Below are 56,199 nucleotides of genomic sequence, written 5' to 3' on the forward strand. Positions count from 1 at the left end.
CGCATCCGGGCGGCGTGGATCTGGTGATGGTGGTGGCGGACGGCCTCTCGGCACTGGCGGTGCATCGGCATACCCTGCCGTTTCTCACCCGCCTGGAAGAACAGATGAGCGCCGACCAATGGTCGACTGCGCCGGTGGTGCTGGTGGAACAGGGACGCGTGGCGATTGGCGATGAAATCGGCCAGTTGCTGGGCGCCAGAATGGTTGTGATGCTGATTGGAGAGCGTCCGGGCCTCAGTTCGCCGGACAGCCTGGGTTTATATTTCACCTACAATCCAAAGGTCGGCCTCACGGATGCTTACCGCAATTGCATCTCCAATGTGCGGCTGGAAGGGCTCAGCTATGGCATGGCGGCGCATCGCTTGCTGTATCTGATGCGCGAAGCCTGTCGGCGCCAGCTGTCGGGCGTCAATCTGAAGGACGAGGCGCAGGTTCAGACGCTGGAATCGGAAGCCGGTGCAGACATGAAGAGTAATTTCCTACTCGATCTGCCCCCAGCCTGAACCGTTTCCGCATTGCCTTTCTGCGCCGGTTTCAGGCAGGATCGATGCACGGCCGCCCGGGTTTCCCATCGCCGTCAGAGCACGTGAAGACAGCCACTTGAAGGACGAGACCTACCATGCGGATTATCCAAGCGACCCTCGAACACCTGGATTTGCTGACCCCGTTGTTCGTTAAGTACCGCGAGTTCTACGGCTCCCTGCCCTATCCGGACTCGTCCCGGGCCTTTCTCGAAAAGCGCCTGCGACGCAAGGAATCGGTGATCTACCTGGCCCTGGCCGATGACGACGACAGGAAGCTCATGGGCTTCTGCCAGCTCTACCCGAGCTTTTCCTCCCTGTCGCTCAAGCGCGTGTGGATCCTCAACGACATCTACGTCGCCGAAGACGCCCGCCGCCAGTTGGTAGCCGACAACCTGATCCGCACCGCCAAGAAAATGGCCAAGGAAACCCAGGCCGTGCGCATGCGCGTCTCCACCAGCGCCGACAACGAAGTGGCGCAGAAAACCTATGAATCCATCGGGTTCAAGGAAGACACCGAGTTCAAGAACTACGTGCTGCCGATCAGCGACGAGCTCTGATCGCCGAGTGTCCTGCGGGGAGGGAGCCGACTCCCTCCCCAAAATGAATGCCAACCCGACATTTATTCACACCGACATCCCCCGCTACAAAACCAACGCGCTTTTCACCCCTCAGCCCGTATAATCCCGATCTTTCCGGCTTGTAAGAAAAACTACACCCGCTTGTAGGCTTACACGAAGTCATCCGCACAGGTCTGCCGAGTCAGACCGTCACCACAGGTGCCTCCATGGATTTCAACCCGCTCGACCTTATCCTGCATCTCGATGTTTACCTCGACCTGCTGGTGAATAATTACGGGCCATGGATCTACGCCATCCTGTTTCTGGTGATCTTCTGCGAGACCGGTCTGGTGGTGATGCCATTCCTGCCGGGTGATTCCCTGCTGTTCATCGCCGGCGCAGTGGCTGCGGGCGGCGGTATGGACCCGGTATTGCTGGCGGGCTTGCTGATGCTCGCGGCGATTCTCGGCGACAGTACCAACTACGTGATCGGGCGAACGGCGGGTGAAAAGCTGTTCAGCAATCCGAACTCGAAAATCTTCCGCCGCGACTATCTGCAACAGACCCACGATTTCTACGACAAGCACGGCGGAAAAACCGTGACCCTGGCGCGCTTCCTGCCGATCATCCGCACCTTTGCACCGTTCGTCGCCGGTGTCGCGAAGATGCCTTACCCGCGGTTCTTCGGCTTCAGCGTGTTCGGCACGGTTTTGTGGGTCGGCGGTCTGGTGACGCTGGGTTATTTCTTCGGCAACGTGCCGTTCATCAAGAAGAACCTGTCGCTGCTGGTGGTCGGCATCATCCTGCTGTCGCTGATTCCGATGATCATCGGCGTGGTTCGCAGCCGTTTCGGCGGCACCAAAGCCCAATCGCACTAAGCCGATGTGGTCGCTGAGCGCCTGGCGCCGCCGGCGCATTCTGGCCAGGCACCCGATTGCCGACGAACTGTGGCAGCGGGTGCGCCATCACCTGAGTTTTCTCGATGGCATCACGCCCGCTGAAGACCAGTGGCTGCGTGAAGCCAGCGTGCTGTTCCTCGAAGACAAACACCTGACCGCCCTGCCCGGCGTCGAGCTGCACCAGGAACAACGCCTGCTGCTCGCTGCCCAGGCGCAATTGCCGCTTTTGCATCTCGGCGATCTGAACTGGTATCAGGGTTTCCACGAAATCGTCCTCTACCCCGACGACTTCCTCAGCCCCCAGCGCCATCGCGATGCCAGCGGCGTCGAGCATGAGTGGGACGGCGAACACAGCGGCGAAGCGTGGCAACAAGGGCCGATCATCCTCGCCTGGCCCGGCGTGATGGCCAGTGGTGGCTGGGAAGGCTACAACCTGGTGATCCACGAACTGGCGCACAAGCTCGACATGCTCAACGGTGACGCCAACGGCCTGCCCCCGCTGCATGCCGACATGCGGGTGAAAGACTGGGCCGAAGTGATGCAGTCAGCGTACGACGACCTCAATCGCCAGCTCGACCGCCATCCCGACGCCGAAACCGCCATCGACCCGTATGCCGCCGAGAACCCGGCTGAGTTCTTCGCCGTCACCAGTGAGTACTTCTTCAGCGCTCCGGACTTGTTGCACGAGGCTTACCCACAGGTGTATGCGCAGTTGCAGCTTTTCTATCGCCAGGATCCGTTGACCCGCCTGAAGCAACTTCAGGCCAGCGACCCGGTCTATCAGGCTCACGAGTAAAGGTCTGCACGACTTCCGGTACATGGCGTCCACGGCAGAATATGCCTATAATCGCCGCCACTTTTTGGTCAATCCGGCCAAGTGTTTTTGGTCAACTAACGGGGGCAAAGCCCAATGAGCTACAGCAAGATTCCGGCTGGCAAAGACCTGCCGAACGACATCTACGTCGCGATCGAGATCCCGGCCAACCACGCGCCGATCAAATACGAAATCGACAAAGACAGCGATTGCCTGTTCGTTGACCGTTTCATGGCCACCCCGATGTTCTACCCGGCCAACTACGGTTACATCCCGAACACCCTGGCTGACGACGGTGATCCCCTCGATGTGCTGGTCGTGACCCCTTACCCGGTTGCTCCAGGTTCGGTGATCCGCGCGCGTCCGGTCGGCATCCTGAACATGACCGACGACGGCGGCGGCGATGCCAAAGTCATCGCCGTTCCACACGACAAGCTGTCCCAGCTGTACGTGGACGTGAAGGAATACACCGACCTGCCAGCCCTGCTGATCCAGCAGATCGAGCACTTCTTCGCGAACTACAAAGATCTCGAAAAAGGCAAATGGGTGAAAATCGAAGGCTGGGACGGCGCTGACGCTGCCCGCGCCGCGATCACCAAGTCGGTTGCTGCCTACAAAGGCTAAGCCTCGCGACCTGCGACACGCTTGAAGAAAACCCCGGTTGATCCGGGGTTTTTTGTGCCTGCCCGAAAGGTTCTTAAACAGCTTGTTTATGGCGACCTACAGAAAAGTTTTAGTGTGTGTAATTTCCCACAAGAACGTCTTACATCCCGTCGCAAAATTTGCCCTGATTTTGAACGCAAGGTTTATTCAAACCGCTCTAGGCCGGTCGTAGACTCGTGTTTATGAGAAAGAACACTAGCGGTCCAAGATTCAAGGCACTCCTGGAAGCTGCGAACATCACCACCACGGGATTCGCAAAGTTCTGGGGCACGGAAGCCCAAAACGTTCATAACTGGTACACCCGGGGCGTACCCGCGTACCGCATGGAAGAAGTTGCGCGCCTGCTGTCCGTCAACAGCCAATGGCTGAAGACCGGCGAAGGCCCGAAAGACGCCCCGCACCTGCATACGGAGTCGGGCGACATCCTCGATGCCCATGCCATTCGCGGCGTCTACACGGTGCTCGAAACCAACGACATCGAACTGCCGCTCTACAAGGAAGCCCCGACTGCCCCTGGTTCCGACAAGACCCACGTCATCAAGGACCCGGACCAAACCATCCGTTTGCCCCGCAGCCACCTCGAAGCCCTGGAAATTCGTCACACCGATGCCATCTGCACCCACATGATCGGCAACAGCATGGCCGAGAAAATCGAAGACGGCTCAACCCTCGCCATCGACCGCGGCCTCACCCAGGTGGTGGACGGCGAAATCTACGCCATCGAACACGACGGCATGCTGCGCATCAAATACCTGCACCGCATGCCCGGCAACGCCCTGCGCCTGCGCAGCCACAACAGCGCCGAATACCCGGACGAGATCTTCCGGGCCTCACAGATCGAAGAGCAGAGGATTCATGTGTTGGGATGGGTGTTCTGGTGGTCGACGCTGGGCAAGCGGCGGCCGGTGGTGCCGTTTCTCTGATCCTGCTTCTGTCGTGAGGGGCAACCGGCCCGGATAGTCGGTACAAATACGGGATTTTTCATGGATAGAACGCTCTATCCCGCACTTCGCACTGGGAATCCCCAACAAAACTCAGTATCCTGCGCCCCACATTCGCGCATCGACCCGCCAAGCGGCCCAGATGACGCCTGACGCGGCAGACCACTGTCTGACCAAGTCCCACAGCCGGACGCAAGATCCGGATGTACGTTTTGAAGGCTGGCGCGGTTTACCAAAAATAAACCAAGCCAGTCCCCGAGAAGCCGGCCACAAGCCGGCTTTTTAATGCCTGCCAAAAGCCAATGCCTACCGTCCGAATTCAGAATCGCCGCTTGCCGGATACCAAACGCGCTTGTACCGTAAAGACAAACGTCATTACAGGTAATCCATCATGGCATCCATCAACATTCGTATCGACGACGAACTGAAAAAACGCGCCTTCGCAGAGCTGGAAAAGCTCGGGCTTTCGCCCTCAGAGCTTCTGCGCCAAACGCTTCAATACGTCGCGGACCGGGGCAAATTGCCGTTCAAAGCGGCATTGCTCAGTGAAGAGGATGAAGCGCTTATCGCCGTGGTCACTGAACGTCTTGCCGCTCCTCAGCGAGTCAAGGTAAGTCTGGATGACCTATAACCTTGAGTTTGATCGTCGTGCATTGAAGGAATGGAACAAGCTGGGCGATACAATTCGCGAGCAGTTCAAAAAGAAACTCTCCGAGGTTCTCGAAAATCCTCGCATAGAAGCCAACAGGCTTCGCGAGCTGCCAGATTGCTACAAGGTGAAGCTGAAAAGCGCTGGATATCGCCTGATTTATCAGGTGATTGATCTCGAAATTGTGGTGTTCGTAGTCGCTATCGGAAAGAGAGAGCGAGAGGCGGCTTATGACGCTGCACAGGATCGATTGTCGTCCCAACCCTGAGCCAGTTAATCATCAGGATCGATACTGAAATTGGGGCAGCAACCTGCTGCCCCAATTACCGTCACGGATAACTGAACGACTTCACCAGCGTCAACTCCCCCACCGCCCGCATCGGCACCAGGAACGTCTCCATCTTCTCGCTAGGCGTCCCCTCTTCTGTAATCACCGTTACCTGCGCGGTCGTCAACGGCTGCACCGCCTCTTCCCCACCCTCATCATCCCCGCGATACCCACCACCAAAATAATTCACGTACACCAGATACTGCCCCTTGATCGGCGCCGGCATGGCGAAGATTTCCGGGCCGTAACCGGTGGTCACGTCAACGTCCAAAGCCGCGCCATTGGGGGCTACGCGGTCGCCGTACCAGATGTGTGCGCCGTCAGGTGTGATGAGGTGCAGGTCGAGGTCGGTGCCGTCACTGTCCCACGCCAGCAACACCCGCAGTTTGGCCGGAGTAGCGCCACCGCTGGTGCTGAGAAACTGCGTGCGATGCCGTTGCTGGCCGTCGGGGCTGCGGACTTCGACGCTGTTGCTGCCGTTGGGAAACGAGAACGGGCGGTCGAAGCGGCCGCTGTCGTCGATTTTCAGCGGCATGCTGACGCCGTTGACGATCAGTCGGCCGGGCTCTTTGTTTTTCGGTGTGGCTTTGATTTCACCGCTGATGCGCGCGGTGTTGGCCTGGCCGAGCGGTGTGTTCACCGAGGAGGCAGGATAGTTGACGGTCTGGCGGAAGCTCTCGCCCTCGCCTTCGGGCGCGCCGCTGCGCCAACCGCCGACGGGGGTGTCGAGTTTGACGCCGTCAGCAGCGATCACCGGCGAAACCGCGGCAAATACGCAGAGCAACAGCAAGACCTGTGGATAACGGAGTGTCATGGTCTATTCCAGCAAAAGGTGACGGGCGAGCCCTTCGATATAGGTTTCATCCTGGCCATTGGGGTGAGCTTCAAAGGCCAGGTGCAGGTATTCGTGAGTCAGGTCGAGGCGGTCCTGCAAGGACAGCACGCCGCGCACGTAGATGCGCTGACGTTCGCGGTCGACGAAGGGGCGGCCAAAGGCGAGTTTGCAGACGGCGAAAGTGCTGACTTCGTTGTAGCCGGTTTCGCTTTCAAGCGTCGGACGCCAGCCGCGACGTTGCTTTTGCAGCCAGTCTTGCGCGGCGGGCAGCGCTTCACAGGACGCCACCGGGTTGTCCCAGCGACTGAGGCTCGCGCGCGGATAGGCGTGCAGCAAAATAGCGTCGTAACGCTGGCCGGCATTGGCTTGCTCGACGGCTTGCTGCCAGGCGAGTTTGTCGGGGCCGGGTTGATCGGAGTGATAGGTGACGGTGCTGCCGGCCAATACCAGGTCCGCCGTCCAAGCGGCGATGTTGCGAGATTCGGCGGAGGCCGGACGCGGTGCAACACGCTGGCGAATGCTGCTGTCGTCGATGCTCAAACATTCGCCATTGCGCGTGGCGTTTTGCAGCAGATACGTGCGGATCGCCACGGCTAACGCTTTCGCGGCTTCGGCCGGTTCAGGTTTGGCTTCACGCTCCAGCACACGGGCGACGTACTCTTCGCGATCCAGCCGAGCCACAAGCTTGTCGTTGAGCAGAAACAGCTCGCCGTCGCTGTGGATATCCAGCGCATTACCATTGGCGAATTCGACGCGGTAATCGCCCTGCAACGGGCCGGAGCTCACCACTCGATCACCGGCCAGAACCCGCGAAACCGGATAACGCGAGAACAGCCCGACCTCAACACAACGCCCCGCTTCCGCCGGCCATGATGCGGGCAACACCGTCGCTAACGCCGAACCATAATGCCGCAAAACCATCTGACTGGTGCCCCGGCCACCGGCCCAGATCGGCGAGCCATCCGCCGTCCACCCAGCGAACCCGCCCTGACGTGATTGCGGATCCTGATCGCCGAGCCAGCTCCAGGTTTTCACCCGCAAGCGCCCACCGAGTTCGCCGACGACATTGCCGTCCGCCGCGTTCAGCACCACGTCGAGCAGCACACGGCGCATCTGCTCCTGAGCCGGCAGCAAAACCAGAACCTTCAGCAAGTCAGCCACGGAAACCCGAGTAGCCGGTTGCACCGATGGCAAATCCAACAACCACGACGGCGCCTGTCGGGCTTGCCAATAGGTTCTCCAATCGCCAGCGGTTATGCCCAACCGCGCCGGCTCGAAATACAGCCCGCAGGATTTCACCAGCGCCTGATCACGCTCGATCTTGCCGCCCGCGGTGCAGCAATAAACTTCTTCCTTCGACTGCCCGCGACATGCATACGCCGGTTCCCGCGCACCGGTATCCACCAGCCACGCGTAGACAAACACCTTCCACAAACTACCCAGCGGCGTATCCAGCGACGAAGGCAACGGCTCGCGAGCGGTCAGTTGAGTGGTATTCAGCGACAGCAACTCACCCTTGTAGGCCACGCGCAACGGCTCATCCTGCGCCGTCGCCAGCGCAGGAATCACACACATCAGCAGCCAGACCAGCGGCCGGGTCATGTCAGTTGACCGTGACCTGACCAAGGGCCGCTTTCGCTTCGCGGGCCTGATGCTGCGGTGCGTAGACCTGAGTGAAGCGCACCGGCGGCAGGTTGAACTGACCCTTCTGCGAGAAGCGCACCAGATGCCGCAGGCGCAATTCACCGCTCAGCGCATCCACCGGCACCGCGTAGGCCAGTTGGCCCGGTTCGAAACGCGCCTTCTCCAGCGCGGTCGGCTCGGTGCCGTCCTTGCCCTGCAACTTGATGCCCCACGTGGTGCGCTCAACATCGGCGCCCGGCGGCAACGGCACTTCGAGCATGCCGTAGCGCAACGGTTTTGGTGCTTTGCTGGTGAGGATCACCTCGTCCAGATACAGGCTGTCGCTGGACAGCGGTTTAGTGCCGACCGGCTCCAGTTTGAAGGTGAACGCTTCATCACCCGGCACCAGACGCGACAGGCGACGAGTGATGGTTACCGCCATCGGATCGACCGCCGGTTGCTGGGTCTGGAAGCTCAGCACCGCACGCAACAGACGCTCCTGAGTGCCCGATACCGACAACACGCTCGGCACCGGCGCCGCACCTTGCCACGTCCAGTACATCTCGCCGGTCGCGCCGTAGTTTTTCTTCCAGCCTTCGCCCGGTGCCAGCGCGATGGTCGGCGACGCCTGGGCGATGCTGCGTTGCAGCCAGGTCAGCGCCAACGCACGTTCAAGGGTCGATTGCTGTGGCAACAGGCGTTGCAACAACGCTGTCGCACGAGCCTGATCGAACGATTGCAGCGACAGGTTCAGCGCTTCGGCAAACGGCTGCGAACTGACCGACAAGCGCTGTTGCGCAGCGCCCAACTGACGATTGAACGCATCCGGCAAAGCGACTTTCGACTGCGTGGCCAGCGATGCGGCCAAGACCCGCGCCGCCGCCAGACCGAGCGCCGAATCCGGATCGCCCATCACCAGACTGTCTTCGCCATCGTCCATCAAGGTTTCGGCATTGCCTTCCCCGGCCTTGGCCAGATCGTCCATCAAACCGCTGAGCAGTGTGTTGACCGGCAGATGCATCTGCTTGGCGAACGACAGAATCAGCGCCCGTTGCAGCAAAGGTGTATTCGGCGCCTGCTTGGCGTAGACCTCCAGCACCCGCTGCCAGTGCTCCGGCGGCAAGGTCAGATCGAGCACCTGGCTGGCGTTCCAGTCGGCGTAATAGGCGTAAGCGGTGAGGAACGCATCCGGTTCGCCGTCAAAGCCCCACCAGGTGAAGCTCGCCGACGGCCCGGCCATCTGCACCAGGCGCAGACGGCTGTTCTGCATGATCAGGCGCAAGCGATCGCGGATCTGCGGGCTCGACGCCAGCGACGGATAGGCGATGCTCAGCGGCAGCAAACGGCTGGCGGTCTGCTCGACGCCGCCGTACGGATAGCTGAGCAGGTCATCGAGGGCCGAACGGAACAGCGCTTGCGGGCTGTCATCCAGACGCAGGCGAATGTCGGTGGCGTCCGCCGGCAGGCTCAGCGGCGTGTCACCGCTGGCCACGTCGAGGCTCTGGGTCTGCGTCACTTGCCAGCCTTCGCCGGTCGCGGTCAGGCGCACCGCGAGGGCGTCGGCGGTTTTGCCGTCCTGCACCAGTTCGGCGGTCCATTCGCCGGTGGCCAGTGCGAAGGCCGGCAGCGGCAGGTAGTTGATGCCGTTGTTGAGGGTCACCGGCAGACGTTGTTCGGCGCCGGCGTAGTGCGTCACCAGTTCAGCCTTGACCGGTTTCTCGGCTTGGCTGAAGGCGAACACACCGAGTTGCGGCTGATCGCCCTTGCGGAATTTGCTCGGCCCGCTCCACTTCAGGTACAGCGGTTTTTCCGAACGGACGAACTGCTTCTTCTGCCCGACCTGACCGTCATCGGCAATCGCTCGCGCGGTGATGCGCCAGCGGGTCAGCGAGTCCGGCATCTTGAAGGTGAAGCGGGTCTTGCCGTCGGCGTCGGTCAGCAATTCCGGCTGCCACGCAGCGGTGTCGACGTCTTCGCGACGCGGCCGCTCCAGCACTTTCACCCCGCGCTCGCTGCGGTTGGCCTTGCCCGGTGCGCCAGGGCTGCCCGGCAACGCCACGTCGTAGCTGATGAACGACAGGCTGGCGCTGGTGCGCACGTTGTTGCGGCGCGGGTGGTAGAAGAACTGGTCGATGGTCGGCGCGACTTCCGGTTGCAACGCATAGACCATTTCATCAACCACGCTGACCGTCAGGTGCGCCGGCACAGCCTTGCCGGCGAACTGCGTGGTCAGGTCGACCGTCACGGTATCGCCCGGCTGATAGGTCTCTTTGTCAGTCTTGATCGCCACGTCGATCTGCGGCGCAACAACCTTGATCCCGGCGTTCTGGAAGCTGTACTGACCGCCCTTGGTGTAGAGCACGGAGAACGTCAGGTTCGGCGCGAAATTGTCCTTCACCGGAATGCGTGCGCGGTATTGGGTGTCGCTGAGTTTTTCCAGTTTCAGCCAGTCGCCGCCCTTGGCCAACAGCGCGGTGGCTTCGACCTTGTCGCGCTCCAGCGACAGCAGTGCATCGCTGACTGGTTCGGGGAACGTGATCAGCGCCAGCGCTTCGTCGCCAGCCTTGTACTCGGGTTTGTCGAGGACGATTTCCACCGTACCCGGCACAGCCTTCACGCCGTCGCCGGTGACCGAATGACCAGTCGCGCCAAGCACTCGGCCGTGCTGATCTTTCAGCGAAAGGTTGTAAGTGCCCGGACGATCAAAGGCGACGCTGAAGCCTTTGTCTTTCGCCGCCAGTTTGCCTTCGCCGGTGGTCTGGTCTTCGAGACGCACCCAGCTGTAGCTGCTCGGCACCACGGCCTGCGCCTGTTGGCTGCCGCCCTCGTTGGCGAAGCTGAACGCGACCTTGTCACCGACCGCGCTGAAGCGCTGCGGCGCGCTCAGGCGGAAGCTGGCGGCGCCGCGGTCGATGAGGATTTCCTTGGTGGTCTTGACCCGATACGCCGCGCCATCGCTGGCGAATACGGTGAGCATGTAGCGGCTCGGTTTGTCGGCGGCTGGCAGGTCGAGGCTCGCATTGCCCTTGCTGTCGGTGGTCAGTTCGGTGCTGGTCAGTTCCACCGGGAATTGCCCGAGGTATTGCAGCTCGTTGTCGACCATCGACAGTTGCTGGGCGCGCAGGCTCAGGGTCAGTTTGGCGTTGGCCACCGGTTTGCCGTCCGGGTACAGCAGCACCAGGCTGCCCTTCACCGGTTCGCCGGTGCGGTAATCCTGCTTGGCCAGATTCAGCGAGATTTCGAAGTGCGGCTTGATGTACTCCGCCACCCGGAACGCGCTGCTGTAGGCCTGATCCTTGTAGTTGAAACGCAGCTCGTAACCACCGGCCACCGCGTTGTCCGGCAACTGGAAACGGCCCTGGGTGCCGGCCTTGGAATCGAGTTTGAGATCGAGCCGCTGCAACTCGGTACCGGTCGCATCGAGCACGCTGACGCTGACGTCCGCTGCGCCGGGCAACACCGAGTCGCGGGGGTTCTTGAACTCGCGGCCGACGATTTTCAGCGACACCCAATCACCCGGGCGATACAGCGGCCGGTCGGTGAAAGCGTAGAGTTTGGTGTCGTAGATTTCGCTGTCGTAATAGAAGTTTTCCGAGACGAATACGCCGCCCTCTTCGTCCTCGCCGATCACGAACGAACGCTCGGGGCTGACGTGTTTCAGGCGCAGCAGACCATCGGTATCGGTGGCGCCACTGCTCATCACGCCGAGGCCGTCGGTCCACAGCACATTCACCTTCGGCACCGAGCTGCCTTCGTGCTTGCGCGCAGCCCACACCAGCAATTCATCACCGGCAATCTTGCTCACCGCCACGGTGTTGGAAACGAACACCATGGTGGTCGCGCGGTACTTGCCGATCAACGCTTCGACCAGATACAGACCCGGTTTCAGATTGCCCAACGGGATGTAGACGTTACCCGGCGCGACGCTGACGAACTCGCTGGAAGACCCGGCCAGATTGACGTCGGTCGGCGGCTGGATCGGTTTGGCCTGCCACAGCGGATAGCGGAACTGGCTGACCACCGGCAGGCCCGGAATCAGGGCGAACTGCGGTTGCGCGTCGTACGGCGTCGGCGCGGCGATGGCATTGCCCATCTTCAGCTCCGGCACTTCCTCGGTGACTTGCTGGCGCGACTCGTAAGAGAAGGCACGCTGCATCACCCGACGGGATTTGCGGTACCAGTTGTCCCACAGGTACGCCAGGGTGTTCGACAGGCCTTCGCCCTTGAACTGGCCGTCGCTGACCACGCGGTGCAGGTTCTTCTGGCGCTTGAGGAAGTCCAGCGGCTTGTCGATCTTGTACACGCGGATGTCGGCGCCGCCGTACGGTTCCATGCGGAAACGACGGTAGTCACGACCCGGCGCTTCGAGGCGCACCACTGCCTGTTCGTCGGCGGCGAAACTGCTGTCGGCCAGCAGGAAAAAGCTTTCACCGGCCACCGGCGCGTAGCCGCTTGGCTCCACGGTGTCTTCGGCATTCACGGCCGAAAACGGCAGGGTCAACAGCAACAGAAAAGGCAGTAAACGCAGCATGCGGGCACCGGTCATTGGGAGAGAAAATTCAGTCGATAGACGCCGATGAAGTTGGGGTTGGCTGCGTCGGGTATCCATCGGGTGTCCTTCCATGTCATGAGTTGCTGCAGGCTTGCCGAACGCATGCCGTTGTCGGTTGGGGTGGTCGTACCGGTGTGATAGGCGATGTAGCGGCCCATCCAGATCATCAGGTGCTGGTCGTCGCCCTGATCGAAAAACATCAGATCGCCGGGGCGCGCCTGGGACACGTCGCGGCCGATCAGATGGCTGTTGAACTGAATCAGTTTGATCGCGTTGACGTAGGGCCCGACCTTGCCGCCGCCCTGTTGCCATTGCTGGGCGAGCTTGCGCTGGTCGGCGCTCAGGTCCAGCTCCGGCGGCAGGTAGCGATTGGACACGCCATTGCTGCGCAGCCATTTGTCGTCGTGGACTTTCAGCGCTTCGTTGGCGGCAAACCGCACCAGGCCGGCGCAATCCTGCTGATACCAGCGCGGGCTCGGGCCTTTGCTCAATTGTTCCTGGGCGATGCGCACGAACCAGGCGCGAAACACCTGAGACTGCTGCGGATCGAGGGCCGGCGCCTCAACGGCTCGGGCGCCGGCGCTGAGCAAAAGCGCCAGCAAGCCGAGGCTGCGAATCAGTCTGGTCACAGCGCTTTCCACTCCAGCGGCAGCCATTGCCAGTGCCCGTCAGGCTCGCTGCCTTCCGGCAAAGTCAGGGCGTATTTGCCCATGCCGCCGAGGGTGCGCAGTTTCGGGATCAGGTAGGTTTGCGCGGCGTTGTAGAACACCGGCTCCATGTCCTGCGGCAGGCTGTCGAGGGTTTCCTGCCGGATCAGTTGCGCCATCGAATCCGGGCCGAAGTAGATCGGCATCAGCACGTCTTTCGGCAGTACGTCAGCCATCGGCGGGAAGCGTTTGTCGAGGGTGCCGAGGGCCTTGTCGACCAGTTTGTCGTCGAGGGAAAACAGCAGCGTCGAACCATGGCGCGCCAGGCTGACTTTCATGAACGCACGGCCGGTGATCGCGTCCGGATTCTCGGCATCCTTTGCCGCATACGGGCCGAAGTTGGAGCTGACCTGACGCTGCCAGAGGTGGCTCTGGCCTTCCTGTTTCTCGACCACCGGGAACGCGTGCTCGTCGACCTTGCCTTCGTAGGCACCGACCATCGAATCGAACAGCGTACCGATATCCGCGTCGAGTTTGCCGTTGTCTTCGTCGTTCAGGCTGGCCACCAGCAATGGCGTGTACAGCCGCGAATCGGCGTACCAGCACAGGCCCGCCGCGCCGGCCACGTGCTCGGTGAGTTTCTGCGCCACCGCTTCTTCGGCGCCGAGCTTCACCAGCAACGGTTTCTGCGGTTCGGCAGCGACCGGCAGGGTCACACAGGCACTGGCGCCCAGCGGCATGGCTTGCCAGACCGGTTTGAAATCGAAGTCCGGCTGGTTCTCCAGTTCGTCCATCGCGAGATAGCTGTGCCAGCCCTTGTCGTCCATGTCGAAACGCAGGCCGGCGAAATTCGGGATGAAGCGCTGGTAACCCATGGCCAGGACGCTGGAATTGACCGACAGACGTTGTTTGGTTTCAGATGTTTTGGCCGTGAGCCCGAACGCTTCGGGGAACAGTTTTTCACCATTGAGCAGCGCAGCGAGGGCTTGCGGCGAGACGTGGCCGGACTCCTCGGAAGCACCACTTTCCGGGTCGTAGAATTTGGTGGGGTTCGACAGCACCACCAGTTTGTCGCCATGGGAGGCGAACAGCAGGGATTTGCCGGCGTTGTAGGTCAGCTGATACAGCGGCACTTCGTCACCGCCGACTTTCAGGGTGCTGAGCACGCTCAGTTGCGAATCATCCAGCGCGACTTTCGCCAGCGGCTCCAGCACTTTGGCCAGCCCGCCGCGATCCATCACCAGCAGGAAATCCTTCAAGCGACCATCGGCGCCGCGCCACAACGCCACGTCTGCCGGTTGATCGAAGAGCTGCTCGATCAAGCTGTCCTGCAGCTTCAGGTCATGCTCGTAGATGATCCGCCGCAGACTGCCGATCAGCCCGAGGCGGTCGGCGTGGGTTTCGTAATAGAAGACGAAATCCTCGGTGAGCGTGGCCTTGAGGAACGGCACCGTCAGCAGGTCCTTGGGCAACTGGCTCAGGGAGCGGGTTTCCAGCAGCGCGTCCGGGCGGCTCAGGCCGAGCTTGTCGCTGGCCAGTTCCGCCGGTGGCGCCTTGGGTTTGTGCATCAGCCAGCCGAGCCCGCCCGCCACGCCGGCGACAAGGCACAGCCCGACCGCCAGTAACGGCCAGCGCCGGGAAGGTTTGCCGGCAGGTGTTACGGCGGCCGGTGCAGCAGTGTTATCGCTCATCTTTCCAGAACCCGAGTTCATCCGTGGCGGGATGCTTAATAGTTGAAAGTCTTGACCAGCAGCAGATCACCGATGGCCCGCAGGGGCACGATGAACGTTTCGCGTTTTTCGTCGACGGTGTTTTCGTTGAGCACCAGCGTGATCTGCGAGGTGATCACCTCGTTCTGGTTGCTGGTCTCCTCGAAGTTATAGCCGCCGTTACCGAAGTTGCCCCAATAGTTGACGTAAACCAGATAGGTACCGTGCAGCGGCGCGGTCATGGTGAACATTTCCGGGCCGAGGCCGTCGACACCGTCCGGATCGAGGCCGCCGCCGTTGCTCATCGCCGGACGCGCCCAGAAGGCGTGCTGGCCGTCAGGCGTAATGACGTGCAGGTCGAGTTCGGCTTTAGGGTCGTCCCAACCGAGCACCACGCGGATCCGCGCCGGCGTGCGCAAATTGTTGGCTTCGTAGAATTGAACGCGCTTGAGCGGCTGGCCGTCGGCGCTGATCACTTCGACGCTGTTGGAGCCGGCGCCGAACGCATACGGCCGGGCGAAACGCCCATCGTCGTCGGTGTACAGATTCAGTGGATTGCCATTCACTGCCAGGCTGTGGGGCGGACGCAGATGCCCGATCGCCTTGAGCTGGCCCTGAATCATCGTGCGATTGCGCTGGATGCCGCGATCGATCGGCGGCGTGGGATAGGCGACTTGCGGGTTTTCCGTGCGATCAAGCAGCCCGTGATAGCGCCAGCCGCCAACCGGCTCCGACAGCTCCGCACTCGGCGCTGCCAGCAGCGCGGGCGCGCAGGCCAACCCGATCAGCAGCAAAAGAAGTGAACGCATGTGATGCCTCCTGCCATGCCTGACGAAACCTTGCACCCGATCCTCGGTACTTCACAGCGGTGAAAACTGCGTTTCGTCTGAAAGACCCGTGACTGTCGGGTCGTAGAAGGCGCGAAGGTTAGCGATTCGGCAGTTTTTTAACAATCGGATACATCTGCTTTTGCGGTGGGAATCACGGCGTTCAGTGGACGATGAGCCGAATAGGCGTCATATTCGGCTCACGAAATGAGCCGAATAGCGTTTCTATTCGGCTCACGCACTCAGGAACGGCATTTCATGGCAACTCACTGGATCTGGCAGCAGCCCGATTGGCCCGACTTCAACTGGCAGGCAGAGCGTCTCACTGCGCTGTTGCGCGAATGCGTTCAGGCGCAGGGACAATTGATGGGCATGGCGCGATCAGTGGGCAATTCACTGAGCGCTCAGACTGAGCTGGACGCGTTGCTGCAGAACATCGTGACCTCCTCGGCCATCGAGGGGGAGCAGTTGAATGTTGAATCCGTGCGCTCTTCATTGGCTCGACGCCTGGGGCTGGAATCACCGGATGGTGACAAAGTCAGCAAGCGCAGCGAGGGGCTTGCGCAACTGATGCTCGATGCCACTCAACGTTTTGCCGAACCGCTGACGCTGGAACGATTGCTGGAATGGCATTCATGGCTGTTTCCAGAACAGGAGAGTGGTTTCCTTTCGCGAGCAATCAGTGTCGGTGCATTACGCGGCGATGAGCCTATGCAGGTGGTTTCCGGGCGAATCGACCGCTCGACCGTGCATTTCGAGGCGCCACCGCGACAAGGGCTTGAGCGACAACTCGACAGTTTTCTCAAATGGTTCGACGCCAGTCAGCATCAGGCCGGCCTCGATCCTTTGCTGCGAGCAGGCATCGCGCACTTCTGGTTCGTCACCTTGCACCCGTTCGATGACGGCAACGGCCGTCTTACCCGCACCCTCACCGATCTGGCACTGGCCCAGGGCGAAGCGCAGGCGATTCGTTTTTATGCGATGTCGGCCAGCATTCTCGACGACCGTGCGGGCTATTACCGGATTCTCGAATCCAGCCAGAAAGCCACGCTGGACATCACCGACTGGCTCGCATGGTTCCTGCAAACCCTGCTTCGCAGCCTGCAACAGGCCATCGCGCGGATTGAAGGCGTGGTGGGCAAGTCGCGCTTCTGGCAAACGCACCGCGAATCCGAGCTGTCGGTGGAGCAGATCAAAGTGCTCAATCGCCTGCTCGACGGAGGTGAACGTGGTTTCGAGCACGGTATCAGTGCGGCGCAGTATCAGGCCGTGGCAAAAGTCTCCAAGGCGACGGCGACCCGACATCTGGTGGATCTGCTGGAAAAGGGTTGTCTCGAACGCCTGCCCGGCGGTGGGCGCAGCACGCGCTATCAGATCAGTTTTCCAGGCAAATCCGCAGGGTGATGCAACCCCCGCTCATTTGCCCATACCCCCCCTATCTGCTAGTGTCGCGCCGGTTTAACGTCAACCGGAATTAGCCGCCATGGCCCGCAAAAAAGCTGCACTGGATTTCGAACAGTCCCTCGCCGACCTGCAAACGCTGGTGGAGCGTCTGGAGAACGGTGAATTGTCGCTGGAAGACTCGCTGACCGCTTTCGAGCAAGGCATCGGCCTGACCCGTGACTGCCAGGCGGCGCTGGCCCAGGCCGAGCAGAAGGTCCAGGTGTTGCTGGAGCGCGATGGCGAACTCGCCGAGGAACCCTTCGACGCGGATCAGCCAGAATGATTGCAGCGTATTCGGCCACCAGCCAGGCGCGGGTTAACGCGGCACTGGAAACCCTGTTCAACGCCCCGCTGCCAGAACTGGCGCGCCTTTATGAAGCCATGCGCTATAGCGTGATGAACGGCGGCAAACGCGTGCGTCCGCTGCTGGCGTACGCGGCGTGCGAAGCCCTCGGCGGCAAGGCCGAACAGGCCAACGGCGCGGCGTGTGCGGTTGAGCTGATCCACGCGTATTCGCTGGTACACGACGATTTGCCGGCGATGGACGACGACGATCTGCGTCGCGGCCAGCCGACCACTCACAAGAAATTTGACGAAGCTTGCGCGATCCTGGCCGGCGACGGCTTGCAGAGCCTGGCGTTCAGCGCCCTGCTCGACCCGCGCCTGAGCGACCTGAGCGCGGACATCCGCCTGCAACAGGTCACAGCGCTGGCGCACGCGGCAGGCCCGGCCGGCATGGTCGGCGGTCAGGCCATCGACCTCGGTTCGGTCGGCCTCAAGCTTGATCAGAAAGCGCTGGAACAGATGCACCGGCACAAGACCGGCGCGCTGATCGAAGTCAGCGTCAAGCTCGGCGCCCTGGCCAGCGGCCGTGCCGAGAAGGATGAACTGAAGTCCCTGCAGACTTATGCACAGGCCATCGGGCTGGCATTCCAGGTCCAGGACGACATTCTCGACGTCGAAAGCGATACCGAAACCCTCGGCAAACGCCAGGGCGCCGACATTGCCCGTGACAAGCCAACTTACCCGGCCCTGCTCGGCCTCGACGCGGCCAAGGCTTACGCGCTGGAACTGCGCGATCAGGCCCTGCACGCGCTGCGACCGTTTGACGCGGCTGCCGAGCCGTTGCGCGATCTGGCCCGGTATATCGTCGACCGGCGCAACTGAAGGCTTATCTGCCAAAAAAGACCAACGCGTGGGCAGGGGGCGATGCATCAGGTAAACTGCCGCATCTTTTATACCTATAACGATTCGCCTGATGCCCACGACGTTTCATGAGATTCCCCGCAAGCGCCCGACCACGCCCCTGCTCGACCGCGCGAACACGCCGGACGGCCTGCGCCGGTTAGGCGAAGCCGAGCTGGAAACCCTGGCTGATGAGTTGCGCCTGGAATTGCTCTACACGGTCGGCCAGACCGGTGGGCATTTCGGTGCCGGCCTGGGCGTCATCGAGCTGACCATCGCGTTGCATTACGTCTTCGACACCCCGGACGACCGGCTGGTGTGGGACGTCGGTCATCAGGCCTATCCGCACAAGATCCTCACCGGTCGTCGCGAGCGCATGGAGTCTTTGCGCCAGAAGGACGGCATCGCCGCCTTCCCGCGCCGCTCCGAGAGCGAGTACGACACCTTTGGTGTCGGCCACTCCAGCACCTCGATCAGTGCCGCGCTGGGCATGGCCATCGCCGCCCGCCTGCAGAACAGTGATCGCAAGGCGATTGCGGTGATCGGCGACGGTGCACTGACCGCCGGCATGGCGTTCGAGGCGCTGAACCATGCGCCGGAAGTCGACGCCAACATGCTGGTGATCCTCAACGACAACGACATGTCGATCTCGCGCAACGTCGGCGGGCTGTCGAACTATCTGGCGAAGATCCTTTCCAGCCGCACTTACGCGAGCATGCGTGAGGGCAGCAAGAAAGTGCTGTCGCGCCTGCCCGGCGCCTGGGAAATCGCCCGCCGCACCGAAGAATACGCAAAAGGCATGCTGGTCCCCGGCACCCTGTTCGAAGAACTGGGCTGGAACTACATCGGCCCGATCGATGGCCACGACCTGCCGACCCTGATCGCCACCCTGCGCAACATGCGCGATCTGAAAGGCCCGCAGTTCCTGCACATCGTCACCAAGAAAGGCAAAGGCTTCGCCCCGGCGGAAGTCGACCCGATCGGTTACCACGCCATCACCAAACTCGAACCGCTGGACGCCCCGGCCGCTGCGCCGAAAAAGGCCGGCGGGCCGAAGTATTCCGGCGTGTTCGGTGAATGGCTGTGCGACATGGCCGCTGCCGACCCGCGCTTGGTGGGCATCACCCCGGCGATGAAGGAAGGCTCGGATCTGGTGGCGTTCAGCGAGCGTTTCCCGCTGCGCTACTTCGACGTGGCGATCGCCGAGCAACACGCCGTGACCCTCGCCGCCGGCATGGCTTGCGAAGGCGCGAAACCGGTAGTGGCGATCTACTCGACGTTCCTGCAACGCGGTTACGACCAGTTGGTGCATGACGTCGCGGTGCAGAACCTCGATGTGCTGTTCGCCATCGACCGCGCCGGTCTGGTGGGCGAAGACGGCCCGACCCACGCCGGCAGCTTCGACCTGTCATTCCTGCGCTGCATCCCGGGCATGGTCATCATGACCCCGAGCGACGAAAACGAACTGCGCAAGATGCTCACCACCGGCCACCTGTACAACGGCCCGGCGGCGGTGCGTTACCCGCGCGGCACCGGCCCGAACGCGACCATCGAAAAAGACCTCGAACCGATCGAGATCGGCAAGGGTGTGGTGCGTCGCCAAGGCAGCAAGGTCGCCTTGCTGGTGTTCGGCGTGCAAATGGCCGAAGCCCTGAAAGTGGCCGAGACGCTGGACGCGACCGTGGTCGACATGCGTTTCGTCAAGCCGATGGACGAAGCGCTGGTGCGCGAGATTGCCAACAGCCACGATCTGCTGGTGACCATCGAAGAAAACGCGATCATGGGCGGCGCCGGTGGCGCGGTCAGTGAATTCCTCGCCCGCGAGAACATCCTCAAGTCGGTGCTGCACCTGGGCTTGCCGGACGTTTATGTCGAGCACGCCAAACCGGCGCAGATGCTGGCCGAATGCGGGCTGGATGAAGTGGGGATCGAAGCGGCGGTGCGTGAGCGCCTGGAACTGCTTAACCGCTAGCTCGCTGGATACACGCAAAACCCCATGTGGGAGCGGGCTTGCTCGCGAAAGCGTCGGATCAGTCGATGATGAGTTGACTGACACTCCGCCTTCGCGAGCAAGCCCGCTCCCACATTTGATTTGTGAACACTTCAAGTGCCAACGGACTCCGATGAACCTCTCGCGTCTCGCCCTGCCCTTCCTGCTGCTGCCAACCGCCAACGCCCTCGCCGACACCTTCGAACGCGACCAGGCCCTGAAGCTGCCGGACGTGCTGATCAGCGCCAACCGCCAGGTCGAAGCGCGCAACGACAGTAGCGCTGCCAATACGGTTTTCACCCGCGAAGACATCGAGCGCCTGCAACCCCGTAGCGTCACCGATCTGCTGCAGCGGGTGCCAGGCGTGCAAGTCGCGCAGACCGGCGGACGCGGCAGCCTGCCAGGGGTCTACATTCGCGGCACGCAATCGGCGCAAAGCCTGGTGCTGGTCGACGGCCAGCGCATCGGCAACTCGACGTCCGGCGACAGCAACCTGCAACACCTCAACATCGAACAGATCGAGCGGGTCGAAGTGCTGCGCGGTTCGCGCTCGGTGATCTACGGCAGCGATGCGATTGGCGGGGTGATTCAGATCTTCACCCGGCGCGGCGGCGAACAGGGCTTGCAGCCGCGGATGCATGTGGGCTTCGGCAGCCACCAGACCTGGGAGCGCAGTGTCGGTCTGTCCGGTGGCGATGAAAAAACCCGCTTCAACCTCGGCGCCAGTCTCGATGAAACCGCCGGGATCGACCGCACCCACGCGTCGTATCCCAGCGACAGCGACCACGACGCCTATCGCAACAAATCCATCAGCCTGAGCCTCAGCCATGCGCTGACCGATGACATCGAAGTCGGCGCCAACCTGCTGGATAACCGGGGCAAAAGCGAGTTCGACAACCCGTTCGGCCGCTTCGACCCGGTGACTTTCGACTCCCTCCAGCAGCAGCCCTACAGCGATTTCACCGTCAGCAGTTTCAGCAGCTACATCGACGCTCGGCTCAACGAGCGCTGGAAGTCGCGCTTGGAACTCGGCCACAGCGAAAACCGCGAGAAGTCCTTCGACAAACTCAGCGACGAACGCTCGGTATTCAACACCTACCGCGACTCGGTGACCTGGCAGAACGACCTGACCCTCGATGCGCGCAACAGCCTGATCCTTGGCGGCGACTGGTACGAAGACCGGATCAACAGCAGCACCGCGTTCGACGAAGACAGCCGCTGGAACCGCGCCGCGTTCATACAGCATCGCTTCCAGGCCGACAGCTTCTCCACCGAACTCGGCCTGCGTCGCGATGACAATCAGCAGTTCGGCGGCCAGAACAGCTGGAGCGGCACATTGACGTTGCCGGTCAACCCGGACAACGATCTGCTGCTCAGCTACAGCGAAGGCTTTCGCGCGCCGACCTTCAACGATCTGTATTACCCGGATTTCAGCAACCCCGACCTGAAACCGGAAACCTCGAAAAGCTACGAGCTGCAATGGCGCAGCCAGTTGAGCGACAGCACTCGCCTCGAGGCCTCGTTGTATCGGACCGATCTGGAAGACGCGATCATCTTCGGCAGCAACTCACGCCCGGAAAACGTCGCCTCGGCGCGAATCAACGGCTTCGAAGCAGCGCTGAAACAGGAGCTGTTCGGCTGGCAGAGCAACCTCGGCGTGGCGATCATCGATCCCCGCGACCGCGACACCGGCCACACCCTGGCACGTCGTGCCCGTCGCACCTTGAGCTGGGATCTGGATCGACAGTTTGATCGCCTTGGCCTCGGCGCCAGTTGGCAGGCCGTCAGCAGTAGCTACGACGACCTGAACAATCAGCAACCACTGGGCGGTTATGCGCTGCTCGGACTGCGCAGCAACTGGGCGCTGAACCGCGAGATCAAGCTGGATTTCAAGGTCGACAACCTGCTGGACAAGGGTTACAGCCGGGCGCTGTACAGCCATGACGGCAGTCAGTATGGCTATCGCGAGGAAGGTCGGGCGTTCATGTTCGGCGTGACCTGGACACCGCTACTCTGATCCAGAATTTGCGCTGCATTGACTGACCTCTTCGCGAGCAAGCCCGCTCCCACAGGGGAAACGCATTCCAAATGTGGGAGCGGGCTTGCTCGCGAAGAATTCACCTCGGTCTCAGCGGTCTGGCGCGATCAACTTGCAGAGCTTGGCGGTGGCTTCGATCATCTGCCCGCTCGGGCGCTCCAGACCTTTGTCGGTGACCAGCAGCAACTGCCCGTGCTTGACCGCTGTCACCTGTGGCCAGGCGTTCCACGCATCCAGTTGCGGCTGATCGCCAGCCAGAATCACTTCGGGATCACGCTGTAAAACCGCTTCGATGCTCACCTGCGGCGCCGGCAGCCTCAGGTCGGCAAACACATTGCGTGCGCCGCACACTTCAAGCGCATCGCTGATGATCTGTCCGCCACCGACGGTGTACAGCGGCTTGTCCCAGACCTGGTAGAACGCCCGCAGCGGCGCTTCCCGCCGGTAGCGCTGGCGCAGCTCATCGAGGTTGCGCCGTAGCTCGGCGGCCCGTTCAACCCCACGCTCCGGGCGACCCAGCTGTGTCGCGATGGCTTCAATCTGCGCGGTCAGTTGCTCGAGACTGTGGGGCTCGGCAACAAAAGTCGGGATGTTCAGGCGCTTGAGCTGATCGCGTTGAGCCGGACCGACACTGCCAGGCCACAACAGCAACAAGTCAGGTTTGAGGCTCAGCAGCCGTTCCATGTCGAGCTGGCCATAACGGCCCACCGAAGGCACGTCCTTGATCGCGGATGGCCGCTCACCGGCATCCAGCACGCCGACCAGCAGATCGGCCGAATCCAGTTCGACAACGATTTCAGACAGGGATGGCGCGAGGCTGACCACCCGCAGAGCGGCCAGCGCCTCAGCGCTGACGGCCAGCAGCAGAACCGCCAGCCAGAGACGACGCATCAGGCGAGTTGACGCGGGATACGGTAGAGGTAGAACAGCACCGCCGTGGACAGCGCCAGCAACATCAGCGGCACCGCTTCAAGGCCGACGAACACCGCCAGCGCACCAATCCATGCCGGCAGTGCCGCGACCACGAATGCACTGCGAAGGCAGGCCGCCAGGGCGATCCAGGCAGCGGGCTCTTCAGGGGTATCGAGGGCTTTTTGCGTGGCGATCAGCGCATGTTTGTAGCGCCCGAAAAACTTCAGGCTGACAAACATCGAGGCCACGCCAGCGATAAAGAAAGGCATCGCCAGCACCGGCAGAATTGCCTCGCCCTGGCCGAACACAGCGTTGATCACGAACAGCGGCACCAGCGCCAGCGCCAGGTATTTCCACCAGGCGATCGACAGACGGCGCCGCACTTGCCCGCGGGTCACGCCCGGTCTACCTCGCCCTGATGCTCGTTACCCATCATGTGGTCGAGCTTGCTGGCCTTGGTCGCCAGATAGAGTTTGTTGTGCGGGTTGTGGCCGGTGTGCAGCGGCACGCGCTCGGCGACGACAATGCCCATGTCGGTCAAGGCTTTGACCTTGCGCGGGTTATTGGTCATCAGGCGCAGGGATTTGACGCCCAGATGCTCGAGCATCGGCAGGCACATGGCGTAGTCACGCTGGTCGGCGGCAAAGCCCAGACGCTCGTTGGCTTCAACGGTATCGGCGCCGCCGTCCTGCAATTCGTAGGCACGGATCTTGTTCAAAAGACCGATGCCGCGCCCTTCCTGACGCAGGTACAGCAGCACACCACGGCCTTCGCGAGCGATGGCCTTGAGGGCGCCTTCCAGTTGCGAGCCGCAGTCGCAACGCTGGCTGAACAAGGCATCGCCGGTCAGGCATTCGGAGTGCAGACGGCCGAGTACCGGGGCACCGTCGGCAATCTCGCCCAGGCTCAGCACGACGTGCTCGCGGCCGGTGGCTTCATCGAGAAAACCGTGCATGGTGAATTGCGCAAAAGGCGTTGGCAGCTTGGAAGCGGCGACAAAAACGACAGGCACCGGTGTGCTCCTGATCTGAAAAGTCCGAGATTCGCTGGGCGGCATTGTAACAGCAGGTTCCTACAGGCGCTTAGGCTGAATTATCGGGGATAACTATCAAAAAGTTTGATGACAGGCTCGTCGCTATCGCCTTTACTCGAACGGATACGGCTGCTTCCAGCGCTCGAAGATCGGCTTCAACTCGCCGCTTTTCACCAGTTGCTCCATGCGCTGGTCGTAGATCGACATCAGCGCCCGGCCTTGCGGGGTGTCGGCGAAGCCGAGGTACAGCGGCAACTCTGCCAGATGCGAATAACGGTACGGCGAAGGATCGGCGGCGTTTCGCAGCACCGCTTCGATTTCCGTCAGCGCATCGATGTAGTAATCCGCCCGCCCCTGCTTGAGCATCGACAGGATCCCGGTGCGGCGCTCGATCTGGTTGAATCGTTTGACGTTCGGCAGATAGGTTTCGTAGCGATAGCCGCGCACCCAGGCCAGTCGGTACTTGCCCAGGGTCGCCTGGGTCGGCGAAGGATTGCTGGCCAGGCCGAGCGCGTAGATGTGGTCGGAATCGAAATTCCATTTCGGGTACAGCACCTGCTCGGCTTCGCCGCGATAGGAACCGACCAGTGCATCGACTTCCTTCAGTTGTACCAGCCCCACCGAACGAGTGTAGGGCACGGTGCGAATATCCAGGGTCACGCCGGCCGGCTCGAACACTTTGCGCAACACATCCCAGGCCAGGCCATGGCCGTCGGCGGCGGTGTAGTCTTCCCAGTCTTCGCTGGCCAGGTGAATGACCGACGGCGATGCGTCCTGTGCCTGGGCCACGGCACCAAGCAAGGTCAAAACCACTATCGCCAACCAGCGTCGAGTCATCCCTGCGTCCCTCCTCCACGCCCGGAAATCAGGCGAAAATCCACACCAGTCCCTGCATCGCCAGCCAGGCAAACACGCCGGCCAGCACGTCGTCGAGCATGATGCCGACGCCGCCGTGAACATGCCGGTCGATCCAGCGGATCGGCCACGGTTTGAGAATGTCGAAGAAGCGGAACACCAGGAACCCGGCGAGCAACCAGTACCAGCCTTCCGGCACCAGCCACAGGGTGATCCACATCCCGACCATTTCGTCCCAGACGATGCCCTCGTGGTCGTGCACCCGCAGATCGTCGGCCACTTTGCCGCACAGCCAGAAGCCGAACAACATGGTGATCCCGAGCATCAGCCAGTAACCCCAGTCCGGCAGCATCTGCCACAACGGGATAAAGGGTAGCGCAACTAACGAGCCCCAAGTGCCCGGCGCCTTGGGCAAGGTGCCCGAGCCAAAGCCGAACGCGAGGAAATGCCAGGGATTGCGCCAGACCGACGGCGGAACGAATTCGGCCGGAACCTGTTTCGGGTGATCTGTCACGGTGACTCCTGAAAATGTTGATAACCCCGGATTTGCGGGGTGATGTCGTGCCCGTCGCGATCCAGCAACACTACGCCCTGCCCTTGCGTCACGCGGCCGATCACATGGATCGACCAGCCATCGGCGAGCAGCGCCGGCCACTCGACGGCCGGCAGGGTGAAGGCCAGCACGTAGTCATCGCCACCGCTCAACGCCGCACGTTCGGCGCCGCGCTGACCGAGAAACGCCACCAGCGCCTCCGACAACGGAACGCGCTCGCGCTCGACTTCGAGGCGGACCTTCGAGGCCAATGCGATGTGACCGCAATCGGCGAGCAGCCCATCGGAGATGTCCAGCGCCGAAGTGGCCTTGCCACGCAGGGCCTGACCGAGAGCGAGTTGCGGTTGCGGCGACCAGTAATGATCAAGCAGCGGCTGGGCAATGTGAGGCTCGGCGTCACGCTGACCCAGCACCAGCGGCAAGGCCCCGGCGGCATTGCCCAACTCACCGCCGACACACAGCAGATCGCCCGGCTGCGCGCCGCTGCGGGTCAGCGCTTTACCGACCGGGACGCGACCGAACACGGTGACGGTCAGGCTCAACGGCCCGCGGGTCGTGTCGCCGCCGACCAGTGCCACGCCGCAGTCCTGCGCCATGCGGTTCAAACCGCGGGCATAGGCTTGCAGCCAATCGGCGGTCACCGTCGGCAAGGTCAGGGCAAGGGTAAAGGCGACGGGCGTGGCGCCCATGGCAGCGAGGTCGCTGACCGCCACGGCCAGCGAGCGCTGACCGAGCAGAAACGGATCGCAGGGATCGGCGAAATGCACGCCGGCCACCAGCGTATCGGTGGAAACCGCCAGCTGTTCCCCGGAAGGGACCGCCAGCAAGGCGCAGTCGTCACCGATCCCCAGTGCAACGCCTTCGCCGCCCTGCGCACAAGGCGCGGCGGCGAAGAAATTGCGGATCAGCTCAAACTCGCCCATGGCTGAGAAAAAGTATTCAAGCGCGGATCAGCGCTTGAACGCCTTCACTTCAGCTTCACGCAGGCGCGGAGCCAGCTTGTCGAGCACGCCGTTGACGAACTTGTGGCCGTCGGTCGAACCGAACACCTTGGCCAGCTCGATACCTTCGTTGATCACAACGCGGTACGGCACGTCGACGCGCTTGAGCAGTTCCCAGGTGGACAGGCGCAGAACCGCCAGTTCAACCGGGTCCAGCTCTTCGATCGCCAGGTCCAGGCAAGGCGTGAGCGCGGTGTCGATTTCAGTCTTGAACTGCGGAACCCCGTGGAGGATTTCGCGGAAGTAAGCACCGTCGACATCGGTGAAATCGTTATCGACCCGGAACTGCGCTTCGATCTCGTTCAACGATTGCCGAGCCATGTGCCATTGATACAGGGCCTGGGTCGCGAGCTGACGGGCTTCGCGGCGCTTGGCGCTCTTCGATGGCTTGCCGGCATCCGCAGGTTTCGGATCGCGCGGGTTGAAACGATCGCTTTCGTCGCTAATCACTTGGCCTCCAACTGCGCCAGCAGGCTGACCATTTCCAGAGCGGACAGGGCAGCTTCAGCACCTTTGTTGCCGGCCTTGGTGCCGGAACGTTCGATGGCTTGCTCGATGGAATCAACGGTCAGGACGCCGAAAGCGACCGGTACGCCGAATTCCATGGACACCTGGGCCAGACCCTTGGTGCACTCGCCCGCCACGTATTCGAAGTGCGGAGTACCGCCACGAATGACCGCGCCCAGGGCGATGATTGCTGCGAACTCGCCTTTCTGGGCGACTTTCTGCGCAACCAGCGGGATTTCGAAGGCGCCAGGTGCGCGGATGATGGTGATGTCGCTTTCGCTCACGCCGTGGCGAACCAGGGCATCAACTGCACCGCTGACCAGGCTTTCAACCACGAAGCTGTTGAAGCGGCCCACTACCAAAGCGTAGCGGCCTTTAGGGGCGATGAAGGTACCTTCGATGGTCTTCAGGGTCATTCGTCAGATCTCTTAAAGAGCCGGGACGCGTCTGTTTCGCGTCCCTCAGTGATTTATTTGCCGCGAATACAGGGCCGGAAACAACCGGTCATTATTCGGAGGGCACGTATTCTACAACTTCCAGATCGAAACCGGATATCGCATTAAATTTCATTGGCGCGCTCATCAAACGCATTTTGCGCACACCGAGGTCACGCAGGATCTGCGAACCGGCACCGACAATGCTGTAGGTGGTCGGTTTTTTCGGTGCGGCCTGATCGCCGGTTTCGCGGATGTGCGCCAGCAACACGTCGCCATCCAGTGGATGACCGAGCAACAGCACCACACCGCTGCCGGCCTCGGCAACCGCAGCCATGGCGGCGCGCAGACTCCAGCGGCCCGGTTGCTTGACCATCAGCAGGTCGCGCAGCGGGTCCATGTTGTGCACGCGAACCAGGGTCGGCTCTTCGGCGCAAACGGTGCCCAGGGTCAGTGCCATGTGCACGTCGCCTTCCACGGAATCACGATAGGTCACCAGGTTGAATTGGCCCAGTTCGCTGTCCAGCGGCTGCTCGGCAATCCGCTGAACGGTACGTTCGTGGATCATCCGGTAGTGAATCAGGTCGGCGATGGTGCCGATCTTGATGTTGTGTTCCGCGGCGAAGGCTTCCAGCTCGGCGCGACGGGACATGGTGCCGTCATCGTTCATCACTTCGCAGATCACGCCGCTCGGCTCAAAACCGGCCATGCGCGCCAGGTCGCAGGCGGCTTCGGTGTGGCCGGCGCGCGCCAGGGTGCCACCGGCCTGGGCCATCAGCGGAAAAATGTGGCCCGGGCTGACGATGTCTTCGGCCTTGGCGTCTTTCGCGGCGGCCGCTTGCACGGTGCGCGCACGGTCAGCGGCGGAAATGCCGGTGGTCACGCCTTCGGCCGCTTCGATCGAAACGGTGAACTTGGTGCCGAAACCGGAACCGTTGCGTGGCGCCATCAGCGGCAGCTTCAGGGTTTCGCAGCGCTCGCGGCTCATCGGCATGCAGATCAGGCCACGGGCGTATTTGGCCATGAAGTTGATGTGCTCGGCCTTGCAGCATTCGGCGGCCATGATCAGGTCGCCTTCGTTCTCGCGGTCTTCGTCATCCATGAGGATGACCATCTTGCCTTGGCGGATGTCTTCAACCAGTTCTTCGATGCTATTGAGCGCCACAAGGCACCCCCTTCAGTCAGGATTTGAGGTAGCCGTTGGCGGCCAGAAAGCTTTCAGTGATGCCACCGCCAAGCTTTTGTGAAGAGTCAGGCTCAGCGGCCCTGTCGCCCAGAAGCAGACGCTCCAGATAACGCGCCAGCAGGTCGACTTCCAGGTTCACCCGGCGACCTGGCTTGTAGGACGCCATGATGGTTTCGCTCAGGGTGTGCGGGATGATCGTCAGCAGGAACTCGGCGCCATCGACCGCGTTCACCGTCAGGCTGGTGCCGTCGACGGTGATCGAGCCTTTGTGGGCGATGTACTTGGCCAGCTCTTTCGGCGCGCGGATGCGAAATTCCACGGCGCGGGCATTGTCACTGCGCGAAACCACTTCGCCGACACCGTCGACATGACCGCTGACCAGATGACCGCCGAGACGGGTGGTCGGGGTCAGGGCTTTTTCCAGGTTGACCGGGCTACCGCTTTTCAGGTCATTCATGGCGGTGCAGTCGAGGGTTTCGCGACTGACATCGGCGGCGAAGCCGTTGCCCGGCAGTTCAACCGCAGTCAGGCACACGCCGTTGACCGCGATGCTGTCGCCGAGTTTGACGTCGCTCAGGTCGAGCTTGCCGGTTTCGACATGCACCCGCACATCACCGCCCTTTGGGGTCAGTGCGCGGATACTGCCGATGGATTCGATGATGCCGGTAAACATGGGGTTCTCCTTGAGAACGAAGCCAGCGCTAACGCGATGGCCGGGAATTATACGCTCGCCGATGGGACAGGGATGGCAGTGACTCGCCAGTCATCGCCAACCGCGCGAATTTCAGTGATTTTCAGCTCCGGCGCATCCTTCATACAGGCCAGCGGCCAGTCCAGAAGCGGACGCGCCGTGGAGCCGAGGAACTTGCCGGCGATGAAGATCACAAACTCGTCGACCAGTCCGAGCTGGGCAAACGCGCCGGCCAGTCGCGGGCCGGCCTCGACCAGCACTTCGTTGACGCCACGGTTGGTGAGTTCGACCAGCAACTGGTGCAGATCGACCTGACCGTCATCGCCCGGCACGATCAGGCATTCCGGACCGTGGGCGTACTGTTCTTCAATGGCCACGCAGGTGGCGACCAGCGCCGGGCCGGCCTTGAAGAACGGCGCATCCAGCGGCACCCGCAGACGCCCGTCGATCAATACCCGCAGCGGCGGGCGGCTCAGGGCCAGTGCGGTTTGTTCGGCATCCAGCCCCAGCTCATCGCCGCGAACGGTCAGGCGTGCGCCATCGGCCAGCACCGTGTCGGCGCCGGTCAGCACCACGCTGGCCTGGGCGCGCAGACGCTGCACCGCCGAACGCGCGGCAGGGCCGGTGATCCATTGGCTCTCGCCGCTTTCCATCGCCGTACGACCGTCGAGGCTCATGGCCAACTTGACCCGCACGAACGGCAAGCCGTGTTCCATGCGCTTCAGAAAACCTTGATTGAGCTTGCGCGCCTCAGCTTCCAGCACGCCGCTTTCGGTGGCGATGCCGGCATCGGTCAAGCGCTGCAGACCGCGTCCGGCGACTTGAGGATTGGGATCACGCATCGCCGCGACCACCCGGCCAACACCGGCATTCACCAGCGCATCGGCGCACGGCGGCGTACGGCCGTGGTGGCTGCAAGGTTCGAGGGTCACGTAAGCCGTGGCGCCCCGGGCCCGTTCACCGGCGGCGCGCAGGGCGTGGACTTCGGCGTGGGGTTCGCCGGCCCGCTCATGCCAGCCTTCGCCGACAATTTGCCCGTCGCGCACGATCACGCAGCCGACCCGTGGATTGGGGTGAGTCGTGTAATGCCCCTTGCGCGCCAACTCCAGGGCCCGGGCCATGAAGTGAGCGTCGAGGATGGCCTGCTCGGCGGCAGTGGTCATTCTTTCACCGGTTCGCGGGCGAGGCGGTCGATCTCTTCGCGGAATTCGTTGAGGTCCTGGAAGCGGCGGTACACGGAAGCGAAACGGATGTAGGCGACTTCATCGAGCTTTTGCAGCTCGGCCATCACCAGTTCGCCGACCACGAGGGACTTGACCTCGCGCTCGCCGGTGGCGCGCAGCTTGTGCTTGATATGGACCAGCGAGGATTCGAGGCGCTCGACGCTCACCGGACGTTTCTCCAGGGCGCGTTGCATGCCGGCGCGGAGTTTTTCTTCGTCGAACGGTTGGCGGCTGCCGTCGGTTTTGATCAGGCGCGGCAACACCAGTTCGGCCGTCTCGAACGTCGTGAAACGTTCGCCGCAGGCCAGGCATTCACGCCGGCGGCGCACCTGTTCGCCCTCGGCGACCAGACGCGAGTCGATGACCTTGGTGTCGTTGGCACCGCAGAAGGGACAGTGCATGGTGGCTGGCAACAAAAAAAGGGAGGGCCATGGTAGCGCATCCCGGTGGCAAGACAAGCCATAGGCTTTGCGGTATACAGACTGCCATGATCGTTTGATCCATGGATTTCATTTTGCTGGAGCCACCAATGTCCCTACGACCGCTCGTTTTGCTCAGTGTTTTCAGCCTGCTGGTGGCCTGTGGCAGCGACGCGCCCAAGCCTCAGCCGCCCACGCCGGGCCCGGCGCCGCAACAGGCGCAGAAAAAAGCCCGGGAAGCCGCCGACCTCGGCCCGCTGCCCGCGTATCAACGCGAACTGAGCGGCACCCTGCAAGGCGTGCCGGCCGGCGCCGAAGTCGAACTGGCGCTGCTGGTGATCGACGAAAAGGATCGTCCGCAACAATTGCTCGCCAGTTCCAGCCTGATCGGCAACAACCAGATTCTGCCGTTTCACCTGCGTTTCAACCCCGAATCCTTCCCGGTTGGCGCGCGGGTTGAATTGCGCGGCCGCGCCAGCCAGTCCGGCCAGTTGATCCTGCACCTGCCGTCGCAGACCATCACTCAGCCAACCACCCAGGCGCTGGGCCAGCTGCAATTTGTCAAAGCCCCATGAATGCCCCGTCAGACCTGCAACAGTCGCTGGGCGAGTTGCTCGGCGACGCGCGACTGAAAGCCTGCACATTGCCGGACACCGATTTGCAGCTGTGGCTGATCGATGGCGACAACATGGCGCGTGAATTCAGCCAGGAAGAAACCCAACGCATCCTGCATGAACCGCCGTACTGGAGTTTCTGCTGGGCCAGCGGTCTGGCGGTGGCGCGCTATCTGGCAGAGTTTCCCGAGTGGGTGCGGGGCAAACGGGTGCTGGATTTCGGCGCCGGTTCCGGGATCGCCGGCATCGCGGCGGTGAAGGCCGGCGCGCTGGAAGTGGTGGCCTGCGACCTTGACCCGCTGGCGATTGCCGCCTGTCGGGCGAATGCCGAACTCAATGATGTGCAAATGAGCTATTCCACGGACTTCTTCGCCGAGGCCGATCGCTTCGATCTGATCCTGGTGGCCGACGTGCTCTACGACCGGGAAAACCTGCCGCTGCTCGACGCCTTCCTGAGCCGTGGCCGCGAAGCGCTGGTGGCGGATTCACGGGTCAGGGATTTCCGTCATCCGCTGTACCGACGCATCGAAATGCTCGAAGCCATGACCCTGCCGGATCTGGCCGAGCCGGAAGAGTTTCGCCATGTCAGCCTCTACCATGCGGCCCGCGCCTGACCGTATAGTTGCCCCATTCACGCTTTTACGAGATACCCCATGAGTCAGCAAACGCCGTACATCTTCGACGCCACGACGGCCGACTTCGACCAGTCGGTGATCGAGGCTTCCTTCCAAAAACCGGTGCTGGTGGATTTCTGGGCCGAATGGTGCGCGCCGTGCAAGGCGCTGATGCCGATGCTGCAAGGGATCGCCGAGAGCTATCAGGGCGAGTTGCTGCTGGCCAAAGTCAATTGCGATATCGAGCAGGACATCGTCGCCCGCTTCGGCATCCGCAGCCTGCCGACCGTGGTGCTGTTCAAGGACGGTCAACCGGTAGACGGCTTTGCCGGCGCGCAACCGGAATCCGCCGTGCGCGCCCTGCTCGAACCCCATGTACAGATGCCCGCGCCGTCGGCTGCCGATCCATTCGAACAGGCTCAGGCACTGTTTGACGAGGGCCGCTACGCCGACGCGGAAGCGACATTGGTCACGCTGCTGGGCGAAGACAATACCAACGCCAAGGCGTTGATTCTCTACGCTCGCTGCCTGACCGAACGCGGTGAACTGGGCGAAGCGCAAACCGTGCTCGACGCGGTCAAGAGCGATGAGCACAAAGCCGCGCTGGCTGGCGCCAAGGCGCAGATCAAGTTCCTCGGACTGGCCCGTGACCTGCCGGATGCTGCCGACCTGAAAAGCCGTCTGGCGCAGAACCCGCAGGACGATGAAGCGGTGTATCAACTGGCAATCCAGCAACTGGCCCGCCAGCAATACGAAGCGGCGCTGGACGCGCTGCTCAAGCTGTTCATCCGCAACCGCAGCTACGGCGAAGGTCTGCCGCACAAGACCTTGCTGCAAGTGTTCGAACTGCTGGGTAACGATCACCCGCTGGTGACCGCTTACCGGCGCAAGGTGTTCGCCGCGCTGTACTAACCCCTTACTCGATCCAGCTGTAGAGCGGCGTATCGCCGCCGCTCGCCACCTTCACATCGGATGAATGACGCAGGCGCACCAGCAAGCGCTTGCCCGCCGCTGCGCTGCCGGTCAGCCCTTCGAGCTGATCCAGCAGATCCGGGCCGCTGAGCTGCCCGGCCTTGCGCAAAAGATCCCTCGCGACCTGCCACAACGCGTCATCCTGATTCACCGGTTTCGCCACCGGCGCCGCCGCTGCTGCTTGCGGCTGGGCCGTCTGCACCTGCACGCCAAACTGCGCACCGAGCCGCGCCCAGTCGCTTTCATCCAGTTCCAGGGTCAAATCCACCGGCAACTCGCCGACGGTTCCGCGTATCCGCAACATAAGCTTTCTCCCGCACATTTCTGATCTGCATGCTCCCATGGGACTTGTGTAACGCCAAGTGTCAGGAGCTGGCGACGTTTACCTTATCGGCTACATTTCTTCTTTTTTCATGGGAAGGAACCCCATGTCTTCAGGAAGAAAACTGGCGTCGAAGGGAGGCCCTACCTCTACAGGTGGTGTGATTCTCGAAGGAAACGAAAACCTGCGTATAGAAGGCGAAATCATCGCCTCGATCGGACAACTTGCCAGTTGCCCTGCGTGCAGTGCTGGCCAGGGAGCGATCGTCGCCGTTGGCGAAAGAACGCTGATCCTGCCTGCCGGCCCGGCTGCACTGGAGGGTGACTACGTCGCCTGCGGCTGCCCGCCCATGGCCAACAAACTGCTCACCCAGCAACACAGCGGTTTCGCCGGCATAGGCCGCCCGGCCCCCATCGATATGGGCCCACCCATTGCCGCCCTGGCTTCGCATCGTTATCTGCAAGTCATCATCGAACGCTTGGACGACACCCGGAAACCGGGACTTGCCTACAAACTCAAGGACAAGAAAAAGGCGGCCATTCTGCAGGACAGTACCTGCACTGCCACAGGTGAAGGTTGCGAACACCAGGTCGAGAACCCTGAGGACTACGACACTCTCCTGATTGGTGAAGATGCCGAATGGACGTTCTATTCCTATGAAGAACCGTTGAAACAGGACGCGTCATGAAATCGAAAATCAAACTTGCCTTTAAGGATTTTCTGATGCAGCCCCCCAAGGGCGTGCAGTTTCAATTGCTGATCAACGAACAACTCGTTGATGGCAATATCGTCCAGAAAAAAGACACACCAACTACCTACACTTTTTTTTCGGATAAAGGACAAACAACCGTCATCCGCGATGAAGAAAAAAAGGTATCGACGATAAAGAGCCGCGATAGCTATGAGATCACGTTGCAGATCATCGGAGGCAGCGGAGTAACGAAAGCGATTCACAAGGCCACTCTGAATCAGGGCAAATTGCTGACCATCGTGGCCGTTTCACCTTGGGTGAAGGTGCCTTTGTCCAACAGCGGAGCCGTCACCGGTGATACGTTTTACGAGGTGGAATACGGGGTGAAACGTCAGAACAAGACCAATACGGTGAGGGTTTTCATTCAGGATCTGCCGCGAAAAATCTTGCTGGAGGCACTTTCTCACCGAAACTCCACAGCATGGGCAGGCAACAGAAGCAAAAAATCCTTGCCTCATAGAACCGCCGATGAATCAAGCAAGAGCGTGGAATTCCCCGCCAATACCAACAAATGCAACTTGTTCGTTTATGACGTGCTGACAGCTGTCGGAATCAACGTAGCGCTGATCGAACACGGCAAGTCGAAGTACATTTGGGGATACTCAAAAGTCAGTCCACCACTTGCCGGAGAGTGGGCCGACGAGAATCGATTACTTAAAAGCTGGAGCGTGCAACGCTCCGCGCTGCCCGGTGACATAGGTGCGTATGCTGTCAACTATTCGGACGCCAGCGGCCATGTCGGCTTCGTGCTTTCCCAAGGTGTCTGCATATCCGCCAGCTGGGAAAAAATCGAAGTCAACGATGTCGGCTTCCGACGGGCGTCCGGCAACGCCATTGATAGCGATCATGACTTCACCATTTTTCGACGATACAAATACAGCACACCACAATGAAACGACTGCTCTGGATACTCCTCGCCATTCCACTCCTGCTGATCATGGCGTGGCGACTTTGGTCGCCCGCCGACCTGTCGACCTGTACCTCCGGAGCATCCACAGCCGGATCACTGACAGCGTTCATACGGGACTACTTCGAGCGCAATGATCGTGTCGACTGGCGCGAACTGGATGATCGATTCGATGTGCTATCGACACCTGAAGGACAGAAAATCGCCAGCCAACCCCAAGCACATGTCTGTGAAGCGATACAGCTTCTGCAAAGCCCTGCGTTCAGCCAGAGTGAAAAAATCTTCACCACAGCATTGATGTTCCAGTTGCCGATCAAACAGTACATGGGATTCATGGACAACGGCCATCTGCTCTATACCCAAGGCAGGATTGATCGCGACGTAATGATCCTGATTCTTCAACCCCGCGGCACAGCAATCAATTACTGGTGGCTGCCGGCATGGCGTGAACGCTTCCACCGTGATGCGCCGAAGTTGCTGGACACCGGATTGATCACTCAAGTGTTATCGGGTCGTTATTGGTTCGACTATCCCGGTAGCGGATTCTGAAGCACTTCACCTCTCGCTGATCTACGCACCGTCCGGACCGAGCTCCGGGCGGTGCGCAGCCACACCTTGCGCAAAACGTGTCAGGCGGGCAAACTCTGCGCACTTTCGTTATAAGATTACATAACAAACTCTTCACTTTACTTCCCGGAGACCGCCATGCGTCGTCTGCTGCTCGCTTTGCCGTTTGCCCTGTTGCCGCTGGCCATCGCCCAGGCTGCCGATGAGCATGATCACGACCATGAGCACGGCAGCCTCGCTGCCCACGAACATGGCGTTGGACGCCTGAACGCGGCGCTCGACGGCCAGACCCTGGAGCTGGAGCTGGAAAGCCCGGCGATGAACCTTGTGGGTTTTGAACACGTCGCCACCAGCGATGCCGACAAGGCCAAGGTCGCCGCCGCTCGCGCTCAGCTGGAAAAACCGCTGGCGCTGTTCAGCCTGCCGGCCGCCGCCGGTTGCAAAGTCACCAGCCAGGAGCTGGAAAGCCCGCTGTTCGGCGACAAGCCGGATGCCGACGACCACGACGAAGAGGAGGCCGGCAAGGACGGTCACGAGCATCATCACGACCACAGCGAAATCCACGCCCACTACCAGTTCAGCTGTGCGGCACCGGGTGCGTTGAAAACCCTGGATCTGGCGAACCTGTTCACTACCTTCCCGGCCACCCAGAAAATTCAGGTACAACTGATCAGCCCGAGCGGCCAGCAAGGCACGGAAGTGACGGCCAAGGCCGCCGCCCTGAAGTTCTGACACGAAACGGCGCCATGACCCAAGCACTCATCGAACTGTCCGACCTGGGCTTCAACTGGCCCGGTCACCCGTCGCTGCTGGACATCCCGGCGTTTCGCCTGGAAGCCGGCGAAACCCTGTTCCTCAAGGGCCCCAGCGGCAGCGGAAAGACCACCCTGCTCGGACTGCTGGGCGGGGTGCAGAAACCCGGTCGCGGCAGCATTCGCCTGCTCGGCCAGGAACTGACCGAACTGGGTGCCGGCGCCCGTGATCGCTTTCGGGTCGACCACACCGGCTACATTTTCCAGCAGTTCAACCTGCTGCCGTTTCTCTCGGTGCGCGAGAACGTCGAGCTGCCGTGCCACTTTTCGAAGCTGCGCGCCGAGCGTGCGAAACAGCGTCACGGCAGCGTTGATCAGGCCGCCGCCACCCTGCTCGCCCACCTGGGTTTGAAGGACGAAAGCCTCCTGAGTCGCCGCGCCGATTCGCTGTCGATCGGTCAGCAGCAACGGGTCGCCGCTGCCCGTGCATTGATCGGGCAACCGGAACTGGTGATCGCCGACGAACCGACCTCCGCACTGGATTACGACGCCCGGGAAAACTTCATTCGCCTGCTGTTCGCCGAGTGCCGCGAAGCCGGCTCGAGCCTGTTGTTCGTCAGCCACGACCAGAGCCTCGCGCCGCTGTTCGACCGTCACCTGTCCCTGGCCGAACTCAATCGCGCCGCCACGTCTGCCGAGGTCTGAGATGTATCTGTTCCGTCTGGCCATGGCCAGCCTCGCCAACCGGCGTTTCACCGCCCTGCTCACTGCTTTCGCCATCGCGCTTTCTGTCTGCCTGCTGCTGGCAGTCGAACGGGTGCGGACTGAAGCCAAAGCCAGTTTTGCCAGCACTATCAGCGGCACCGACCTGATCGTCGGCGCCCGCTCGGGCTCGGTGAACCTGTTGCTGTATTCGGTGTTCCGCATCGGCAACGCCACCAACAACATCCGCTGGGACAGCTTCGAACACTTCGCCAGCAACCCGAAGGTGAAGTGGGCGATTCCGATGTCCCTCGGTGACTCCCATCGCGGCTACCGGGTGATGGGCACCACCGAAGCCTATTTCGAGCATTACCAGTACGGTCGCCAGCAGCATCTGGAACTGGCCGACGGCCGCGCCTTCGCCACCGATCCGTTCGAAGTGGTGCTCGGTGCCGAAGTGGCCGAAGCGCTGCATTACAAGCTCGGCGACAAACTGGTGTTGGCCCATGGCGTCGCGGCGATCAGTCTGGTCAAGCACGACGACAAGCCGTTCACCGTGGTCGGCATTCTCAAGCGCACCGGCACCCCGGTGGACCGAACGTTGCACATCAGCCTCGGCGGCATGGAGGCGATTCACATCGACTGGCACAACGGCGTGCCGGCCCGTGGCAACGGCCGGATCAGCGCCGATCAGGCGCGCAACATGGATCTGACGCCGCAAGCCATCACCGCGTTCATGCTCGGCCTAAACAGCAAGATTTCGACCTTCGCCCTGCAACGGGAGATCAATGAGTTCCGTGGCGAGCCGATGCTGGCGATCCTGCCGGGCGTGGCCTTGCAGGAGTTGTGGAGCCTGATGAGCACCGCTGAAAAAGCGCTGTTCGTGGTCTCGCTGTTCGTGGTGTTGACCGGGTTGATCGGCATGCTCACGGCAATTCTCACCAGCCTCAACGAACGCCGCCGCGAGATGGCGATCCTGCGTTCGGTGGGCGCGCGGCCGTGGCATATCGCAAGTCTTTTGGTGCTGGAAGCCTTTGCTCTGGCGCTGACCGGGGTGATCGCCGGGCTGGCGTTGCTGTACCTCGGCATCGCCGCCGCTCAGGGTTATGTGCAGGCCAATTACGGGCTGTATCTGCCGCTGGCCTGGCCAAGCGAGTATGAATGGACGCTGCTCGGTGGCATTCTGGCGGCCGCGCTGCTGATGGGCAGCGTGCCGGCCTGGCGCGCGTATCGCCAATCTCTGGCCGACGGCCTGTCGATCCGTTTATGAGGATGTTCACCATGCCCCGCGCCGTGCTTGCGCTGCTGTTGCTGGTCGCCCTGCCCGTGTGGGCGGCGGCGCCAAAAGACCTGACCTGGTCGGAAATGATCCCGCCGGACGCCGCGCCCGAAGTGCCGAACATGACGCCGCTGCACGACCTGTCGAAGATGGGCGACGCGCTGTCGGCGGAGTCCGCGCCAGCGGCCAAACAGGACATGCCCAACGCCCCCGTGGTGCAAAGCCTCGATGGCCAGAACATCCGCCTGCCGGGCTACATCGTGCCGCTGGAAGTGAGCGAAGAAGGTCGCACCACGGATTTCCTGCTGGTGCCATATTTCGGCGCCTGCATCCACGTGCCGCCGCCGCCCTCGAATCAGATCGTGCACGTGAAAAGCGAACTCGGCGTAAAGCTCGACGAGCTGTATCAGCCGTACTGGGTGGAAGGGCCGTTGCAGGTCAAGCAGTCCACCAGCGAACTGGCCGATGCCGGGTATCAGATGGAAGCGGACAAGATTTACGTCTACGAACTGCCGGAGTAAATCCCGATAGTTTTGTACCGGTTGATCAATAGCTTTCGCGAGCAAGCCCGCTCCCACATTTGGAATGCATTCACCTGTGGGAGCGAGCCTGCTCGCGAAGGGGTCGGCAAAGGTTCCACAAATAAACCCGCCATCACTGTTTCATTGAGCTGAGTCAAAAGACCGTATCAGACGGATTCGTACCATAGGACATCAAACATTTTTAACGTCCTTTGGGAGCTTCCATGAACAAGTCCTTGCTCAGCGCCTCGCTGTTTGCCCTCGCGCTCGCAGCCCCGCTCGCCCACGCCCACGAAGCCGGCGACATCATCGTTCGTGCCGGTGCGATCACCGTCAACCCGAAGGCCGACAGCTCCAGCGTCAAGGTCGATCAGGGTCCGCTGAGCGGCGCCAACCTGGGCGGCAAGGCGACCATGAGCAGCGACACCCAACTGGGCCTGAACTTCGCCTACATGCTGACCAACAACATCGGTATCGAGCTGTTGGCCGCCTCGCCGTTCGAACATGACGTGAAGCTCAAGGGCACCGCCCTGCCAGCCGCCAACGGCAAACTCGGCACCCTCAAACACCTGCCGCCGACCCTGAGCGTCGTCTACTACCCGCTGGACGCGAAATCGGCCTTCCAGCCGTACATCGGCGGCGGCATCAACTACACCTGGATCTACGACGAGCACGTCGGCAGCGAAGCCCAGTCCAACGGCTTCAGCAACTTCAAGGCGAAAAACTCCTGGGGCCTGGCCTGGCAGGTCGGCGCCGACTACATGCTGACCGACAACATCATGCTCAACGCCCAGGTGCGCTACATCGACATCGATACCCGCGCCACCGTCGAGAACAACGCCGTGGCCCCGGGCACCCGTGCACGGGTGAATGTGGACGTTGATCCCTTCATCTACATGGTTGGTCTAGGCTACAAGTTCTAAAGAACGTTCACGTGGTGGTGAATGAGGCTTGGTGGCGGGCAGCTCAGAACTGACGGCGATGTTACGCAATCGACCGGGGAGCAAGCTCCCTCGCTACAGGAAACAGGTTTGAAAGCCGATTTCCGGCCGTGAAAAAGGCGCCTGTCAAAAGGCGCCTTTTTCATGTCTGCGAAAAGCTCAGCGGCCGAGCAGACGGGCCAGGCCGACGTTCATCGGCGTTGGCGTCGGGCACTTGAATCGCTCCAGCAACCGGCGGTTGTTCGCCCGCGAATGACGGATGTCACCGGAGCGCGCCGGGCCATAGCTGACGGGCGGCAACTCGCCGACCACCGCTTCGAGCGCGGCCAGCATCTGCTTGAGGTTGGTCGCCTGATTCCAGCCGACGTTCACCGCACCGACGTCCACTTGCGGCTTCTCGATCGCCTGCACCAGCACATCGACCAAGTCTTCGACGTACATGAAATCCCGGGTCTGCTCGCCATCGCCGAACACGGTGATCGGCAGGCCTTTCTGCGCACGTTCGCTGAAGATGCTGATCACCCCGGAGTACGGCGAGGACGGATCCTGGCGCGGGCCGAAGATGTTGAAGAAACGGAAGATCGCCGGTTCCAGACCGTGCTGGCGGCGGTAGAAATCGAAGTACTGCTCGCCGGCCAGTTTGTCCGATGCATAAGGCGTCAACGGTGCCTTGGGCGTGTCTTCGTCAATCGACTCGCCTTCGCCGTTGTTGCCGTAGACGGCTGCGCTGGAAGCGTACAGCACGCGTTTGACGCCGGCCTCGCGCATGGCTTCGCAAACGTTCAGCGTGCCGATGAAATTGCTCTGGTGGGTTTTCACCGGATCGTCCACCGATGCCTGCACCGAAGCGACGGCGGCGAGGTGTGCGACCGCGCTGCAACCCTGCATTGCCTGTGCGACCAATGCGGCATCGGCCACATCGCCGACGATCAGTTCGACCCTGGGATTGTCCAGCGGCAGATTGCTGCGCTTGCCGGTCGACAGGTCATCGAGGATCCGCACCGAATGGCCCTTGGCAAGCAGCGCGTCAGTCAGGTGCGAGCCGATGAAACCGGCACCGCCGGTGATGAGAACGGGGCCTTCAGCCATGACGATAAAACCTATCCAGTAAGCCCGGGAGTGCGGCACGCCAGGCGCGCGGCTTGATCCCGAAAGTGTGCAGAATTTTCTTGCAGGCGAGTACCGCGTGTTGCGGTTCTTCAGCGGCATCCGGCCGCGCGGCGTGGGCCTGGGCGGTCGGCGCTTCGATGGCCAGCGGGTGCAGGCTGCGCGCTTCGGAGAGAATCGCCTGACCCAGCGCCAGCGGCGTGGTCGCCTCGTGGCCGGCGTAGTGGTATGTGCCCCACAGCGGCGCGGCGCAATCGAGTTGCTTGAGCACCGAAATGATCACCCGCGCGGCATCGTCGACCGGCGTCGGATTGCCACGCCGGTCATCGGCCAGCAGCAACTCTTCCGGCTGTTCGGCACGGGCCAGGAAGCGTCCGAGGATCCCTTCCGGGCTGTCGTCGAGCAACCAGCCAAAGCGCAGCAGCACATGTTGCGGGCAAGTGGCGCGGACGCTCTGTTCGATCCGCCACAACGCCTGACCGCGCAGGCCCAACGGCACCGGTTCGTCCTTTTCGCTGTAGGCGGTGGCGCGGGAGCCGTCGAACACTCGATAACTGGAAGGCTGCACCAGCACGATGTTGTGGTGCTGGCACAGTTCGGCCAGGCGTTCGATGGCGCGTTCCTGCCCGGCCAGACGGCTTTCACTGACGACCTCGGCCTGGAACCAGTCGAAATAGTAGGCAAGGTTGATCAATGCATCGGGACGGGTGTCGTCGAGCAATTGGGTCAGGCTCGCGGCATCCCAGCCGTCTTCGGGCGGGCGGGGGGCGAGGAAACCGATGTCTTCCTCCGCACCGAGGCGAATCAGCGCCTGCCCAAGGGCATTTCCGCCGCCCAGTAACATAAGGCGCATTCGCATAGAGTCAGCAGGCCCAGTCTGATTGGAACGATGGCTTTGGCGACGATGCTTGTGACACCGTCGTCGATAATTGCCGGAATCGTTGCATTTTGCGGGTTTAGTGCGCAACCGTCACCCGTAAAGTGTAGATCCCGAGCGGTACTTGCAACTTCGCCCACCCACCCGCATAACTGGAACCATGAATCTGCCCCTTCCCACGGACGCGGCGCTGGCAGGCTTTCACCCCGCCGTCAGCGCCTGGTTCAGCAGCACCTTCCCGACGGTAACCGCCGCCCAGGCCCGCGCATGGCCGTTGATCCGCCAGCGCCGTTCGACGCTGATCGCCGCGCCCACCGGTTCCGGCAAGACCCTCACCGCGTTCCTCGCCGTGCTCGACGAACTGGTCCACCGCGGCCTGGAAACCCCGGAAGGTCTGCCGGACGAAACCCTGGTGGTCTACATTTCGCCGCTCAAGGCGCTGTCCAACGACATCCGCATCAACTTGCAGAACCCGCTGGCCGGGATTACTGAGCAGCTACGCCAAATGGATCTGCCGGCGCTGGAAATCACCACCGCCGTGCGCACCGGCGACACCCCGCAGAAAGACCGCGCCGCCATGCGCAAGAGCGCGCCGCACATACTGGTGACCACTCCGGAATCGCTCTACGTGCTGCTCGGCTCCGAGTCCGGGCGAAAAATGCTCGGCACCACACGCACGGTGATCGTCGACGAGATCCACGCCATCGCTGCCGGCAAACGCGGCAGTCACCTGGCCTTGAGCCTCGAACGCTTGCAGGCGCTGTGTCCTGAACCACTGACCCGCATCGGTCTGTCGGCCACGCAAAAACCGATCGATGCCGTCGCGCGGTTTCTGGTCGGCCATGAGCGCCGATGCGACATCATCGATATCGGCCACGCGCGTCCACGGGATCTGGGCATCGAAGTGCCGCCGGTGCCGTTGACGGCGGTGATGGCCAACGACGTCTGGGAACTGGTCTACGACCGCCTCGCAGCACTGGCCCGTGAACACCGCACCACGCTGATTTTCGTCAACACCCGACGTCTGGCCGAGCGCCTGAGTCGACACCTCAGCGAACGCCTCGGAAAAGACGCCGTGGCCGCGCACCACGGCAGTCTGGCCAAGGAGTTTCGCCTCGACGCCGAACAACGGCTCAAGCGTGGCGAGCTGCAAGTGCTGATCGCCACCGCCTCGCTGGAGCTGGGGATCGATATCGGCGAAGTCGACCTCGTCTGCCAGATCGCTTCACCGCGCTCGATTGCCGGTTTTCTGCAAAGAGTCGGCCGCTCCGGGCACCAGGTCGGCGGTACGCCCAAGGGCCGCCTGTTCGCCACCACCCGCGACGATTTGATCGAGTGCGCCGCCCTGCTCGACTGCGTGCGCCGGGGTGAACTCGATACGCTGCACATCCCCGAGGCGCCGCTGGATGTGCTGGCGCAGCAGATCATCGCCGAGGTCAGTTGCCAGGAATGGGCCGAAGACGATTTGCTCGCGCTGTTCCGCCGGGCCGAGCCCTACGCCCGCCTTGACGAAAAACATTATCAGGCGCTGCTGGGCATGCTCGCCGAAGGCTACAACGGCCGTCAGGGCATCCGCAGCGCTTATCTGCACCGCGACGCCATCAGCCGAACCCTGCGCGGACGGCGCGGTGCAAGGCTGACGGCAGTCACCAGCGGCGGCACCATCCCCGACAATGCCGACTACAGCGTCTTGCTCGAACCCCAGAGCCTGAACATCGGCAGCGTCAACGAAGACTTCGCCGTGGAAAGCATCGCCGGCGATGTGTTCCAGCTCGGCAACGCCTCTTACCGGATCCTGCGGGTGGAAGCCGGCAAGGTGCGGGTCGAAGACGCCCAGGGCCTGCCGCCGACCATTCCGTTCTGGCTCGGCGAGGCGCCGGGGCGCAGCGATGAACTGTCGGCGGCCGTGGCGCGCCTGCACGCGCAGCTCGATCAACTGCTCAGCGCCAGCCCCGGCAACCTGCAACCTGCCCTCGACTGGCTGACCGACACCCTCGGCCTGAACCTGGCCAGCGCCGAGCAACTGGTGGATTACCTGGCCCGCGCCCGCCTCGCCCTCGGTGCCTTGCCATCCCGGGACACGCTGCTGATGGAGCGGTTTTTCGACGAGTCCGGCGGCACCCAGTTGATCATCCATTCGCCATTCGGCAGCCGAATCAACCGCGCCTGGGGCCTGGCCCTGCGCAAGCGTTTCTGCCGCACCTTCAACTTCGAATTGCAGGCCGCCGCCAGCGAAGACGCGATCGTGCTGTCGCTGTCCACCAGCCACAGTTTCGAACTCGATGAAGTCTGGCGCTACCTGCACAGCAACAGCGCCGAGCACATCCTGATTCAAGCGGTGCTGGATGCGCCGCTGTTCGGCGTGCGCTGGCGCTGGAATGCCGGGGTGGCGCTGGCCCTGCCGCGCTTCACCGGCGGGCGCAAGGTCGCGCCGCAATTGCAGCGGATGAAAAGCGAAGACCTGATCGCCAGTGTGTTTCCCGATCAGATCGCCTGCCTGGAAAACCTCGCCGGTGAACGGGAAATTCCCGAGCATCCGCTGGTGGAACAGACCCTCGACGATTGCCTGCACGAAGCGATGGACAGCGAAGGCTGGCTGCAACTGCTGCGGCGCATGGAGCGCGGCGAAGTGCGCCTGATTGCCCGCGACCTGCCGGCGCCCTCACCGCTGGCGGCGGAAATCCTCAGCGCCCGCCCCTACACCTTTCTCGACGACGCGCCGCTGGAAGAGCGTCGCACCCAGGCCGTGCTCAACCGCCGCTGGAGTGATCCGCAATCCACCGACGACCTCGGCGCGTTGGACGCCGACGCGATCAACGCCGTGCGCGAAGAGGCCTGGCCGACGCCGAACAGCGCCGATGAAATGCATGAAGCGCTGATGAGCCTGGCCTGCATCAGTGACGGCGAAGTCGAGGCCAATCCGCAATGGCGCGAGTGGCTGAATGCTTTGGCCGAAACCGGGCGAGCCTGCCGATTGCAGATCGATCCCGAGCACTCACTGTGGCTGGCGAGAGAACGCCGGACCTGTCTGCAAGCGCTTTATCCACAGGCGCATTCTGAACTGGCCGCGTTGCCCGGTTTCGACGAAGCATGGACCGCCGATGAGGCACTGATCGAAGTGATCCGCGCGCGGCTCGGCGCGTTCGGTCCGCAACCGCTGGTGGCGATTGCCGAGCCGCTGACCCTGATGCCGGCCGCTGTTCATCAAGCCCTCGCTCATCTGGAGCGCGAAGGTTATGTACTGCGCGGCCAGTTCACGCCGGGGTCGACCGTTGAAGAATGGTGCGAACGGCATCTGCTGGCGCGCATTCACCGCTATACGGTCAAGCGTTTGCGCCGGGAAATCGAGCCGGTGGCGTTGCAGGATTTCATGCGGTTTCTGTTCGACTGGCAGCACGTGTCCCCGTCCACCCGTGGTCAGGGCAACACCGTATTGCCGGCGATTGTCGGCCAGTTCGAAGGCTACCCGGCCGCCGCTTCAGCGTGGGACAGCGACCTCCTTCCGGCGCGGCTCAAGGATTATTCACCGAGCTGGCTGGATGATCTGTGCCGCAGCGGCAAACTGGTATGGACGCGCCTCAGCGCCCGGCAAAACAGCAGTGGCACGGCATTGCGCAGCACCCCCATCGTGTTGCTGCCGCGCAGTCAGGTCGGCTTGTGGAGCGCGCTGGCCGAGCAGACGCCGGTCAGCGAACTGTCGCCCAAAACCCGCAAGGTGTTCGACGCGCTGAGCCAGCACGGTGCGTTGTTTTTCGATGAGCTGATTCATGAAGCACACCTGCTGCGCACCGAGCTCGAAATCGCCTTGCAGGAACTGGTCGGCGCCGGGCTGGTGAATGCCGACAGCTTTGCCGGATTGCGGGCGCTGATCACCCCGGCGAGCAAGCGCCAGCAGCGCAGCAGTCGACGCGGGCGCGGGGCGTTTGTCGGTGGCATGGACGATGCCGGGCGCTGGGCGCTTTTGCGTCGCGGGCCGGTGGTGGAAAACCGTCAAACGGCGTTGCCCGAAACCCTCGAACACATCGCCATGACTCTGTTACGCCGCTATGGCGTGGTGTTCTGGCGCCTGCTGGAACGAGAGGCCGATTGGCTGCCGAGCTGGCGCGAACTTCTGCGCACGTTCCATCGACTGGAAGCGCGGGGCGAGATTCGCGGCGGGCGCTTTGTCAGCGGTCTGGCCGGCGAGCAATTCGCCCTGCCCGAGGCAATTGCGCTGCTGCGCGAAGTCCGCCGTCGCCCCCATGACGGCAGCCTGGTCGCGGTGTGCGGCGTCGACCCGCTGAACCTCGCCGGGACCTTGTTGCCGGGGGCGAAAGTGCCGGCGCTGGCGAGCAATCGGCTGGTGTATCGCGATGGGTTGCCGGTCGCTGCCGAGGTCGCGGGCAAGCCGCAATTCTGGGTGGAGCTGGACTCCGCCGCCATGAGCGAAATCCGCAACAAGCTGACCCGTCACTGAGTGCGCGCCTGCTCCGGCAACACCACCGACGAATGCGCCGGCGCCACCTCTTCGTCCTGTCGCTTGGGCAACAGAACCTGCTGTGGATAAGTCTGCGCGAAATGCACCCACGGGCTGTTATCCACAAGCTTTTTCAAGCGCTGATTGAACGCGCGGCTCACCGCGTATTGCCCGCCCGAGACCGTGCGGAATTGCGCGGTCAGCACCACGCCGTTCAGGTCCATTTTGTCCACACCGAACACGTCAAGCGGCCCTTGCAGGTTGTACTTGAGGAACGGGTCTTCGCGGATCGAATCCCCCGCCTCGCGGATCAGCTCGATGGCCTTGTCGACATCAGTGTCATAGGTGAACTGCACCGAGAAAAACGCGAACGCAAACTGTCGCGATTGATTGGTCACGGCCTTGATCTGGCCAAACGGTACCGAATGCACGAAGCCCTTGCCGTCACGCAGGCGCAGGGTGCGAATGGTCAGGCCTTCGACCGTGCCGGCATGCCCGGAATCGAGTACCACCCAGTCGCCGATAGACAGGGTGTCTTCAATGATGATGAACAGCCCGGTGATCACGTCCTGCACCAGTTGCTGCGAGCCGAAACCGATGGCCAGGCCGACCACCCCGGCACCGGCCAGCAGCGGCGCGACATTGATCCCGAGATTGGCCATGGTGGTGATCGCGCAGATCACCACCAGGATGATTTTGATCGCGTTGCGCAGCAGCGGCAGGATGGTTTTCACCCGGGTGCTGGGCTGACGCACCGAGCGTTTGCTGACTGGCGGTTTCAGTGCTTCCTGAATCGCCGTGTCGAGCACCACCCACAACAGCCACGTCACGAGGAAGATCAAGCCGATGCTGCTCAGCGCATTGCTGATCGCCCGACCGACCGTGCTGCTTTGCGCAAAATCGAGCAGCGACACTCCCCAGATCCGCCCGAGAATATCGATGAACGCAATCGCAATGACGATCCGCAGCAAGGCGTGCAACAGGCTGAGAAAGCGTTCCTTGTAGGCACTGCTGCGCTGGATCGCCTCGGCCCTGCGCGACTTGAAAAGATGCTGAAGAATCGTGCTGAGAAACACCGTGCCGATCAGCAGCACCGTGGTGAACAGCGCACATCGCAGGGCCTTTTGATTGTCCTCGCCGATGCCGATCAGATTGACCGCCGAGACCAGCACCATCAGCACGATCGGCCAGTACCAGAGCCCGGAAAAAATCCTCAGGGACTCCTGCAGCGACGGCTGCTTCAGGCGCTGGGCCAGCGGGCGATTGCGGATCAGGTGCGCCACCGGCCGACGCAGGCGAATCACCAGCAGGCCGAAGATGATCGACGCCAGCAGACCGGTGAATACCGCAATGCTGCTGGTGATGTTGCCGCCCAGTTGCCGGGCGATCTGCGGGCTGGTCAGGGCGTCACTCAACGCGGCGAGAAAGCCGATCAGGAACAGCGGTTTCGGGCAGTAGTCGCGGATGATCTGCACGGCGCGGCGCTTGTGGCCGACATTGAACATCACCACCACGCACAACAGCATCGACGTGGAAAATATCCCGCTGCTGGTGGCGTAGGCAAAACACAGCGCCAGCGCTCGCCCCACCGAGGCCGACAGAAAATGGCTGACGTACAGGGTCAGCGGCAGGCAGATCAGCGCGGGCAGCGTGTAGGGCAACAGGTAACCGAGCAGGTCCTGACTGCGCTGGCGGGTGCGCAGCCAGCGCCCCTCCCGCAGACGCTTGCCCAGCACGCTGCCGAGCACCGTCAACACGGCAAACGTGCCCAGCCATACGCCGGAGAGCATCAGGAAATCCCCCGCCACGCTCCAGCCGGAACGGTTCGAAGGTTGATTGACCAACCTGTCGACTTCATCCGCCGCCCGATCGGCGCGCAGGCGCCAGGCGTCGACCAGATGCTCGTTGAGATCGAGTTTTTCCTGCACGTCGTCAATGCTGGAACTGATGGCGCCGAGCAGTCCGCCCTGCACGATGGGCTCCGGTTTCGCCGGCTCTTCGCTGGCTGCCGGAACGCCCGGCAGGCTGGCGGCTTGCACTGCATGGCCGCCGAACAACAGCAATGCCCCCAATAGAATCGCGATCCTGAACCTGGTCAAAACGCAGAGCTCCCTTGGTTGAACCTGTAAGGAACTGATCGGTTTTGGCTTGGCAAAGTTCAAGAACGCCTCGAGAGCCGCTCTTTGATCTTTGCGCCGAGATCAAATATCAAATGCCCACCCCTGTATTTTTCCACCCCCACCAAACCCCGACACTGCGCTCCATTCAATCCCCCACCGGAGTGCCGTCATGCCCATTGCCCTGCTCGCGCTGACCCTCAGCGCCTTCGCCATCGGGACGACCGAGTTCGTCATCGTTGGCCTGCTTCCCACCATCGGCGCCGATCTCGGCGTCAGCCTGCCGTCCGCCGGTCTGCTGGTCAGTCTGTATGCCCTCGGCGTAGCCATCGGTGCGCCGGTGCTGACCGCCCTCACCGGCAAGGTCCCGCGCAAACTGTTGCTGCTGTCGCTGATGGTGCTGTTCACCCTCGGCAACCTGCTGGCCTGGCTGGCGCCGAGTTACGAATCGCTGGTGCTGGCGCGGATCGTCACGGGTCTGGCCCATGGCGTGTTCTTTTCGATCGGCTCGACCATCGCCACCAGCCTGGTGCCCAAGGAGAAAGCCGCCAGTGCGATTGCGATCATGTTCACCGGCCTGACCGTGGCGCTGGTCACCGGCGTGCCGCTGGGCACGTTCATCGGTCAGCATTTCGGCTGGCGTGAAACCTTCCTTGCCGTTTCAGCACTGGGCGTGATCGCGTTTATCGGCAGCCTGCTGTATGTGCCGAACAACATTGCCCACAGCAAACCGGCGTCGCTGTTGCAGCAATTGCAGGTGCTCAAGCAACCGCGCCTGTTGCTGGTCTACGCCATGACGGCCATCGGTTACGGCGGCTCGTTCATCGCCTTCACGTTCCTGGCGCCGATTCTTCAGGACCTCTCCGGCTTCAGCGCCAGCACTGTCAGCCTGGTGTTGCTGGTGTATGGCGTGTCGGTGGCGGTCGGCAACCTCTGGGGCGGCAAACTGGCGGACAAACGCGGGCCGATCAGCGCACTGAAAATCATCTTCGCCCTGCTCGCCGCCGTGCTGTTCGTGCTCACCTTCACCGCCGCCAACCCGTGGCTGGCACTGGCCACCGTGCTGGTCTGGGGCGCGGTCGCCTTCGGCAACGTGCCGGGCTTGCAGGTGTACGTGGTGCGTCAGGCTGAACATCACACACCGCACGCCGTGGACGTGGCCTCGGGGCTGAACATTGCCGCGTTCAACCTCGGTATTGCCGGTGGCGCGTGGGGTGGTGGTCTGATCGTCGAACACATCGGCCTGATCCACACCGCGTGGATCGGCGGCCTGGTGGTGCTGGTGGCACTGGCCCTGACGGCCTGGAGCGGTCGCCTCGATCGCCTGGGCCCGGTGTACGCCGAACCCGCCGAAGGCTCGACCCGGATCGTCACCGGGCACTGATCCGTAGCAGCCCGACCGTCCGTAATCCCGTCGAAACTTTCCGCGACCGCCCGCAGTCATCCACAGACAGAGGCCGTATGGGGACTTTCGACGGGAGGGCGGCATGGCAACGATTCATATCGGTATTTCAGGCTGGCGTTACGCCCCGTGGCGCGGGGACTTTTACCCGAAGGGGCTGGCTCAGAAACGCGAATTGCAGTTCGCCTCACGGGCGGTCAACAGCATCGAAATCAACGGATCGTTCTACGCCTTGCAGCGGCCTGAACGTTATGCCCAGTGGTACGCCGAAACGCCGGACGATTTCGTGTTCAGCATCAAGGCGCCCCGTTTCATCACCCACATCCGCCGTCTGCGCGATATCGAAAAACCCCTGGCCAATTTTTTCGCCTCCGGGGTGCTGGAACTGAAGGAAAAACTCGGGCCGGTCCTTTGGCAATTCCCGCCCAACTTCACTTTCGACCCCGTGCGTTTCGAAGCCTTTCTCGACCAGTTGCCCCACGACACCCAGGCCGCTGCCGCCCTCGCCCGTCAGCACGACTCACACCTGCACGGCCACGCGAGCCTGAAGGCCTACGGCAAAAAACCGCTGCGCCATGCCGTGGAAATCCGCAACGACAGTTTCATCGACCCCGACTTCGTGCGCCTGCTCAAGCGCTACAACACTGCGCTGGTGATCGCCGACACCGCCGGGAAATGGCCGTACCGCGAAGACCTCACCAGCGATTTCGTCTACCTGCGCCTGCACGGTGCCGAAGAACTTTACGCCAGCGGCTACACCCCAGCTGCGCTGCGACGCTGGGCCGAACGGATTGATGACTGGCACCATGGCCGGCAACCGGGCGACGCCCATTTGATCGCCCCGCGCCTGAAGCCTCGGGCCCGTAAATCCCGTGAGGTTTTCTGCTACTTCGACAACGACATCAAGGTCCGCGCGCCGTTCGATGCCCGCAGCCTGCTGCAGCGCTTCGATCTGGATAAAACACTCGAAACCGTGCCCGGCGAACCGGCTGCCGAGGGGGTACTCGCATGAGCATTCCCGAGCCGCTCGGCTTCACCGACGAGCAGTCCACGGTCATCACCACCGAGCGCCGTTTCACTGTGCTGACGGTAAACACCCACAAGGGTTTCACCGCCCTGAACCGGCGCTTCATCCTGCCGGAATTGCGCGAAGCGGTGCGCAGCGTGTCCGCCGACGTGGTGTTTCTTCAGGAAGTTCACGGCACCCACGAACATCATCCCAAGCGCTACAACAATTGGCCGACGATGCCGCAGTACGAATTTCTCGCCGACAGTCTCTGGCCGCAGTTCGCCTACGGCCGCAACGCCGTGTACCCGGAGGGCGATCATGGCAATGCGGTGCTGTCGAAATTCCAGATCGTGCGCCATGACAACCTCGACGTGTCAATCAGCGGCCACGAAAACCGCGGGCTGCTGCATTGCGTGCTGCGCCTGCCGGGAGACGACCGTGAAGTGCACGCGATCTGCGTCCATCTGGGCCTGCGCGAAAGCCATCGCAACGATCAGTTGGCTCTGCTGAAAAAGCGCCTGGCCGAACTGCCTGAGGATGCGCCGGTGATCGTCGCCGGCGATTTCAACGACTGGCGCCAGCGCGCCGATGCCTTGCTTGAACCCTGTGGCCTGCGCGAGGTGTTTGCGGCGCATCACGGCAAACCGGCGCGCAGTTTTCCGGCCCGCATGCCGTTGCTGCGCCTGGACCGGATCTACGTGCGCAACCTCAAGGCCAGTCAGCCCAAAGTGCTGGCGAACCGTCCCTGGTCACACCTTTCCGACCATGCACCGCTATCGGTGGAGATTGAACTATGAGCAGTGCACCGCTGGAGAAATCCGCCGTAGAGCCGGTCAGCATCAACCCACCCGTGCGCCAGCCCGGCACCGTCGATGTCGAGTATCGCTGGCAGTGTAACAACCGCGTCGAGTTGCTGGAAAACGGCGAAGAGTATTTCCCCCGGGTCTTCGAAGCGATGCGCGCAGCGAAAAGCGAAATCCTGCTGGAGACCTTCATCGTCTTCGAAGACAAGGTCGGGAAAGAGTTGCAGGAAATTCTGATCGATGCCGCCCGCCGTGGCGTGCGCACCACCGTCAGCCTCGACGGCTTCGGTTGCGGCGAACTGAGCACCGGTTATCTGGCCGCGCTGAGCGAAGCCGGCGTCCACCTGCAGATCTTCGATCCGGCCCCCAAGCATCTGGGTATTCGCACCAACTGGTTCCGCCGTTTGCACCGCAAGATTGTGGTGGTCGACGGGCTGGTTGCGTTCATCGGCGGGATCAATTTTTCCGGCGATCATCTGGCCGATTTCGGTCCCGAAGCGAAGCAGGATTACTCGGTGGAAATTCAGGGCCCGGCGGTGGCCGACATCCATCATTTCGCCCTGCTGCAAAGCGGCCGTCCGGGACGCGCAAGGTTCTGGTGGCAACGCCGTCGACAGCGGCGCGCCGAGATGGCATTCGATGATCACGACGGTCAGGTGCGTCTGGTGTTCCGCGACAACGATCGCCACCCCACCGATATCGAAGACGTCTATCTGCAGGTGCTGCGCCGCGCCCAACGGCGGGTGGTGATCGCCAACGCCTACTTCTTTCCTGGCTACCGCCTGCTGCGCGAGCTCCGCAACGCCGCCCGGCGCGGGGTCAAGGTGCGGCTGATTCTGCAGGGGCAGCCGGACATGCTGGTGGCCAAACTCGCCGCGCGCATGACCTACGACTACCTGCTCAAGGCCGGGGTGCAGATTCACGAATATTGCGAGCGGCCGCTGCACGGCAAAGTGGCACTGGTGGACGAGGAATGGAGCACCGTCGGCTCGAGCAATCTCGACCCGCTGAGCCTGTCGCTGAACCTGGAAGCCAACGTGCTGATCCGCGACCGCGCCTTCAATCGCCACCTGTTCGAACGCCTCGAAGACCTCAGCCACAACCACTGCAAGGCGATGGACGCCACGAAATCGCCACGTGGACGGATCTGGCACATGACCGTGGGCTTTCTGGTGTTTCACTTCCTGCGGCATTTTCCGGCCATGGCCGGTTGGCTGCCGGCGCACAAGCCACGACTCAAACCCTTTTCCCATGCCGCTGGGAGTGATCCTTCATGAGCCATTCCGAAGCCCACGCAGCCGTGCATCCGGCACCGGCGAGCAAGTCCCGCTGGAGTCGCTGGAAACGTCCGCTGACCCTGCTGTTTTTTCTGGCGCTGATCGTCCTGCTGACGATGTTCGCCAGCCGCATCGAATGGGCCGAGGTATTGCAAACCCTTGCCGACTTCAAGGTACGCACGCTGATCATCGCCTCCAGCCTGACCTTGCTGAGCTTTCTGGTGTACGCCAGTTTCGACCTGATCGGCCGTACTTACATTCGTCAGGACCTGACGTGGAAACAGATCCTGCCGGTGGGCGTCATCAGCTATGCATTCAACCTCAACCTCAGCGCATGGGTCGGCGGGATCGCCATGCGTTATCGGTTGTACTCGCGGCTCGGGGTGAGCAAAAGCAACATCGCCAAAATCCTCGGCCTGAGCCTGGCGACCAACTGGTTCGGCTACATGACCATCGCCGGCGTGGTGTTTGCCAGTGGGCTGGTGCGCATGCCACCGGGCTGGAAGGTCAGCAGCGGCGCGTTGCAGGGCATTGGCGTGTTGCTGCTGTTGGTCAGTGTCGGTTATCTGGTTGCCTGCCAGTTTTCCCGGCGTCGCGAGTGGTCGATTCGCGGGGTGGAAATCAACCTGCCATCGCTGCGCATGGCGGTTCTGCAATTGCTGCTCGGGGCGCTCAACTGGTCGTTAATGGCGGCGGTGATTTTCACCTTGCTGCCGAGCAAGCTCGACTATCCGCTGGTGCTCGGGGTGCTGCTGATCAGTGCGATTGCCGGGGTCATCACCCACATTCCCGCCGGGCTGGGCGTGCTGGAGGCAGTGTTCGTGGCGCTGCTGCAACACGAGGCCTCACGCGGCAGTCTGGTGGCAGGATTGCTGGCCTATCGGGCAATCTATTTCCTGCTGCCGCTGCTGATCACCGTGCTGATGTACCTGGTGGTGGAAGCCAAGGCCAAGGCGTTGCGGATCGAGAAGAAGCCGTCCTGATTTTTTTGTTATGGCTGGTGGCCCCTTCGCGAGCAAGCCCGCTCCCACAGGCAGAACGCGTTCCAAACGTGGGAGCGGGCTTGCTCGCGAAGGCGTCCGAAGAGACAGCACAAATCATGTGGACTGAATGATGCTCAATCGCTCACCCACCACCATCTCGGTGATCCAGTCGACCAGGATTGAGGTGTAGGCCTGCTGCGAGGTCGGATCGCTCAGGGCATGGTCGGCGCCATCAATGATGCGGTGGGTCAGCGAATGGGTCTGCTGGCACGCGGCGCGGTAACTCATGATGGTCGCGTGGGGCACGTACTCATCGGTTTCCGACTGCACCAGCAGCACGTCCCCGGTGAATTGCGAGCAGGCGTGCAAGGCGCGGTTGCTGTCGGCGCGGATCAGCGTGCTGCGATAATCGCGCAGATCGGCCTTGTCCAGCTCGCGCTTGGGCGTGTGCCATTGCTCGTCGCGGTACAGCGCCGGCACCCGCAGCGCCAGCCAGCGCACCGGGCGCAGCGAGGTGAGGATCGAGGCGAGGTAACCGCCATAGCTGGTGCCCACCACCGCGATGGCCGAAGTATCCAGCGCCGGGTGGGCGAGCAGCCGGTCGTAGGCCGCCAGCAAATCACGCAGATTGTCTTCACGGGTGACCCGGCTCAGCGGAATGCCGGTACCGCCGGTGTGCCCGCGCAGGTCGAACGTCAGGCACACGCAACCCAGGCCTGCGATGCCCTTGGCCCGTTCCAGATCCCGCTCCTGACTGCCACCCCAGCCGTGTACGAATAACACGCCGGGGACTTTCGATTTGGGACTGAGGAAGGTCCCGCTCATCTGCTCGTCATCAATGTCGATTTGAATGCTTTCGCTTCTAGCCGTCATAGGATTTGACCATCACGTATTTGAGAAGAAAGTCGCTGTTTTCGGCCGGCCCGCGATACACCTCAATGGCATCCGCCGGCAGGGCTTGATCGGTATAGGTTTCCACCGATGACACGCGGATCGCGCGCATCGAAGGATCGTTGACGAAACTTTGCAACGCCGCCACTTCCGCGCTGCTGGCGCCGCCCATGCGCCAGGACTGCTCGAGCACGCCACTGCGCGGCCGGCCTTCGCTGTCCAGGCCCTGGGCGATGTCGTAATTGCGCCGCGAGGCGTAGAAACGCGGATAGGCTTCGTCCGCCGCCCGGTCGAACACCTGCGCCTGCTGAATGGCCAGACGCACGTCGTTAGGCAGATCCAGCGCCAGCAGATCCTCGTAACCGCCCTGCACCGCCAGTAGGTTCGAGCCGCCGTACACCTCTTCGCCGTGGGCGTCCTTGGTCAAGTATTGATCACCGCAGTAACTCAGCACCCTGCCGCCGATGAACGACTGGCCGACGCTGTGGGTAACCACCTGACTCAAGTCCTGCTCCAGCACCACGCCATCGCTGAACAGTTCTCCGGCCTCGGGTCGGGCGAGAATTTCGTCGAACGCATCCAGACTCTTGATCACTTCCTGACCCCGCCCGGCACAGGCATGGATCGGCTTGATCCGGATCGGTCCGCTGTACAAAAGATGTTCGGCGGCGGGCCGTGCATCCTCCAGAGCAAAGACGCTGAGCCCGTCCAGCACCACGGTGCGCACCCGTTCGGAAAACAATGGCGACCAGCCTTGCGGCGCATGGGCCTGATGGCTGCGCAAACCGTGGCTGATGGCTTTGGTGCAGATGAAATCGTGCTCGACGAAACCGCCCCACAGATCGTTCGGGCCGCTCACCCCCAGTTCGCGTGCCGCCGCGCCGACGAGGGTCTGGGTCGGCAACAGGTAAATGTCCCGGCCGCGATGTTTTTCAGCGTCGTAACTGCCGCCGAACTTGAGGCCGAGGATCTGCGCCAGCCATCGCGCGAGGGCCTTGTTGGTCTGCACTTCATGTTGTGGTGCGCCGGGCCGAACCGAATGGGCGACGACCACTTTCCTGCGGGATGTCGGGGTCATGCGTCCCCCTCCAACGGCGGGTTGAATGTAGGTCAGAGGGTGCAGAGATCAGGCCAACCGGGGCTCGCCTGAAACACTCTGAAAATCAGCCACTTGAAAAACCCGTACTGGCACCGCGCCCGTTTCAATCTGCACGACCGCGCTGCAGGGTCCGGCATTTTGCACGACAGATGCGTATTACTTCGCCACGGTCGCCTGCGGACTCACGCCGAATCGCGC

55 protein-coding genes (2 of these 55 cut by a window edge) are annotated in these 56,199 nt (G+C 62.2%); 30 read left to right on the forward strand and 25 right to left on the reverse strand.

Annotated elements, in window-relative coordinates:
* The 8 genes from eutC to K3819_RS25665 all read left to right on the forward strand — a co-directional run.
* Positions 1 to 503 carry the 3' portion of an ethanolamine ammonia-lyase subunit EutC gene (eutC, locus tag K3819_RS25630; protein WP_371857729.1) on the forward strand. 331 nt of this gene lie to the left of the window's left edge, so the window shows 503 of its 834 coding nt (coding positions 332-834); the start codon falls outside the window, past its left edge; the stop codon is at positions 501 to 503.
* A gap of 116 nt (positions 504 to 619) precedes the next feature.
* The gene (locus K3819_RS25635) at positions 620 to 1,081 is read left to right on the forward strand and encodes an N-acetyltransferase (protein WP_042610602.1); all 462 of its coding nucleotides are present in this window, start codon (positions 620 to 622) and stop codon (positions 1,079 to 1,081) included.
* Positions 1,082 to 1,308: 227 nt separating this feature from the next.
* On the forward strand, positions 1,309 to 1,959 hold the full coding sequence (locus K3819_RS25640; RefSeq protein ID WP_011336118.1) for a DedA family protein: 651 nt from the start codon (positions 1,309 to 1,311) through the stop codon (positions 1,957 to 1,959).
* Positions 1,960 to 1,963: 4 nt separating this feature from the next.
* Positions 1,964 to 2,776 (forward strand): zinc-dependent peptidase, encoded by an 813-nt coding sequence (locus K3819_RS25645; RefSeq protein WP_221398176.1) that lies wholly within the window; start codon positions 1,964 to 1,966, stop codon positions 2,774 to 2,776.
* Between the two features lie 114 nt (positions 2,777 to 2,890).
* The gene (ppa, locus tag K3819_RS25650) at positions 2,891 to 3,418 is read left to right on the forward strand and encodes an inorganic diphosphatase (protein ID WP_007933577.1); all 528 of its coding nucleotides are present in this window, start codon (positions 2,891 to 2,893) and stop codon (positions 3,416 to 3,418) included.
* A gap of 221 nt (positions 3,419 to 3,639) precedes the next feature.
* The gene (locus tag K3819_RS25655) at positions 3,640 to 4,380 is read left to right on the forward strand and encodes a helix-turn-helix transcriptional regulator (protein ID WP_221398177.1); all 741 of its coding nucleotides are present in this window, start codon (positions 3,640 to 3,642) and stop codon (positions 4,378 to 4,380) included.
* A 409-nt stretch (positions 4,381 to 4,789) separates the two neighbouring features.
* On the forward strand, positions 4,790 to 5,029 hold the full coding sequence (locus tag K3819_RS25660) for a type II toxin-antitoxin system RelB/DinJ family antitoxin (RefSeq protein ID WP_085608779.1): 240 nt from the start codon (positions 4,790 to 4,792) through the stop codon (positions 5,027 to 5,029).
* Positions 5,019 to 5,315, forward strand: coding sequence for a type II toxin-antitoxin system RelE/ParE family toxin (locus K3819_RS25665; RefSeq protein WP_085612534.1), 297 nt, complete (start codon positions 5,019 to 5,021; stop codon positions 5,313 to 5,315). Before K3819_RS25660 ends, K3819_RS25665 begins: the two co-directional genes overlap by 11 nt.
* Before the next feature lie 61 nt (positions 5,316 to 5,376).
* On the opposite strand, the gene K3819_RS25670 is transcribed toward K3819_RS25665, so the two are convergent.
* Genes K3819_RS25670 through K3819_RS25695 form a run of 6 tightly spaced genes read right to left on the reverse strand, consistent with a single transcriptional unit; the run spans position 5,377 to position 15,550 of the window.
* A complete protein-coding gene (locus tag K3819_RS25670) occupies positions 5,377 to 6,189 on the reverse strand; it encodes a YfaP family protein (RefSeq protein WP_221398178.1) in 813 nt (270 codons plus the stop codon).
* 3 nt (positions 6,190 to 6,192) lie between these two features.
* The gene (locus tag K3819_RS25675; RefSeq protein WP_221398179.1) at positions 6,193 to 7,812 is read right to left on the reverse strand and encodes a DUF2300 domain-containing protein; all 1,620 of its coding nucleotides are present in this window, start codon (positions 7,810 to 7,812) and stop codon (positions 6,193 to 6,195) included.
* A gap of 1 nt (position 7,813) precedes the next feature.
* On the reverse strand, positions 7,814 to 12,379 hold the full coding sequence (locus K3819_RS25680) for an alpha-2-macroglobulin (protein ID WP_221398180.1): 4,566 nt from the start codon (positions 12,377 to 12,379) through the stop codon (positions 7,814 to 7,816).
* Positions 12,376 to 13,041 (reverse strand): DUF1175 domain-containing protein, encoded by a 666-nt coding sequence (locus tag K3819_RS25685; protein WP_085612530.1) that lies wholly within the window; start codon positions 13,039 to 13,041, stop codon positions 12,376 to 12,378. The genes K3819_RS25680 and K3819_RS25685 overlap by 4 nt, the downstream gene beginning before the upstream one ends.
* Positions 13,011 to 14,723, reverse strand: coding sequence for a DUF2138 domain-containing protein (locus tag K3819_RS25690; protein ID WP_221398181.1), 1,713 nt, complete (start codon positions 14,721 to 14,723; stop codon positions 13,011 to 13,013). Before K3819_RS25690 ends, K3819_RS25685 begins: the two co-directional genes overlap by 31 nt.
* Before the next feature lie 35 nt (positions 14,724 to 14,758).
* A complete protein-coding gene (locus K3819_RS25695; protein WP_221398182.1) occupies positions 14,759 to 15,550 on the reverse strand; it encodes a YfaP family protein in 792 nt (263 codons plus the stop codon).
* Positions 15,551 to 15,826: 276 nt separating this feature from the next.
* On the opposite strand from K3819_RS25695, the gene K3819_RS25700 reads away from it, so the two are divergent.
* The 5 genes from K3819_RS25700 to K3819_RS25720 all read left to right on the forward strand — a co-directional run bounded on the left by K3819_RS25700 (position 15,827) and on the right by K3819_RS25720 (position 22,203).
* The gene (locus tag K3819_RS25700) at positions 15,827 to 16,972 is read left to right on the forward strand and encodes a Fic family protein (protein WP_221398183.1); all 1,146 of its coding nucleotides are present in this window, start codon (positions 15,827 to 15,829) and stop codon (positions 16,970 to 16,972) included.
* A gap of 79 nt (positions 16,973 to 17,051) precedes the next feature.
* Positions 17,052 to 17,294 (forward strand): exodeoxyribonuclease VII small subunit, encoded by a 243-nt coding sequence (locus K3819_RS25705; RefSeq protein ID WP_007894317.1) that lies wholly within the window; start codon positions 17,052 to 17,054, stop codon positions 17,292 to 17,294.
* Positions 17,291 to 18,178 (forward strand): (2E,6E)-farnesyl diphosphate synthase, encoded by an 888-nt coding sequence (gene ispA / locus K3819_RS25710; protein WP_064599720.1) that lies wholly within the window; start codon positions 17,291 to 17,293, stop codon positions 18,176 to 18,178. Before K3819_RS25705 ends, ispA begins: the two co-directional genes overlap by 4 nt.
* Before the next feature lie 91 nt (positions 18,179 to 18,269).
* Positions 18,270 to 20,168 carry a 1-deoxy-D-xylulose-5-phosphate synthase gene (gene dxs / locus K3819_RS25715; protein ID WP_221398184.1) on the forward strand — a complete coding sequence of 633 codons (1,899 nt, stop codon included), beginning with the start codon at positions 18,270 to 18,272 and terminating at the stop codon, positions 20,166 to 20,168.
* A gap of 151 nt (positions 20,169 to 20,319) precedes the next feature.
* Complete coding sequence (locus tag K3819_RS25720; protein ID WP_221398185.1) at positions 20,320 to 22,203, forward strand: TonB-dependent receptor domain-containing protein; 1,884 nt, start codon at positions 20,320 to 20,322, stop codon at positions 22,201 to 22,203.
* Positions 22,204 to 22,314: 111 nt separating this feature from the next.
* Here K3819_RS25720 and K3819_RS25725 read toward each other — a convergent pair whose 3' ends face one another.
* The 12 genes from K3819_RS25725 to nrdR all read right to left on the reverse strand — a co-directional run bounded on the left by K3819_RS25725 (position 22,315) and on the right by nrdR (position 31,020).
* Positions 22,315 to 23,115 carry a cobalamin-binding protein gene (locus K3819_RS25725; protein ID WP_085613372.1) on the reverse strand — a complete coding sequence of 267 codons (801 nt, stop codon included), beginning with the start codon at positions 23,113 to 23,115 and terminating at the stop codon, positions 22,315 to 22,317.
* The gene (locus K3819_RS25730) at positions 23,115 to 23,534 is read right to left on the reverse strand and encodes a hypothetical protein (protein ID WP_064382213.1); all 420 of its coding nucleotides are present in this window, start codon (positions 23,532 to 23,534) and stop codon (positions 23,115 to 23,117) included. Before K3819_RS25730 ends, K3819_RS25725 begins: the two co-directional genes overlap by 1 nt.
* On the reverse strand, positions 23,531 to 24,148 hold the full coding sequence (gene ribA / locus K3819_RS25735) for a GTP cyclohydrolase II (protein ID WP_007955551.1): 618 nt from the start codon (positions 24,146 to 24,148) through the stop codon (positions 23,531 to 23,533). The genes K3819_RS25730 and ribA overlap by 4 nt, the downstream gene beginning before the upstream one ends.
* A 132-nt stretch (positions 24,149 to 24,280) precedes the next feature.
* The gene (locus K3819_RS25740) at positions 24,281 to 25,006 is read right to left on the reverse strand and encodes an ABC transporter substrate-binding protein (protein WP_064599730.1); all 726 of its coding nucleotides are present in this window, start codon (positions 25,004 to 25,006) and stop codon (positions 24,281 to 24,283) included.
* 28 nt (positions 25,007 to 25,034) lie between these two features.
* Positions 25,035 to 25,538 (reverse strand): phosphatidylglycerophosphatase A, encoded by a 504-nt coding sequence (locus K3819_RS25745; protein WP_007910933.1) that lies wholly within the window; start codon positions 25,536 to 25,538, stop codon positions 25,035 to 25,037.
* Positions 25,535 to 26,500: a thiamine-phosphate kinase gene (gene thiL, locus K3819_RS25750; RefSeq protein ID WP_221398186.1), complete on the reverse strand. Its 966-nt coding sequence runs from the start codon at positions 26,498 to 26,500 to the stop codon at positions 25,535 to 25,537. Before thiL ends, K3819_RS25745 begins: the two co-directional genes overlap by 4 nt.
* 27 nt (positions 26,501 to 26,527) lie before the next feature.
* Entirely contained in the window at positions 26,528 to 27,028 is a 501-nt protein-coding gene (nusB, locus tag K3819_RS25755; protein ID WP_024014489.1) for a transcription antitermination factor NusB, read from the reverse strand.
* A complete protein-coding gene (gene ribE / locus K3819_RS25760; protein WP_003228649.1) occupies positions 27,025 to 27,501 on the reverse strand; it encodes a 6,7-dimethyl-8-ribityllumazine synthase in 477 nt (158 codons plus the stop codon). Before ribE ends, nusB begins: the two co-directional genes overlap by 4 nt.
* Before the next feature lie 91 nt (positions 27,502 to 27,592).
* A complete protein-coding gene (gene ribBA, locus K3819_RS25765; protein ID WP_039771922.1) occupies positions 27,593 to 28,684 on the reverse strand; it encodes a bifunctional 3,4-dihydroxy-2-butanone-4-phosphate synthase/GTP cyclohydrolase II in 1,092 nt (363 codons plus the stop codon).
* A gap of 16 nt (positions 28,685 to 28,700) precedes the next feature.
* The gene (locus tag K3819_RS25770) at positions 28,701 to 29,378 is read right to left on the reverse strand and encodes a riboflavin synthase (RefSeq protein ID WP_064599735.1); all 678 of its coding nucleotides are present in this window, start codon (positions 29,376 to 29,378) and stop codon (positions 28,701 to 28,703) included.
* Positions 29,379 to 29,425: 47 nt separating this feature from the next.
* Complete coding sequence (ribD, locus tag K3819_RS25775; RefSeq protein WP_085613369.1) at positions 29,426 to 30,559, reverse strand: bifunctional diaminohydroxyphosphoribosylaminopyrimidine deaminase/5-amino-6-(5-phosphoribosylamino)uracil reductase RibD; 1,134 nt, start codon at positions 30,557 to 30,559, stop codon at positions 29,426 to 29,428.
* Positions 30,556 to 31,020 (reverse strand): transcriptional regulator NrdR, encoded by a 465-nt coding sequence (gene nrdR / locus K3819_RS25780; protein ID WP_003228656.1) that lies wholly within the window; start codon positions 31,018 to 31,020, stop codon positions 30,556 to 30,558. The genes ribD and nrdR overlap by 4 nt, the downstream gene beginning before the upstream one ends.
* A gap of 128 nt (positions 31,021 to 31,148) precedes the next feature.
* Between nrdR and K3819_RS25785 the strand changes: the two genes are divergently transcribed.
* Genes K3819_RS25785 through trxA form a run of 3 tightly spaced genes read left to right on the forward strand, consistent with a single transcriptional unit; the run spans position 31,149 to position 33,178 of the window.
* On the forward strand, positions 31,149 to 31,613 hold the full coding sequence (locus K3819_RS25785) for a YbaY family lipoprotein (RefSeq protein ID WP_011336139.1): 465 nt from the start codon (positions 31,149 to 31,151) through the stop codon (positions 31,611 to 31,613).
* Positions 31,610 to 32,266 (forward strand): methyltransferase, encoded by a 657-nt coding sequence (locus tag K3819_RS25790; protein WP_064382218.1) that lies wholly within the window; start codon positions 31,610 to 31,612, stop codon positions 32,264 to 32,266. Before K3819_RS25785 ends, K3819_RS25790 begins: the two co-directional genes overlap by 4 nt.
* 39 nt (positions 32,267 to 32,305) lie before the next feature.
* A complete protein-coding gene (gene trxA / locus K3819_RS25795; RefSeq protein ID WP_007955581.1) occupies positions 32,306 to 33,178 on the forward strand; it encodes a thioredoxin in 873 nt (290 codons plus the stop codon).
* Between the two features lie 4 nt (positions 33,179 to 33,182).
* Here the strand turns inward: trxA and K3819_RS25800 are convergent, their stop codons facing one another.
* Positions 33,183 to 33,542: a hypothetical protein gene (locus K3819_RS25800; RefSeq protein ID WP_085613367.1), complete on the reverse strand. Its 360-nt coding sequence runs from the start codon at positions 33,540 to 33,542 to the stop codon at positions 33,183 to 33,185.
* 124 nt (positions 33,543 to 33,666) lie between these two features.
* Here K3819_RS25800 and K3819_RS29555 point away from each other — a divergent pair, with 124 nt between their 5' ends.
* The 8 genes from K3819_RS29555 (at position 33,667) to K3819_RS25845 (ending at position 39,962) form a co-directional block, all read left to right on the forward strand.
* Positions 33,667 to 34,248 (forward strand): PAAR domain-containing protein, encoded by a 582-nt coding sequence (locus K3819_RS29555; RefSeq protein WP_256575427.1) that lies wholly within the window; start codon positions 33,667 to 33,669, stop codon positions 34,246 to 34,248.
* Positions 34,245 to 35,204 carry a CHAP domain-containing protein gene (locus tag K3819_RS25815; protein WP_085613366.1) on the forward strand — a complete coding sequence of 320 codons (960 nt, stop codon included), beginning with the start codon at positions 34,245 to 34,247 and terminating at the stop codon, positions 35,202 to 35,204. Before K3819_RS29555 ends, K3819_RS25815 begins: the two co-directional genes overlap by 4 nt.
* Positions 35,201 to 35,767 carry a hypothetical protein gene (locus K3819_RS25820; RefSeq protein WP_085613365.1) on the forward strand — a complete coding sequence of 189 codons (567 nt, stop codon included), beginning with the start codon at positions 35,201 to 35,203 and terminating at the stop codon, positions 35,765 to 35,767. The genes K3819_RS25815 and K3819_RS25820 overlap by 4 nt, the downstream gene beginning before the upstream one ends.
* Positions 35,768 to 35,923: 156 nt before the next feature.
* Positions 35,924 to 36,517 (forward strand): DUF2796 domain-containing protein, encoded by a 594-nt coding sequence (locus K3819_RS25825; protein WP_085613364.1) that lies wholly within the window; start codon positions 35,924 to 35,926, stop codon positions 36,515 to 36,517.
* 14 nt (positions 36,518 to 36,531) lie between these two features.
* Positions 36,532 to 37,242 (forward strand): ABC transporter ATP-binding protein, encoded by a 711-nt coding sequence (locus K3819_RS25830; RefSeq protein ID WP_221398187.1) that lies wholly within the window; start codon positions 36,532 to 36,534, stop codon positions 37,240 to 37,242.
* 1 nt (position 37,243) lies between these two features.
* Complete coding sequence (locus K3819_RS25835; protein ID WP_074691637.1) at positions 37,244 to 38,509, forward strand: ABC transporter permease; 1,266 nt, start codon at positions 37,244 to 37,246, stop codon at positions 38,507 to 38,509.
* A gap of 11 nt (positions 38,510 to 38,520) precedes the next feature.
* Positions 38,521 to 39,039: a DUF3299 domain-containing protein gene (locus K3819_RS25840; RefSeq protein ID WP_039772003.1), complete on the forward strand. Its 519-nt coding sequence runs from the start codon at positions 38,521 to 38,523 to the stop codon at positions 39,037 to 39,039.
* Between the two features lie 224 nt (positions 39,040 to 39,263).
* On the forward strand, positions 39,264 to 39,962 hold the full coding sequence (locus K3819_RS25845; RefSeq protein WP_085613361.1) for an OmpW family protein: 699 nt from the start codon (positions 39,264 to 39,266) through the stop codon (positions 39,960 to 39,962).
* A gap of 177 nt (positions 39,963 to 40,139) precedes the next feature.
* Here K3819_RS25845 and K3819_RS25850 read toward each other — a convergent pair whose 3' ends face one another.
* The gene (locus K3819_RS25850) at positions 40,140 to 41,069 is read right to left on the reverse strand and encodes an NAD-dependent epimerase/dehydratase family protein (RefSeq protein ID WP_085613360.1); all 930 of its coding nucleotides are present in this window, start codon (positions 41,067 to 41,069) and stop codon (positions 40,140 to 40,142) included.
* Complete coding sequence (locus K3819_RS25855; RefSeq protein WP_074691645.1) at positions 41,062 to 41,946, reverse strand: sugar nucleotide-binding protein; 885 nt, start codon at positions 41,944 to 41,946, stop codon at positions 41,062 to 41,064. Before K3819_RS25855 ends, K3819_RS25850 begins: the two co-directional genes overlap by 8 nt.
* Positions 41,947 to 42,124: 178 nt before the next feature.
* Between K3819_RS25855 and K3819_RS25860 the strand changes: the two genes are divergently transcribed.
* Positions 42,125 to 46,420 carry a DEAD/DEAH box helicase gene (locus tag K3819_RS25860; protein ID WP_221398188.1) on the forward strand — a complete coding sequence of 1,432 codons (4,296 nt, stop codon included), beginning with the start codon at positions 42,125 to 42,127 and terminating at the stop codon, positions 46,418 to 46,420.
* Here K3819_RS25860 and K3819_RS25865 read toward each other — a convergent pair.
* A complete protein-coding gene (locus tag K3819_RS25865) occupies positions 46,414 to 48,519 on the reverse strand; it encodes a mechanosensitive ion channel family protein (protein WP_085613358.1) in 2,106 nt (701 codons plus the stop codon). The two genes, K3819_RS25860 and K3819_RS25865, sit on opposite strands and share 7 nt — an antisense overlap.
* 190 nt (positions 48,520 to 48,709) lie before the next feature.
* Between K3819_RS25865 and K3819_RS25870 the strand changes: the two genes are divergently transcribed.
* The 5 genes from K3819_RS25870 to K3819_RS25890 all read left to right on the forward strand — a co-directional run bounded on the left by K3819_RS25870 (position 48,710) and on the right by K3819_RS25890 (position 54,011).
* Entirely contained in the window at positions 48,710 to 49,921 is a 1,212-nt protein-coding gene (locus K3819_RS25870; RefSeq protein WP_085613357.1) for an MFS transporter, read from the forward strand.
* Positions 49,922 to 50,024: 103 nt separating this feature from the next.
* Positions 50,025 to 50,951, forward strand: a complete 927-nt coding sequence (locus K3819_RS25875; RefSeq protein ID WP_221398189.1) for a DUF72 domain-containing protein — start codon at positions 50,025 to 50,027, stop codon at positions 50,949 to 50,951.
* Positions 50,948 to 51,745, forward strand: coding sequence for an endonuclease/exonuclease/phosphatase family protein (locus K3819_RS25880; RefSeq protein WP_039771952.1), 798 nt, complete (start codon positions 50,948 to 50,950; stop codon positions 51,743 to 51,745). Before K3819_RS25875 ends, K3819_RS25880 begins: the two co-directional genes overlap by 4 nt.
* A complete protein-coding gene (gene clsB, locus K3819_RS25885) occupies positions 51,742 to 53,028 on the forward strand; it encodes a cardiolipin synthase ClsB (RefSeq protein ID WP_221398190.1) in 1,287 nt (428 codons plus the stop codon). Before K3819_RS25880 ends, clsB begins: the two co-directional genes overlap by 4 nt.
* Positions 53,025 to 54,011: a lysylphosphatidylglycerol synthase domain-containing protein gene (locus tag K3819_RS25890; protein ID WP_221398191.1), complete on the forward strand. Its 987-nt coding sequence runs from the start codon at positions 53,025 to 53,027 to the stop codon at positions 54,009 to 54,011. The genes clsB and K3819_RS25890 overlap by 4 nt, the downstream gene beginning before the upstream one ends.
* Before the next feature lie 114 nt (positions 54,012 to 54,125).
* Here the strand turns inward: K3819_RS25890 and K3819_RS25895 are convergent, their stop codons facing one another.
* From K3819_RS25895 to K3819_RS25905, 3 genes are all read right to left on the reverse strand, one after another.
* Positions 54,126 to 54,884, reverse strand: a complete 759-nt coding sequence (locus K3819_RS25895; RefSeq protein ID WP_085613353.1) for a S9 family peptidase — start codon at positions 54,882 to 54,884, stop codon at positions 54,126 to 54,128.
* On the reverse strand, positions 54,874 to 55,980 hold the full coding sequence (locus tag K3819_RS25900) for a DUF3182 family protein (protein ID WP_221398192.1): 1,107 nt from the start codon (positions 55,978 to 55,980) through the stop codon (positions 54,874 to 54,876). The genes K3819_RS25895 and K3819_RS25900 overlap by 11 nt, the downstream gene beginning before the upstream one ends.
* 177 nt (positions 55,981 to 56,157) lie before the next feature.
* Positions 56,158 to 56,199, reverse strand: partial view of a GlxA family transcriptional regulator gene (locus tag K3819_RS25905; RefSeq protein WP_085613351.1) — the end only. The gene runs 954 nt beyond the window's last position; 42 of the gene's 996 nt are visible here — the last part of the coding sequence; its start codon lies off the right edge, out of view; it ends in the stop codon at positions 56,158 to 56,160.

The organism is Pseudomonas sp. 3-2, assembly GCF_019710535.1.
In the GTDB taxonomy this organism is placed as follows: domain Bacteria; phylum Pseudomonadota; class Gammaproteobacteria; order Pseudomonadales; family Pseudomonadaceae; genus Aquipseudomonas; species Aquipseudomonas pharyngis.

Bases quoted from the DNA above. Each gene is read 5' to 3' on its own strand.
- K3819_RS25635 (WP_042610602.1), top strand. From the start codon at position 620: ATGCGGATTATCCAAGCGACCCTCGAACACCTGGATTTGCTGACCCCG.
- K3819_RS25640 (WP_011336118.1), top strand. From the start codon at position 1,309: ATGGATTTCAACCCGCTCGACCTTATCCTGCATCTCGATGTTTACCTC.
- K3819_RS25645 (WP_221398176.1), top strand. From the start codon at position 1,964: ATGTGGTCGCTGAGCGCCTGGCGCCGCCGGCGCATTCTGGCCAGGCAC.
- ppa (WP_007933577.1), top strand. From the start codon at position 2,891: ATGAGCTACAGCAAGATTCCGGCTGGCAAAGACCTGCCGAACGACATC.
- K3819_RS25655 (WP_221398177.1), top strand. From the start codon at position 3,640: ATGAGAAAGAACACTAGCGGTCCAAGATTCAAGGCACTCCTGGAAGCT.
- K3819_RS25660 (WP_085608779.1), top strand. From the start codon at position 4,790: ATGGCATCCATCAACATTCGTATCGACGACGAACTGAAAAAACGCGCC.
- K3819_RS25665 (WP_085612534.1), top strand. From the start codon at position 5,019: ATGACCTATAACCTTGAGTTTGATCGTCGTGCATTGAAGGAATGGAAC.
- K3819_RS25670 (WP_221398178.1), bottom strand. From the start codon at position 6,189: ATGACACTCCGTTATCCACAGGTCTTGCTGTTGCTCTGCGTATTTGCC.
- K3819_RS25675 (WP_221398179.1), bottom strand. From the start codon at position 7,812: ATGACCCGGCCGCTGGTCTGGCTGCTGATGTGTGTGATTCCTGCGCTG.
- K3819_RS25680 (WP_221398180.1), bottom strand. From the start codon at position 12,379: ATGACCGGTGCCCGCATGCTGCGTTTACTGCCTTTTCTGTTGCTGTTG.
- K3819_RS25685 (WP_085612530.1), bottom strand. From the start codon at position 13,041: ATGGCTGCCGCTGGAGTGGAAAGCGCTGTGACCAGACTGATTCGCAGC.
- K3819_RS25690 (WP_221398181.1), bottom strand. From the start codon at position 14,723: ATGAGCGATAACACTGCTGCACCGGCCGCCGTAACACCTGCCGGCAAA.
- K3819_RS25695 (WP_221398182.1), bottom strand. From the start codon at position 15,550: ATGCGTTCACTTCTTTTGCTGCTGATCGGGTTGGCCTGCGCGCCCGCG.
- K3819_RS25700 (WP_221398183.1), top strand. From the start codon at position 15,827: ATGGCAACTCACTGGATCTGGCAGCAGCCCGATTGGCCCGACTTCAAC.
- K3819_RS25705 (WP_007894317.1), top strand. From the start codon at position 17,052: ATGGCCCGCAAAAAAGCTGCACTGGATTTCGAACAGTCCCTCGCCGAC.
- ispA (WP_064599720.1), top strand. From the start codon at position 17,291: ATGATTGCAGCGTATTCGGCCACCAGCCAGGCGCGGGTTAACGCGGCA.
- dxs (WP_221398184.1), top strand. From the start codon at position 18,270: ATGCCCACGACGTTTCATGAGATTCCCCGCAAGCGCCCGACCACGCCC.
- K3819_RS25720 (WP_221398185.1), top strand. From the start codon at position 20,320: ATGAACCTCTCGCGTCTCGCCCTGCCCTTCCTGCTGCTGCCAACCGCC.
- K3819_RS25725 (WP_085613372.1), bottom strand. From the start codon at position 23,115: ATGCGTCGTCTCTGGCTGGCGGTTCTGCTGCTGGCCGTCAGCGCTGAG.
- K3819_RS25740 (WP_064599730.1), bottom strand. From the start codon at position 25,006: ATGACTCGACGCTGGTTGGCGATAGTGGTTTTGACCTTGCTTGGTGCC.
- thiL (WP_221398186.1), bottom strand. From the start codon at position 26,500: ATGGGCGAGTTTGAGCTGATCCGCAATTTCTTCGCCGCCGCGCCTTGT.
- ribE (WP_003228649.1), bottom strand. From the start codon at position 27,501: ATGACCCTGAAGACCATCGAAGGTACCTTCATCGCCCCTAAAGGCCGC.
- K3819_RS25770 (WP_064599735.1), bottom strand. From the start codon at position 29,378: ATGTTTACCGGCATCATCGAATCCATCGGCAGTATCCGCGCACTGACC.
- ribD (WP_085613369.1), bottom strand. From the start codon at position 30,559: ATGACCACTGCCGCCGAGCAGGCCATCCTCGACGCTCACTTCATGGCC.
- nrdR (WP_003228656.1), bottom strand. From the start codon at position 31,020: ATGCACTGTCCCTTCTGCGGTGCCAACGACACCAAGGTCATCGACTCG.
- K3819_RS25785 (WP_011336139.1), top strand. From the start codon at position 31,149: ATGTCCCTACGACCGCTCGTTTTGCTCAGTGTTTTCAGCCTGCTGGTG.
- K3819_RS25790 (WP_064382218.1), top strand. From the start codon at position 31,610: ATGAATGCCCCGTCAGACCTGCAACAGTCGCTGGGCGAGTTGCTCGGC.
- trxA (WP_007955581.1), top strand. From the start codon at position 32,306: ATGAGTCAGCAAACGCCGTACATCTTCGACGCCACGACGGCCGACTTC.
- K3819_RS25800 (WP_085613367.1), bottom strand. From the start codon at position 33,542: ATGTTGCGGATACGCGGAACCGTCGGCGAGTTGCCGGTGGATTTGACC.
- K3819_RS29555 (WP_256575427.1), top strand. From the start codon at position 33,667: ATGTCTTCAGGAAGAAAACTGGCGTCGAAGGGAGGCCCTACCTCTACA.
- K3819_RS25815 (WP_085613366.1), top strand. From the start codon at position 34,245: ATGAAATCGAAAATCAAACTTGCCTTTAAGGATTTTCTGATGCAGCCC.
- K3819_RS25820 (WP_085613365.1), top strand. From the start codon at position 35,201: ATGAAACGACTGCTCTGGATACTCCTCGCCATTCCACTCCTGCTGATC.
- K3819_RS25825 (WP_085613364.1), top strand. From the start codon at position 35,924: ATGCGTCGTCTGCTGCTCGCTTTGCCGTTTGCCCTGTTGCCGCTGGCC.
- K3819_RS25830 (WP_221398187.1), top strand. From the start codon at position 36,532: ATGACCCAAGCACTCATCGAACTGTCCGACCTGGGCTTCAACTGGCCC.
- K3819_RS25835 (WP_074691637.1), top strand. From the start codon at position 37,244: ATGTATCTGTTCCGTCTGGCCATGGCCAGCCTCGCCAACCGGCGTTTC.
- K3819_RS25840 (WP_039772003.1), top strand. From the start codon at position 38,521: ATGCCCCGCGCCGTGCTTGCGCTGCTGTTGCTGGTCGCCCTGCCCGTG.
- K3819_RS25845 (WP_085613361.1), top strand. From the start codon at position 39,264: ATGAACAAGTCCTTGCTCAGCGCCTCGCTGTTTGCCCTCGCGCTCGCA.
- K3819_RS25850 (WP_085613360.1), bottom strand. From the start codon at position 41,069: ATGGCTGAAGGCCCCGTTCTCATCACCGGCGGTGCCGGTTTCATCGGC.
- K3819_RS25855 (WP_074691645.1), bottom strand. From the start codon at position 41,946: ATGCGAATGCGCCTTATGTTACTGGGCGGCGGAAATGCCCTTGGGCAG.
- K3819_RS25860 (WP_221398188.1), top strand. From the start codon at position 42,125: ATGAATCTGCCCCTTCCCACGGACGCGGCGCTGGCAGGCTTTCACCCC.
- K3819_RS25870 (WP_085613357.1), top strand. From the start codon at position 48,710: ATGCCCATTGCCCTGCTCGCGCTGACCCTCAGCGCCTTCGCCATCGGG.
- K3819_RS25875 (WP_221398189.1), top strand. From the start codon at position 50,025: ATGGCAACGATTCATATCGGTATTTCAGGCTGGCGTTACGCCCCGTGG.
- K3819_RS25880 (WP_039771952.1), top strand. From the start codon at position 50,948: ATGAGCATTCCCGAGCCGCTCGGCTTCACCGACGAGCAGTCCACGGTC.
- clsB (WP_221398190.1), top strand. From the start codon at position 51,742: ATGAGCAGTGCACCGCTGGAGAAATCCGCCGTAGAGCCGGTCAGCATC.
- K3819_RS25890 (WP_221398191.1), top strand. From the start codon at position 53,025: ATGAGCCATTCCGAAGCCCACGCAGCCGTGCATCCGGCACCGGCGAGC.
- K3819_RS25895 (WP_085613353.1), bottom strand. From the start codon at position 54,884: ATGACGGCTAGAAGCGAAAGCATTCAAATCGACATTGATGACGAGCAG.
- K3819_RS25900 (WP_221398192.1), bottom strand. From the start codon at position 55,980: ATGACCCCGACATCCCGCAGGAAAGTGGTCGTCGCCCATTCGGTTCGG.